Origin of the sequence: Citricoccus sp. NR2 (assembly GCF_027594385.1) — a bacterium.
Taxonomy (GTDB): Bacteria; Actinomycetota; Actinomycetes; order Actinomycetales; family Micrococcaceae; genus CmP2.
Genome location: NZ_CP115154.1, coordinates 1,256,833 through 1,312,870, shown reverse-complemented (window position 1 = coordinate 1,312,870; position 56,038 = coordinate 1,256,833). Strand labels below are relative to the sequence as shown.

Here is a 56,038-nt window from a genome sequence, read left to right as displayed (position 1 = left end):
GGTGGAGTTCGAGGGCAACGTCGTCGGACGCACCGTGTTCTACGACCTGGTGCCGGGGCTGCGGGTGGAGGTCGGCTCCACGTTCCTCGACCCACGCGTCTGGGGCACCACGGTAAATCCGACCATGAAGTACCTGATGTTCGCCCACGCCTTCGACGAGCTCGGGCTGCAGCGGGTGGCGCTGCGCTGCGACTCCCGCAACACTCGTTCCCACCGCGCCATCGCGAAACTGGGTGCACACTTCGAGGGCACGCTGCGGAACTTCCGGGGATCGGCAGACGGGTCTATCGTCGACGTCGACTATTTCAGCATCGTGGCGGAAGAGTGGCCCGCCGTCCGCGAGGGGCTACTGGCGCGGCTCGGCGTCTGAGGGGAGCACTCGGGCAATGAGGGCATCCGGGCTGATGCCCTCACGCCGAGCCACCGCCTCGATATGGTCCACCGCGGCGGGCGACAACCGTGCCACCGCTGCGTCAGCGGGACCGGCCTGAGCGTTCGTGAGCGCGAAGCTCAGCACGGGCAACACCACGATGCCGAGCGCGGCGAGAATCCAGATCACTCCCGCAGTCCGGAGATACCAGTCGAAGTCATCCAGTTCCAGACCCCAGACCGGCATCAGGACCATCACCACCCCGACCCCAATGAGCCCGAGGGTGGCGAACAGCCCGGTGCGCACGGCGCGGATGCGGTGCTCGGCGAGCAACAGCAGGAGCGAGGCGACCGACAGGGCCGCGGTCACCACGCAGGCGGTCGCCGTCACCTCGAAGGTCGGTTCATCCCAGCTCGGATCGCCCCACACCAGTCTGAGACACCAGATCAGGGTAAGGATGGCCACGGTGACCGTCACCCAGCCGAAGGGCTGCCAGCGTTTTCCGGCCAGCACCACACCGCAAAACACGGCGATGCTGAACACGCCGATGAGTGCGGTGCTGGCGAGCACCTGGTAGGCGGGTTCGGAGTTGACGTCGCCGAAGAGAACCATGATGCCCGCGATGGCGGCACACGAGAAGGAGGCGATGATCAGGATCACCACCCACCGCCGGGCTCGCTGAGCGAACGACGGGAGGGCCGTCGGTGCGGCTGTGCTGTTCTCCATGGTGTCCTCTCAGACGTGGGCGGGAAACGACGTGTGGAGCATTACGGCAGGTGGTGCCCGGCGGCACGGAACAGTCCGTACCACTCCCCGCGGGTCAGCGGCAGTGCCGAGCCAGCAGCAGCGTCCGTCACCCGCTGCGGGGTGGTCGTGCCCAGCACCACGTCCATCCGCGCCGGATGCCGTGTGATCCAGGCGGTGGCAATCGCCATCGGGGTGACGTCGTATTTCTGAGCCAGCCGGTCCAGTTCGGCGTTGAGTTCCGGGTAATCCGGCGAGCCCAGGAACACCCCGTTCGCGCCCTGGAACGGTGACCACGCCTGCAGGGTGATCCCGTGCATCCGGGCGTGCTCCACGAGTCCGCCACCGTCGCGGGTGATCGCTCCGTCTTCGCCCAGCATGTTGGAGGTCAACCCCTGGTGAATGATCGGCGCGTGCACCAAGGACAGCTGCACCTGGTTCACCACCAGCGGCTGGGTCACCGCCGTTTTCAACAGGTCAATCTGTCCGGGGGTGTGATTCGAGACGCCGAAGGCGCGCACCTTGCCAGCCGCCTCCAGCTCGTCAAACGCACGCGCCACTTCCTCGGGTTCCACTAATGCATCCGGGCGGTGCAACAGCAGCACGTCCAGGTAGTCGGTGCCCAGCGCGCTCAACGATCGGTCCGCCGAGGCCACGATGTGTTCGTAGGACTGGTCGTAGCCCCACGGGTCATCGATGATCCCGGTTTTCGACTGTAGCGTGATCTGCTCACGTTCGGCACCACCGAGCTGCAACGCCTCGTGAAAACGGCGCTCACAGTGGTGGTAGCCGCCGGGATGGTTGAACCCGTAGAGGTCGGCGTGGTCGAACCGGGTGATCCCTGCCTCGCGGGCGGCGGTGTAGAGGGCGCGGATCTCCGCATCGGATTTGTCGGCGATGCGCATCATCCCCGCGATGATGTTCGGGGCGGAGTTCTCGGAGTTCGGCTCAGTCATAGGACCCAGCCTATCTACGCGACGCCGGCCGCACCCTCAACGGCGTCACGGATCAGCGAAACCGAGCCTTGAACAGCGGGTTCTTCTTCACCACATGGGCCGCACCGCAGGAAACAGTCGCTCGGGCTCCGCTCTTCACCCAGCTGGAAGACTTGGAGTAACTACCGCCCTTGCCGGCCGAGTACCACGCGCACGTCACGGTAATCCGATACTGCGAGCCACTTCCAGAACAGGTCACCGACAAGTCTCGCCACTGATTGCTGGATGTGGACGCGTTCGTGCAACTAGCCGCCTGAGCGGGTGCCGCAGCCATGACTCCACCGGAGAACGCGAGCGCACCCGCGCAGAGGATCGTCGCCAGCTTCTTTCTGAAGTTTTTCATGATGTTCGCCTTGTCCTTCTCGGATCATGTGACCATCGTCACCGATTCACCGCACTTTACACCTCGCGCTCAGCGGCGAACACCCTTACTCCCAAGTCACGACCAAAGTTTGACCGAGAGTTATCCAGGCCCCGGGTAGAGCACGCGGAAACGTTCGCACACCACGGGCATGTCGTCGGCGTAGCCTCGCGGGTTCTCGGAGTGCTCGCGCCAATACCGTTCGTGGATCGCCTTCCAAGAAGCCAGAGTCCGGTCACGCTCGCCTTCGGCCGCGGCGTGCTCCTCGGTCACCTCACCGAAGGGGACCACCTCAATGGACGTGGTCTCCAGCAGCGCCCGGGGCGCACCGCGTCCGTCGAGAATGATGCTCAGCTCGCCCACCGTGGGCACCGGCTCTCCCGTGTGTTCGCAGTCCCACAGCGACGACGAGGTCGCTGTCTTCACCCCGGCCAGTACCAGCGCCAGCAGCCCGTCGGCGTGCTCCGGGGTCGCCCCGAACGCCCAGGCTTCAGGTGGCTCCTCCGGCAGTCCGTCCAGCGCGGCGCGGCAGCGGTGCCAGAAGTCGTCAAGGTCGGGCGCGGCATGGGTCTCGGTGCGGGTTTCGGCCATGGTGCCGAGCTTAGCGCGCCGTCTGCGCAGACTCTTGTCCGGGCAGTTCCTGGCTCGCGGCCCACGACGCCAGCAGCTGAAGCCGTTCGGCCGAAGCGGAACCGGGCTCGGCAGCGTACACCGTCAGGGTGAGCCCCGGCGAGGATTCCAGGTTCATCCCTTCATAAGCCAGTGTCAGCTCACCGACCACGGGGTGGCAGAACACCTTGCGCCCGGTGCCATGATGGCGCACATCGTGCTGGCCCCACAGCTGGCGGAAGTCATCACTGAGCGTGCTCAACTCCCCCACGAGATCCTGCAGCCGTCCATCATGGGGGTCGCGTCCCGCTTCGGTGCGCAGAATCGCCACCGTCACCTGGGCGTAGAAATCCCAGTCCGGGAAGAAGCTGCGAGCGTGTTCGTCGAGAAAGGTGAACCTGGCGATATTCGGCCGGTCCGGTGACATGGCGTACACGTCACGGTAGAAGGCACGGGCCAGCAGATTCGCGGCCACCAGGTCCATTCGGCCATTGCGCACGAAGGCAGGACCGGCGGTCACCGCGTCGAGCATCCATTGCAGGCTTTCGTGGGGCGGCTGTTCAACCAAGCGGTTGCGGCGCCGCGGGCGCGCCGTTGGGCTGGACGCCTGCGCCAGGTCGAAGAGATGCGATCGTTCGGCGTCGTCGAGCAGCAGAGCCCGGGCTAGGGCGTCGAGCACCTCCGGAGAGGCGCCACCGAGCGCGCCGCGCTCCAGCTTGGTGTAGTACTCCACGCTCACGCCGGCCAGCGTCGCGACCTCGCTGCGGCGCAGACCGGGCACGCGCCGGTTCGAGCCGCCGGGCAGCCCCACCAGCTGCGGCGTCACCTTCGCCCGGCGCGAGGTGAGGAACTCGCGCACATCGGCCTTGTTGTCCATCGTTCTACGGTAGGCCAGACCCGCCCGCCGGAGGGAGTCCCTGCCGGTACCTGTTTCGACCGGGCCTTCCAGCAGTACGCCGTCCGTGTTTTCATGGATATCAGACCAACCGCACCCCACCCCAGGAGCACCCCATGCGCGCTGTCATGCTGCACGCCCCCGGCGACATCCGAGTCGAAGACATCGAACGTCCCACCCTCGTCGAGCCCACCGACGCCATCATCCGCGTCACCGCCGCCTGCATCTGCGGCTCCGACCTCTGGCCCTACCGCGGCGCCGAAGACGTCCACGGCCCCGCCGCCATGGGGCACGAATACATCGGCGTGGTCGAAGAAATCGGCGACGACGTGCGCGACATCCAGGTCGGCGACTTCGTGGTCGGCTCCTTCGTCGCCTCCGACAACACCTGCGAGATCTGCCAGGCCGGCTTCCAGTCCCGCTGCATCCACCAGGTGATGATGGGTTCCATCGGCACCCAGTCCGAATACGCCCGCATCCCCTGGGCCGACGGCACCCTGGTGAAGGTCGACGGCGAACCCACCGAAGAACAGACCAAGAGCCTACTCGCCGCCTCTGATGTGCTCGGCACCGGCTGGTTCGCAGCGGTTGCCGCCGAAGCCGGCCCCGGCAAGACCGTCGCCGTCGTGGGCGACGGCGCGGTGGGTCTGCTGGGCATCCTCGCCGCCAAGCAGCTCGGCGCCGAACGCATCATCGCCATGTCGCGGCATGCCGACCGTCAAGCGCTGGCCCGCCAGTTCGGTGCCACCGACATTGTCGAAGAGCGCGGCGAAGAGGGCGTGGCCCGCATCAAGGAGCTCACCGGCGGGTACGGCGCCCACTCCACCATCGAAGCCGTGGGCACCCAGGAGTCCATGCTGCAGGCCATCCACGCCACCCGACCCGGCGGTCACGTCGGCTTCGTCGGGGTCAGCCACGGGGTCACCCTGGAGGGCATCGACCTCTTCGTCTCCACCGTGAGCCTGCTCGGCGGCCCCGCCCCGGTGCGCCGGTTCTTGCCGGAGCTCATCGAGCTGATCATGACCGATCAGATCAACCCCGGTGCCGTCTTCGACCTCACCCTTCCCCTGGAAGAAGCGGCCGAGGGTTACCGCGCCATGGACGAGCGCCGCGCCACCAAAGTGATGCTCACGTTCTGAACCCGTGACCTGTGGCCCGTGCAGCCGTACCATGAGTTCATGAAGTTCGGCATGCGCAAGCCCTCGCTCAATAAGTCCATTGCCGCTCGCACCACCGGGCGAGCGACCCGCGCGGTCAAGCGCGCGCTGATTCCGGGGTACGGGAAGAAGGGCATGGGTTGGCTCCGTGACCCGAAGCGTGCGGCCCGCAACGCGGTCTACCAGCGCACCACCTTCGACGTGCGCGACCTGTTCAAGAAATAGCGTCGCGCAGGTCGACGGCGGGGTGCACCGTCACCGAGAGCTCCACCGTAAAGTCGTCAGCGTCCTGTCCCGACACCGTTTGGCGTACCTCAACGTCACGTAGTTCCGCGCCGCGCTCATCCATCGCATCAAACAGGCCCACGACGGCGGGATGAACGGTCCCCGTGGGGACGGCTCCGTCGTCGCCAGGTTGCCAGGTAACCACCAGTTCGGTGCGTTCCGGTAGCGCTGCCGAAAAGCTCTCCGCACCGCAGACCTCTATCGGCACCTCGACCGCGGTCGGCCAACAACCAAGCACCTCCACATCGTCCTGCTCCCCGGGTCGCAAGGACATCCAGAACGGACCGTTCGGCACGTAGCCGGACTCGCAGAGCCGCCGATAGAGCGCCTCGAATGCCTCGTTGACCTTGTCATCGTCGTCATCGCCCACGTCATCCGTCGAGATGGTGAGAACCTGCCCGACGTAGTGTTGAGCGGGCATGGCGCGCTCGGTGATCGAGATCGGTGCGCGAAGTGCCCTCAGTACGGTGTGGGCGTCGGCGAATGCACGGTCCTCGAGCTCTCGCTGTTCCAGCACCCGATTCTGATGTTCCTCGAGCGTCCGCTCGGCAGTCCCGTGGGCGAGCGCAGTCGAAACTTCCGGCAGCGGCACCTCGGCGTCACGCAGGGTCCGGATCACGACGCCGTCGCGCACTTGCCCCTCGGAGTACAGCCGATACCCGGTGCGTTCGTCCACCTCGGCCGGGGTGAGTACGCCCATCTCGTCGTAATGCCGCAACGCTTTCACGCTCAGCCCGGTCAGTCCTGCGAATTCGCCAATTTTCAACATGAGTCCATACTCCCGCCTCCCCTCACGGGAGGGTCAACACTGTAGCGGGCGAGCCACTCTGGCCAGCCCCACCCGCGCATCCGCCGTCATTGCGCTGCTCACGTCACGACAGATCCTTGACATTAATATCAGGATGCCTGAAACTCAATATGACATAGCTCACAGATTGAGGTGCTCTCGATGGACGATTCAGCACACTTTCGTCTCCTTGCATCCCGGGTGGAGACCGACTCGCTGACAGGGCGAACTGCCGTAGTCACCGGCGCAGGGCGAGGCCTGGGACGCGCCTATGCTTTCGCACTCGCTGCGGCCGGTGCACACGTCATCGTCAATGACGTCGATGAGGCAGCCGCGCACCGGGTGGTCGACGACATCCGCGAGGCTCGCGGACAGGCAACTGCGCACATCGCTGCGATCGGGCCCCTCGCAGCTGCCGAGCAACTGGTGCAGACTGCGGTCGAGCACACGGGTCGACTCGACATCATGGTGGCCAACGCGGGAGTCCTTCGTGACCGTGTTGTCTGGAAGATGGCCGAGGAGGATTTCGATCTCGTCGTCAGTACCCACCTCAAAGGCGCGTGGACCTGCGCCAAAGCCGCTGCGGAGCAGTTTCGGGAGCAGGGGGACGGCGGGCGGGTCATTCTGGTCGGCTCCCCCGCGGGCCAGTACGGCTCGTTCGGCCAATCCAACTATTCCAGCGCCAAGGCCGGTGTGGTCGGCCTGGCACGCACCCTTTCCCTTGAACTGGCGCGGTTCAACATCACCGTCAACGCCATCATCCCCACGGCCCTGACGGAGATGACAGCCACCATCCCCGCCTACAGCGGATGGGTGAAGGACGTCGAAGCCGGTCGCGACCTGCCTCCGTTGGCACGCCGAGAACATGGGTTGGGAAGCACCATAGACGTCGCCCCGCTGGTGACCTGGCTTGCCTCCGACGATGCGGCGGGTGTCTCTGGCCAAGCCTTGGGACTAGGCGGAGACCGAATCATCGTCTATGCGCATCCGCGAGAGGAAGCCATCGCCGATCGCGACGGGGGCTGGAGTCAGCAGGACATCTCCGACGCCTGGCATCGCGACCTCTCGAGAGCGATGCAACCCGCCGGACCGCCAGAGAAACCGTCGCCGGAAAACTGGTAGGGCCGCCATGTTCGCCAACTACGCCTGCATCTGGGATCGCATCGCCGAGGAACATCCGCATCGTGCGGCCGTGCAGACGGGCACCGCCCGGCAGACCTATCAAGAATTCCGCAGCCATGCGGAGTTCGCCGCTCGTGCGCTGAAGCATCACGGCTTCGATTCGGGTGACCGGTTGGCGTTCTATCTGCACAACACTCCCGAGTATCTGGTGCTGTTCTACGCGTGCCTCAAGATCGGCGTGATCCCGGTGTCTATCAACTACCGCTACGGTGCGCGGGAGGTCTCCGAGTTGATCTCCGCTAGCACCCCTCGCGGCCTGATCTACGCACACCAGAATCAGCACGTCGTGGAATCGCTGACCACGAGCCTCTCCCCGTCCGCACTGCCGGACGTTCTGATTCACTTGGATGCAGACTGTCACACCCCGCATAGCCAACCGTCGCCCTTCTCCAGCGCATCCTGGAACGAGTTCCTGTCCACTGCGGCAGCTGACAGTGCCCATCAAGACCCGCTGACTCCTCCACCCGATGATGCCGAGCTCTATGTCTTCACGGGTGGAACCACGGGCATTCCGAAGGCCGTGGTCTGGGGCGTCAGTGATTTGCTCCATGTGCAGCAACAATCGATCTACGGGCCGCTCGGGTGGGACCATCCCGACGACGTCGAGCAAGCCATCGACCTCGTCAGGAATACCGATCAGGCGCCCATCATCACATTGCCACTGGCCCCCTTCATCCACGCCACCGCGCTCTTCACCGCCATGAACACCCTGGTCGCCGGTGGCACCGTGGTCATCAATCCGGCCGCGAGCCTGAACCCTGACGATGCGGCCCGGCTCATCATGGACCAGCGGGTCACGCAACTCGTGGTCGCGGGGGACGCCGTGGCGCTTCCCCTCTTAGACGCCCTCGAGCAGCACGCAGGGACCCAAGACGTGCCTCTGAGATCCGTCATCAGTTCAGGAATGCGCTTCAGCGACGACACCAAGGCACGGATCCACGCCCTGGGAGAGGTCAGCATCGTCGATATTCTCGCCTCCACTGAAGGCGGTCCGTACGCGATGGCCCTCTCCCATGCGGCCTCCGACCTTCCCGCACGCTTTCGGCTCACCCCGGACGCCGTCGTGCTCGACGATCACGATGAGGATGTCAGTGACGTCGTCGGCGCTATGGGGCTGTTGGCATACCAGGGCGCCCTGCCGCGCGGATATCTGAACGAGCCGGTCAAGACACAAGAAACCTATCCGATCATCCGCGGCGTCCGCACCGCGCGACCGGGTGACTACGTCCAGGTCGAGCAGAACCGCTATATTCAGCTGCTCGGCCGCGGTTCCTCGGTGGTCAATTCCGGCGGAGAGAAGGTCTTCCCCGGTGAAGTCGAGGAGATCATCCTGCAACTGGACGACGTCACCGACGCGGTGGTGTTCGGCGTCCACGACCCCACCTGGGGTGAGCGGGTGGCCGCGTCGGTGACGGTTTCCGAGAACAGCACGCTCACCGCGCAAGAAGTGTTTGAGCACGTGGGGGCCCACCTTGCCGGATACAAGAAACCCCGGGTTGTGATGATCTCGGAGCGCAGCCACCGAGGACCCACGGGCAAGATCAACATGCGCGACCTCCGCACGTCTATCACGGACCACGGCACCCGATTCTGAGTTCACTAGCCCACCACCACACCAGGAGAAGCCATGCGAATCTTCAACAAGACAGCGGTACTCGCGGCCGTCACATCACTCATCATCATGACCGGATGCTCCTCCGACAACGACGAGCCAGCGGAAGACAGCCCAGAGATGATGCCACTCTCGGTGGGCATCATTCCGATCGGGACCATGTCGGCGATTCCCTACGGCATTGAACAGGGCATCTTCGAAGAGCACGGTTTAGATGTCACCATCAGCACCGGTGGCGGCGGTGCCGCGATGCTCCCGGCCCTGCAATCGGGCGACCTCGATGTGGTCATTGGCAACGCAGCGAATCTCCTTCAGGCCGTGGAGCAGGGCATCGATATGCGGGTCATCTCGGGCTATTCCAGCTCACGCCCGGAGGGGCTCGATGTGAACGGCGTGGTCGTCGACTCCGACAGCGATATCGAGACCTGGGCCGATCTGGAGGGCAAGAGCGTGGCGGTCAACGCGGTGCGCGGTCAGGGCGACGTGACCATCATGGAATCGGTGGCCGAGGATGGCGGCGACCCGGACGCCGTCAGTTTCGTTGAACTCGCCTTCCCCGATATGCAGGCGCAGATGGAGCTGGGCAACGTCGATGCCATCTGGGTCCCGGAGCCGTTCCTCGACACGGCAGTCAACGATGACGGACATCGCCTCCTCGGTCATCCCAACCAGATCATCCCGGGCCTACCCACCGTGGTCAGCTTCACCGACGGCGCCACCATCGAGGAGAACGCTGAGCTCATCTCGAGGTATCAGGCCGCCATGAGTGACCTGCTGGAACAGTTCATGGCCGACGAGTCCGGGAAAATCGAGGCCACCATGGACTTCATCGAAGCCCCCGAAGAGGTGGCGAAGCTGTCCATCGAGCGCGACGTCTTCGACGCCGAGATTCCCGAGGATGCGATCCGCAGCCTCAACGAGATCATGCTCAAGTACGGCTTCCTGACGGAGGACCCGATCACCGATGAGTTCTTCTACCACCCCGCGGTACAGTAACTCGATGAGCGAGCACCACCGCCTCACCGCCCTCGAGGGCTGGCACATCTACATGATTAAGTTGCTGGACTCAGGGTTGCGCCCACCCTTCGAACAGCTCCTGCGTGAGCACGGCTTCAGCACCGCGCAGTACACGGCGCTGACGGTGCTCGCCCGCCGCCCCGGCATCACCTCGTCCGAGCTGGCCCGACGGACCTTCGTGCGTGCCCAATCCATGGCGGATACCGTCAAGGTGCTGATGGACAAGGGGCTTGTCCGGCGTGAGCCCGATCAGGACCACGCCCGCCGGCTGCTGCTGTTCCCCACTGACGGCGGCTACCGCGCCCTGCAGGAATGTCAGGGTGACGTGAATCAGCTCGAGACCCGCCTACTGGAGAATCTCGACGACGACGAGCGCCGAACCGTCTCGGCCGCGCTGCGCACCATGCGGTTCAACCTACAGCGCATCAACGACGACACCCCATAACACGGTGCCGTTCGCTATGCCTATGGGGAGGGTCAACCGCGGTGTTCACGTGTCGTTCGACGGCAAGGTGCCGTAGCTGTTCGCGTAGGTCTTGCCTGGTTTTGGATGGGTGAACTTCATCCCAAACCAGATGTCGTCGATCCGCAGGCAGGTGCTCTCGACCATGTTCTCGGCGTAGCCGATCGCGATGACCGACTTGAGAGTCAGATCGGTGCCCAGCTTCTTCTCCTTGGGTCACGACACCCAGAGCATCCCTCCGGGTTGGAGATGGTCGCGGAGCTCGGCGAACTGTTCCCGCAATGCATCATTGGTGACGACGAACAGGTGCAGGTAGTCGTACTCTCCGGTGAGATCATCTGTCAGGTCGAGATCCGGAAGCTCCGTCGCCGCGACCGATGCCGGCGGTCCGTCCCGGAGATAGGCACGCAAACGTCTCGTCGCATGAATGTTCATAAACCCGTTCAACTACTCATAAACTGGGCCAAGGCGCTAGAACGGCGCAAGAAACGTGAGGGGGCCTCATGGCACCATTGAGTCTCGCCCGGGTCAGCAGTGCGAAGCAGACGACGCAGGTACAGCACGATGCCTTCAACTCGATATGTGCAGGTGTCTTCCAGAAGAGGACCAGTAGCAAGCTGGCGGTCGAATACCGACTAGGGCCCAAGACGGCAATCGCCTACAAGCCCAATAGTGAAATGACTGCCGTCGAGAAAGGTGACCGGCTCGGCTTTAATCAGCCGGAGGGGCTACTGACGCTCGACGAACCGTTCCACAGGGTCGGGAACGCCAAAATTATCCACGTACTCGCGGCAGGCACGCACACGAAGCGCAGATTCCTCCTAGACGCGGCGCTTGCCGAACAGCGCCGTCGGAACATCGCCCGGAAGCCGAAGAATAGCCTCAACGGCATGAACGCGCCGAAGGACGTGAAGCATGGCCATTGATGTCTTGATCGGCCGCGATGCAGTCTCGATCGACGAAACGGTGTTCGCCACCCTCTTCGACAACTCGGTGGCCGGCACTTACCGAGGCTACGAGCGCGCACTGGAATCTGGCCGCATCAGGTACGCAGAATTGGTCGAGCTCTCGCGAAAGGGCGAGATACCCCACTCCCTCTTTTTCGCGCCGCTGTCGCTGGTTCAGCAACAGGTAAAGACGAAGACCGAAAAACTCCTCGCCGGCATCAACAGGGAAACGTTCTCAATTGGGTCCCGTTCGCAGGTGGATCTCAGCGACGTCGAGCTGATTGTCAAAGATCTGATTCGCAAGCAGCAGCTGCTCCGAAAGCACGATCCGTCGCTCCGACAAAACAAAATCATCGGCCTACTTCGTGATGACACCTCTCCGGTTGACACCGACGCCGCTCGCCTCATGGAGGCGATTGGCATCTCGCAAGAGTCGCTCCGCGCATGCGGGACCAAGACGAAGGCTTTGGACCTCATGATCGACCACCTCGAGGCCAATCAGGTGTTCGTGTCGCGAAGCGTTCCGAACTATATGCCGCAACGACTCACGCAAGTAAAGTTCAGCGGGATGACGATCCGGGACAACAAGATCCCATACATTTTCCTCGCTGGCGGCGATCACGAGGACGACCAGGAGCCTGTGGGGCGCACGATATTCACCCTCGCGCTCATGGCCGTGCTGGTGGCCAGACGGATCTTCGCACCGATGACCTGGGACGGCGGCAGCGCCGAGACGGACCCAGGCCGCGAGTATGACATCGCGGGCGCAATGCTCATGCCCACCGCTCAGATGAAGGAACTCAGCCCAACATCAGTCGACGATATGAAAGCCGTATCGGACGAGTTCAAGGTCACTCCAAGTGCGGTAACGGTACGATCGATGAGGCTGGGCATTATCAATCGAGAAACTGCGAGCGACCATCTCGACCACTTGCGTGCCGAGTTCCGGAGCCTCCCCAAGGGCGGACCGCAGAGACCGATTCGCCCCGAGAGGGCTGTCAGAAAATACAACGGAAGAGAGTTAACAGTTCGTATGTTGCATGTCCTTGACATCGGTAACATTTCGCCTGGTGAATTCTGCCGTTCGATCTGCTTGAACAATCTCACGCCCTCACGTATCGACGATCTCAGGCGGGCCGTCGAGTGAGCGGATTCGGGCAGCGATTCGTGATCGACACCAACGCTCTGAGCCAGCTCGGTAAGGTCCGCCGGGCGAGCACGTTCTTCTTGGAGCATGCGGTGATAGCCGAAGAAGTGATGCACGAAGCCTCTGGGTTCCCGGACCTCGCCCTGCTGCAAGACAATGTTCACCCGACGACGCCGCGCGTGCTCCAATGGCTATCTGAGGTCCTGTCTACAGTTCCCGATGACGACACCCGGCTGATCAACCTCTATGCAAACTTGGGAAACGCAGACCCATTTGTCGTTGCGTGCGCCCTCGAGGGGCGGGAGCACGACAGCCAGTTCCTCCTCGCGCCCGAATGGATCATCGTCACTAGCGACGAGGCCGTGCGCGCCAAGGCGGAGGAGTTCGGCCTGAAGGTGCTCAGCAACCCCCAGTTCGCTGACCTAGTGGATGAATCCATCCAAGATCAGACCGTTCGCCATCGTGAAACGATCAAGCGCAAAGAATAGTCCGATTGCTGGGATGAGGGTTCCAAATCGATCCCCCGTACCTGACGACCGGCGCCGAGCCGGTGGTCAGGTCCGGTCGCGTTGACGTCTAAGACGCCTCGTCGTAGCTTAGCTTTCAGCCCAATCGATAGCGGTGCCGCCTACCAGCCGGAGTATCGGCGCTCGCTTATCACGGCCATGTGAAGCGGCGAGTAGCAGCGTCCCCTTCGCATCGCGAGGCGAACTAACGTCAGGCCTCCGCAGCAGCGATTGTTGCCAAGGTGCGTTGCACATCGGGATCAGGCATGTGATGCGTGTGGTCCAATGCCTTGATGTGCACACTATCCTTGCCTTTATGGTCTGGCCGGTAGATGGAGCGCTTACCGCATTCCTCACATTGTCGGTGAACGAGCCACGGCCGCAAGAGCACCCAAGTACCCAGCGGGTCAACGACATATAGACTTCCAGTTTCCAAGTCGGATTCGCTGTGTTCAATGGTCTCGGTGGAGTAGATCGGGTGGTCGCCTCGCAGTAGATGCACATCGGCGGAGCCTGACTTTTCGCGGGAGTCCCACCTATTTTGCTTGACGAGCACCAGTCGCAATTCAGCTAGGTCACCACAACCGGCCAGCATCGCAGCCAGGTCTTCCACACCGTCCTTGGCAACATCCTGCACCTGCGCCGGATCAAGTCGGCCGTGAGCGTCGTCATTCCTCATAGCACTGAGACGAACTTGCGCCTCAGCAACCTCACCCACCTGCGGTAGCACTCGGCGGACGACCCCCAAAGCGCTATCCGGCTCAACATCGATCTTGAGGGTAGCCGTTTCCTTAAGGATATTGACCCAGTCACCAATTGATACGCCGCCGTGCTGACCAAGTTTCTTATAGTATGCCTTCGACGAACCTAACGAAACACCGAGTTTGTCGCACGCCGCCAGTGCAATCGAACCTGCAGTGGCGACGAGCGTCTCGAATGCGTCCCTGACACTTCGATGGCAGTCGGACCAGGCTTGCTCCTGTAAGTACGTCCGGACCTGCCGCCAGGTGTACCCAATGGGATACGGGTAAAACTCCCGGACTTGGTAATCGAGCCCAGAGGCTGCGTTACCCGCCTCAGATGCCTGACGCAAGGCGCGGCCGCCATCAATTAGACGTTCTCTAACCTCGGCGAGCGGCACATCGTCATCGAAAACCGACTTCATCAAGACGTCAACCTCACCGATCCACCCCTGGAACGAGCCTCGGGCCGACGACAGTGCCGCGAAACTCTCAAGTATGCGGTCGTCTGGCACTGGAATCAGAAGTTTCGACGAGAATCGCAAACGACCAGCGAATGTGTTGTCAGCGTCACTGACCGATGCAGCCCGGTTCGAACGCAGGTAGGCAATGTAGAAGTCACGCTCGATGCGCGACATTGGTTCTCGCGGACGAAGAACAACAACGCCATGGCCTACAGCCACCCCGGCGTGCTCATCATCAACCTCAAGGACATGCCACGTCCCGTCAATCTGAGCAATCTCGGAAACTAAGAGATCTCCACTCTTGAGAAATACAACTGGTCGATCTTCGTTGAAGATCCTTTCCGGATCCGGGTCAAGGGAGCCCTGTGCGACGTCCCTGCCAGTCAGAACAGGACCACGGGAGACTTGTCCGCCAGGTCGCCCCGCGGGTCTGCTACCGGGGAAAGATCGCTGCAGCGAAAATAGCTGGCTAGTCGGCACGGACGCCCCCAAGCTTGCAAGGTCATCTCGGCGCGAACGAAGGTGGGGATCATATGTCGGCACTCGCCAATCCTCGTTGAATTTGTCACGCGCGACGAATCCCCATTCAGTCGTGCCCCCGCGCAGGTCGAGCAGCCTGCGAAAGTCCGCAATGATAGATTCTTCGGTAGGGGTCGTTGGCGCCTCGGATTTCCGAGGAGCAGCAGGAGTCGCGAAAAACCGGCAAACTGTCATAGAAGCCGAGTTTGATGGCTTTCGAGACAGCGACACCATGCAAAACTCGGCAGAGCGACTCATACCAGCGCTGTCCAAAACGCCCGTGATGACAACCTCCGGATTCCATGTGTTTGAGAGTCTCGACAATAATCCAGGGCGTATCGACCGCAATCGCAATTCAGACTGCGGCGCAACGACAATTAGCTGGTCACGCTCGGATGCCCAGGCCAACATGCGGTCGAGGCGAGCCTCCGTCTCAGGTGAACGGTGGCTGACGAACGGTGGCATGACGACGACAGGTTCACTGGGTTCGCATGAATCGAGTTCCGACTCGAATACGACTTGCCGTGCCATGGGGAAAAGCGTGGGGATCTTTTTCTCCACAAATTCCGCAGGTGCCACATAGGCGAAATCAGTGTGTCCAGCCTTGTCTACATACGCATCAACAAGCTTGAGAAACAACCCTCGCCTAATTCCTTCCCCGTTCACTTCACACCCCCCCTAGAAGTCACTGGCCGACGAACCCAGAGCGCTCAGATCCGTTTCGTCCGTCGTTCGCAACCTACGCGACCGGTAGAGGTACTGGCCGATGAGCCGGATGAACTCGTCAGCGCGGTCGCTCTCACCAGTGAGGGCACCGGTGAGCTTCCCGAACGCCCCTTCATTGAGCACGGCAGCGTCGGTGAGCGTCTCTCTAAGCTCGGGCGACGACATGAACTGGTCCAGCGCGTTGTGATCGATCTGATCCGCAATACGAGGATCTTCAGCCGCCATACCGGCGGCCGCGACCACGAACCCTTCAATCTGCGGATCGGAAAACTCTGATCCGAAGAGAGCATTGATGCGGGCCACGACATCTGAAAGCAACTGCAACTGAGAGTCTGCTCGAGAGACATGGGAACCGACAAACGAAATGCTGGGCAGAGAAGGAACGTCTCGATTCCCTGACAAACTGATGTCGATCGCACCTTGGGCTATGTGTCGAACGCGGCGGAGTTCAAGCCCAGATACGTCGGCGTCGCCATCGAGATTCTCACCCGGCAAAATACGCACGAGCTGGCGCAAGAACTCAGCCAGCTTCTCCAGGTCGCTCGTTCCATAGTCCACCACTTGGGACATGAAATCGTATAGCCGGACATAGGAACCGCAGTCCTTTTTGAAGGTCCTGAGCTCGTCGAGAGCCTGGGAGTCATTTCTCTCGGCCGCAGCAGTCCATCGGTTGCGGTACTCGTCTCGTACCGGCGTCACGGCCGCAACCAGCGCTGCATGCGACTGCTTTCGCGTCCACCATGCCTCTGCGTAGCGCTCGACGTCGTTAGGCGTGTAAATCCGAGCCTGAGCGAGCTTAGTGGCCAGCTGATGGACTAGGTTTGGGTCGGTCTCCTGCTTCACGTGCGCCTCGAGGTAATACGTCAAGAATGCCTCGTGGATGTCATCGGGGTCGTTGACGAAGTCAAGCACGAACGTGCGGTCCTTCAACTCGCCCGACGGAGCACGGTACGTGCGGTTCAGCCGCGACAGCGTCTGCACCGCGTGCACGTCCGGTAGCTTCTTATCGACGTACATCGCGCACAGCAGTGGCTGGTCGAATCCGGTCTGGAACTTGTCGGCGACGATCATGAGCCGGTACTCGGGACGCCGGAACTCCCGTGCGAGGTCGGACCCGATGCCGGGATTCATTGATGCCTCGGTCGCGTCCTCGATGCCATAGTCATCGTCGCTCAAGCTCCCGCTGAATGCGACGATCGACTGATACGCATACCCGCGTTGCTTGAGGTACTTGTCCGTTTCGATCTTGTACCGCAGCGCAGCCTGGCGGGAGTCGGTAACGACCATCGCCTTCGCGTGTCCCTCCAACAAGTGGGCGACATTGGCTCGGAAATGCTCGACGATAATCTCGACCTTCTGGCCGATGTTCGTCGGATGTAGATTCGCGAACCGCATGATCTTCCGCGTCGCCATCTTTGGATCGACCAGGAGGTCGTCAGTGTCGGGGCCGATGCCCGTCGTGATGCCGGCTTTACCCCGCTGCTCGATCTCGAACGCCGTTTTGTACGTCTGGTATCCGCGCAGCACATCGAGGATGAAACCCTCCTCGATCGCCTGCCGCATCGGGTACACATCAAACGAGACCGGCAGGCCGTCATCGCCTGGACGACCGAAGAGCTGCTTCGTCTTCGCCTTCGGCGTCGCCGTGAACGCCAGCAGCGACACATTCCGCGCCCCGGCCCGTGCTGCAGTTTCGGAAGCGATCTGATGCTCACGGGCGGTGTCAACCTCGACAAGCTGGTTGATCACGTCTTGGCCGTCGAACTCGTCATCATCGGCGACCTCACCGCCCTCGGTGAGCACCTTCTTCAGCTCCGCCGCCGTCTTGCCCGACTGGGAGGTGTGAGCCTCATCGACGATCACCGCGAAGTTCTTCGTCCCGAGCGTCGTCTCCAGCAGGTCCTTGACGAACGGGAACGTCTGCAGCGTGACGACGATGATCAGCGACGAGCCCGTCAGCGCATCCAGCAGCGCCCGGGACTTCGAGCCGCCGGAGCGGCGCACAGCCGCCGAGTCGATGACCGCGACGCTGCCGCCGGTGCCGTCGACTTGCTCGACCGCCTGCTGCAGCTGGGCATCGAGGACTCGGCGGTCGGAGACGATGATGACCTTGTCGAACACCTTCTCGTTCGACCGGTCGTGCAGGCGCGCGAGACGATGCGCGGTCCACGCGATCGTGTTCGTTTTCCCCGACCCGGCAGAGTGCTCGATGAGATACCTACGGCCCGGGCCCTCATCGCCGATCGTGTCGACGAGCTTCCTCACCGCACGCCACTGGTGGTAGCGCGGGAACATCAGCGCCGTCGACCGCGTGATCTTCCCCGTTGCCGGATCTTCTTCCACGTCAGTCTTGAGGAACATCTGCGAACCGAGGACCGACAGGAAGTTCTCCCGCTGCAGCGCCTCTTCCCAGAGGTACGACGTGGCCGGACCCGACGGGTTGGCCGGGTTGCCTGCGGCACCGGTGTCGTCGTGGCCGCGGTTGAACGGCAGGAAGTACGTCTTCTCCCCCGCGAGCTTCGTCGTCATGTGCACTTGGTCATCGTCGACGGCGAAGTGCACCAGAGCACGGGTACCGAACCCGAGTAGCGGCTGTCCGGCCGGATCGCGATCCTTCCGGTACTGCGTGACGGCAGTGCGCCATTGCTGCTTGAAGAACGACTTCAGCTCGCAGGTCGCCACGGGCAGGCCGTTGACGAACAAGACGAGGTCGATTGACCGTTTATCTCCTCGCTTCGGCGAGAAGTACACTTGTCGGGCGACGCGCAGCCGCACCTTCGCATACTGCTCGGTCACTGTCTTGTTCAGCGTCGTGGCCGGTTTGAACTGGCACATCCGAAAATGTGCCGTCGCCCCGCGCGTGTGCGAGAACTTCCGACGCAGCACGTTGAGCGTCCCGCCACCCGAACTCATCGGGGTGTCCAACCGGGTCACGAGCGTCGACAGCAATGCCTCGCGGTCGGCATCCTCGGCACCTGTGCCGACTCGCACGACCTTCGCGTACTCCTGCGGCTGGGTTTCGCTCAGCCACCAGAGCACGTCCTCGGGCCAGATCGCCCGCTCGGCGTCATAGCCGTCATCATTCGGGCTGTAGAGCCAACCATGTTCACCGAGATGCTCGGCGATCTCGACCTCGAGCGCTTCCTCGCGGGTGCCGTCAGATGCTGCCATCGACCTCATCCAGCCTTTCGTGCCGTACGTACATCGAACTGGCCAGTGACGGCCGCGGTGATCAGCGCCGAACGGCGCTCCTTCGCCAGGGCGATATGCTCCTCTGCCTTGGCGATGAGGGAGTCGATGCGGGAGGTCTGTTGTTCTAACAGAGTAGCGATCCGGGTTTGCTCTTCAGGCGAAGGCACCGGGACGGGAAGAGAGCGAATCGCCGAGACATTGATTCGGCGGAAGGTCGCCCCGATCATTGCGTTCTCGATCGAATGCCCCACTTCTGCGCCCGTCAGCGCGTAACGTAAGAACTTGGGGTCAATGTTTGACTTGCGGCGAAGTAATACGGTCTCTTGCCCAACCGCGAAATCGCGCGTTCCGGGCGCGACTTCTGCCACAAGGCCGACTGAGACGTTTCGAATGAACAGGAGGTCCCCGACACGAGGAGCCCGTCCCGAAGAACGGAGATGATTGTAAAATTCCTCGGTGGTGTAGTTGCAGTTAGTGAGGTCGACGGTTGCACCCTGACATTCACGGATACTCGCGACTGGATAACGCTTGTCATCTACAAAGTCAGCGGTGACATGGGCGCAATCAATGACGTCAACCACGCGCCGTAGAGGACTACGCTCAGGGGCGGCGTGCATTACTTCGTGCGTCACCAGTGAAGACCATCGCTCATGCAACAGGCGGATGAATTCTTCCTGCTTCGCTACGAGCGCGTCGATCTGGGCCGTCTCCTGGTCCAGGTAGTCCGCGATGGCGCGCTGTTCGTCGAGCGGAGTGAACGGAACCTGCACCCTGCCCAAGTTCTTGCGCGACACACGTTGCCGCGTTGCGCCAGCCTGCAGCAACTCTATTTGATTCCTCACGGGGCGCGAGTTGACCGCGTACATCAGAAATCGGTTGTCGATCGACTGTGGAGAGGGGCGAAGTATCGCAACATCAACAACAGTAGCTGCCCGACCGACCGTTTCGGGGACCAGGCATGCTCGCCCCAGCGGGTCTGGCATTCTCGCCACCAGAACATCTCCTGGAAGCAATCTGGTGATCCCGATTCGGCGAGCTTGTTCTTCGTTCATCCATCGATCGCTTCGGTCACGCCAAGCAGTCTCACCAACATCAGCCAACTGGGTAAGGCGGATGGTCCCGTTAGGGTCCTGATCTTTGGATTCGACCCAATCGCCGTCGATGAACAAACCGTCGCGCAGGAGGTCTCGAAGGGCGCGTGTGACGTGCACGTTGGTCACCCCTCCACCTCCCGCAGCAACCCCATGATCTCGCCGACGACGCGCTCGAGATCGGCATCGATCTCCTCGAGAGGTCTGGGCGGCTCGTACGTGTAGAAGTGGCGCGTGAAGGGGATCTCGTAGCCAGTCTTCGCCTTCTCCCAGTCGATCCACGCATCGGCGACGTGCGGTTTCACTTCGGCGTCGAAGTAGGCCTGGACCGTGTCCTGGAACGCGCCGTGCGTCTTGGGGTGATCTCCCCAGCCGAAGGGGACGTTCTCGGTGTCCCGCAGCGCGGGGTCGGGCTCGAGGTCGCCCTTGTTCTTGCCAGACTGCACGCGGCAGTAGTCGGCGGTCTCGTCGTGGACGCCGACGGTCTGCCACAGCTTCTTGCGCTGTGCCGGCGTGAGCCGCACACCAAGATCGCCAAGGTGGCGGCCAAGCTCCTTATCGAACTTCTCGCGGTTCAGGTACACCTCTTCGCCGAACGCCTCAAGCGCCTCGGTGAGGCCGTCGACCTTTGCCAGGGTCTTCTGCTCGCCGACCGCGCTGATCGCTTCAGCCGTGCACTGGAACCGCAGCTGCAGCGGACGTTCGACCGTGACCGTCCAGTACGCGAAGTCGCGCTTGTGGAAAGTCTTCACCGGGACCTCGACGTCGTCCTCGCTCAGAGTGCCGGTGAAGGCCCGCACGAGGGCGTCGCGGTGCGCGTCAGGGATCTCGTTCCTCTTCGATCCGATCGACTTGCGCAGCTTCGTGCCGAGCTTCGTCGCATCGATCAGCTGAACAGTATCCTTGCGGTCGGCGGGCTTCGCGTTCGACAGGATCCACAGGTAGGTCGCGATGCCGGTGTTGTAGAACATGTCGTTTGGCAGTGCCACGATCGCCTCGACGAGGTCGTTCTCGAGCATGTGGCCGCGGATCTCCGACGGGCCCGAGCCTGCACCGCCGTTGAAGAGCGGCGAACCGTTCAGGACGATCCCGGCCTTGCCACCGCGCCCCGTCTCGTCGACGTCGCGCATCTTCGAGGCGACGTGCAGGAGGAACAGCATCGCCGCGTCGCCGACGGAAGGAAGCCCAGGCGCGAAACGCCCTTGCCCACCGCGCGCATGCTCAGCCTTCACTTCCGACTCGACGGCCTTCCAATCCGTGCCGAACGGTGGGTTCGAGAGGACGTAGTCAAACTTGCGATCCTCGAACCGGTCCACGACAAGTGTGTCACCCTGGCGCACGTTGGACGGGTCCTGTCCAGTGATCAACAGGTCAGCCTTACAAATCGCGTATGTGCGCTTGTTAATCTCTTGCCCGAATAGCGCTGTCGACGCGTCGGAGTTGAAGCTTCGCAGGTGCTCGTCGGCGACGCTGAGCATGCCACCGGTACCGACGGTCGGGTCGTAGATTGACCGGACTGTTCCTCGTCCACGAAGTGCATCTGCGTCTTCTGCATAAAGTAGATCGACCAAAAGGCGGACCACGTCTCGCGGCGTGTAGAACTGGCCTGCTCCCTCGTTGGCGGACTCGGCGAAGCGGTAGATGAGGTTCTCGAACAGATCGCCCATGTCGGCGTTCGACACCGCATCCGGCGACAGATCGAGACCCTCGAAGTGCCTGGTCACCTGAGATAACCGGTCTCGGTTATCGAGCGTGCGGATGATGTTCTCGAAGTCGAAGGACTTGAACACGTCGAGGTTCGCCGAGAACCCACCGACGTAGTCGATCAGGTTCTCAGCGAGGTTGTCGGGGTCCTGGAGCGCTTTTGTCAGCGTGTAGTCGCTCGTTGTCCAGAAAGACAGGCCAGGATTGTCGGCCGTCCGCGTCTTCAGCTTCAAGTGCGTGCGCCGCTGCTGCTCCCCTTCGTACTGCGCCACGATCTCAGCCATGACTTCGCGATGCGGGTTCATCACGCATTCGAGGCGGCGAAGCACCGTGAAGGGTAGGATCACTGAGCCGTACTCAGACTCGGAGTACGGGCCGCGCAGAGTGTCAGCAACACTCCAAACGAAGCCGGAAAGTGCAGACACGACTGAGATTCCTCCTGGTTTCAGGGACGAACTGATGAATTGCCTCAATCCTAACGGCGAGGTGCATCGCATCAGTGGAACACCAGGTCATGGCAGTGCGAAGTTTCGCCCCTCAGACCGACCGATTCGCCGTCGACGATGATTGCAGAGCCCATGCACGGCGGGAAGGAAATTTGTGGAGCTAAGGGTGCGTGATCTCAACACATCGTTCACCGATGCCCTGAGAAGTCCTTCGCCCAATAGGACACACACCCACCTCTTATGGATCCTTGAAGAACGTTCATCTAATGTCCGGAGACATCATAGTCACCGACCAGACGACTGCGGTATGTAAACAGAAACAATGAGAATACCAATAGCTGCCACGCCCAGATTCAGGCAACTCCTGCTCCCTCTCGAGCGGCGCCGTGCAAGCACACGGGCGGATTCTCGCCTCCAGAACGCTAACTCGACCCCAGACCCGTGGACTGTGAGCCAGGTCGTCCACGCCAGAAAATGCGGAGCTGCATCAGCGCCTGCATCCGAGCCCATTCACGCGTCAGCTTCTAGACTGCACGATCTCGAAAAACGTCCTCCCTGCAAGACGACAGCCTAAAACACGATTGTCCTGGGACATCGTTTGCATAATGTCCCAGGACATTCCAGCCGAGAGCAACCTTGGTGTTACCCCCTCTCACAACCGAGAAGCCACGGAGCAGACGGGCCGCATCCGCGTTGCTCCGTCACGTTTGCACCAGCAACTACGGTGACTCGTAGATACTCCCGGTAATCTTGGAATCGGAATTTATCCGATTTCAGGCGTCTCCTATGACCATAGTCAGAGCAATAGCAACCAACGCAACAGTAGGATACTCGTTACATCTCCCTGAGGCAGTATGGCTATACACTGCAACTTAGGGTACTTTGGTACCACGAACAAGGAGAGCACCCCATGGCTATCACGCTTGCCCCGATCAAAGTGGACAGCGAAACCGACGCCCTGATTTCGCACGCCGCCCACTTCCTGCGCGCATCCAAGAAGGACATAGTCGACATCGCCGTACGCGAGTACGTCGATGCACATCGCGCCGAAATCCAGACCGCAGCACTCGAAGCGCTACGCACACTCGATGGCTCCAACAAGTCTGCCGTCAAGCTCCTTACTGGCGCCACCGACGCGGAGATCGAAGAGCTCGGCGGACTTAGCAGCTGACACAACACCGCCATTTATCATACCCTCAACCTATGAGTGGAGTACGGCCAACCAGGAGATGTCTGGAGAACTTAGGCTTATTGTTCCCCAGCCTCGATGTCGCGTTGGATAAAATCAAACACGATCTGATCGCGAAATCACAGCGCCTGCCGGAAGAACAAGATGCTGGCGGCGCTGAGCGCGTCATTTCGATTGATGACAGGATCTGGCTCAAAGTCAAGATCAAAGAGCATCGCGGTGCTGGAGGTCACATCTCCGATGGGCCAACAGGCAAACCCTCCGGCTGGTGGCTGGTAGCTGGAGGAGTGCGACGGGCTGACTCAACAAGCCAAGACTTCTATAGCACGCTCACGGAAGAATGCGAACGCAAAGCAAGAAGTACATCGGCCAAAGTCAATAGTTCTCACCTCCTTCCACAGGAAATAGACTACCGCCGTCTCGAATTAGAACAGGCAACCATCGGGGTGGAGTCGCTGAAGCGCGCAGTGCGTGAGGCAATCTGTCAATCGGCACATTCTGGTCGCCCTGTAGTCGCCGAGACGAAAGGCCAGCGCCTTATTGCGTATGTGAAGTCGAGGGACGGAGAGACATACCTAGCGGTGGTGACCGAGGGCTTCCTTGACCCTAATCAGATTGCTATCATTCTATCCGCAGTCCCCGGCATGGACCATAACGACTGGGGGATTGAACCCGATGAGGTCTTGGGGATTCGACCAGACGCCGGACAGCTCGTCTACTCGGCGATGTTGCCGCCCGAATCCCTGGCCGAGATCCTCGAGGAGTCACCTGGCGGATACCTATAACCCCGTGCCTGGGACCTGAGTCGACACATCAGCGACACCGCTCCGATGCCGGAACTTCAAACAGCCAAAGAAAGACTCAGTGAACCAGTAGCCACCACCAGGTTGCAGTTGCATCCAGAACTGCCAGAGTGCCCCTGGGACGCCCACGGCCACGTGCCACCCAGTCCGGATCCCTAACGGACCGCCCTGGATCCATCGGCGAATCCCCGTCCACCCGATGCAGTCGACCCAACGACACCGCGGGCTTCACGAACCGAAGCAGCCGCATCATGCTCCAGCGAAAATACCGACAACACTGTCAAAAACGAGAATTCCGCACAGCACCTGCGTTCCCCCGATACGTCCGCGTGAAAGCACCCGCAGACGTCATATCTGCATCGCCAGAAAATGCGCGGGGCCAGCTAGAAAGCCGCCAGAAAATACGAAAGTCCTGGGACATCCTTCGCACCCCAGCACCACCGAGACCGGCACCTAGAAGCCACGGAGATCCTTCACCCAATGTCCTGAGACATCGTTCGCCAGACAGGCAACAGCACAGCCCCCAGCTTTCAATACCGGACAGCACGCCACCGCGAGCACAATCGCACCCGACACGTACACACACGCACCCGACCGCCCTGGAACGCGGCAGACCAACGACACCGTGGGAATCACGAACCGAAGCAACCGCCTCATGCGTGAGCGAAAATATGGCGAACACTGTCAACGACGAGAAATCCGCGCAGCTTCTGCGTGCCCAGATACGTCCGTGTGAATACACCCCGCAGACGTCATATCTGCATCACCGGAAAATGCGCGGGACTAACTAGAAGGTCGCCGGAAAACACGTATGTCCTGGGACATTACATTTGTGGAGCTAAGGGGAATCGAACCCCTGACCTTTTCATTGCGAACGAAACGCTCTACCAACTGAGCTATAGCCCCGTAGACGACTCCAAGCGTCGTCGTGCGACCACTATACGCCCGTTATCGGGTCGTGTTCCGGTGCAGGTATCGAGTGTTGCGTCGACTAGGTAGAATAAGTGGGTAGTCTTTCAATCCAGCCGCCGGGAGGGTGAGTCGACCTATGAGTCCATCCGCTGGGTACTGGCATGTCCCAGCAGAGTCGGCTCCCCAGGAGCGCGTTTGGATTGCATTCCCTCCGGCACAGTCGGTCAATACGAGTACTTCTTGGCAGCTCTCTTCCGCGCGCCGGGCATGGGCCCGCATCATTCACACCATCAACGATGAGCTCCCCGTCTCCCTGGTGGTGGATCCCGCCGACCGGCAGATCCTGCACACCTACGTCGACACCGCTATTCCGTACCTCACGTTGCCGATCAACAACGCCCAGCTGGGTCGGACCGGACCCACCTTCGGGCTCGGATTGGCGTCGAAGAACGGCCACCGCCGCCCGGTGGGCATGATCGACTGGACCTTCAACGGGTTCGGCCGGCGCACCGGCGTGGAGTACAAGCTCGACGACGTCGCCAACGGCACCCTGGCCGAACTGATGGGTGCGGGGAACGCCCCCCTGCCGCGCTCCATGTCCATGATGGTGAACGAGGGCGGCGCCTGGATCAGCGACGGTGACGGCACCGCGATCGCCTCGGCCTCCATTCTCACCGACCCGCGCCGCAACCCCGGCTGGTCCGCCGCCACCGTGGAGCGCGAGCTGAAGCGCCTCACCGACATCAAGAACATCATCTGGCTGCCCCGCGGGCTCACCCGCGGCAGCGCCAAGGGCATCGGCGGCCACGTGGACCAGCTGGTCACCTTCATCGAGCCCGGCGCGGTGTTACTGCACTGGCAGTCCGACCCGAGCCACCCGGACCACCAGATTTCCGTGGAGGCCGAGCGGCTGCTCAACCAGGCCCGCGACGCCAAGGGGCGCCGCATCGAGGTGGTCCGCGTGCCCGCCCCGCAGACGCACTCCGATGCCATCGGCCCGGTGGCGTGGTCCTACGTGGACCTGCGCCCGCTGAACTCAATGCTGCTCGCCCCGCGGTTTATTGACCCGCACGACGACGAGGCCTTCGAGATCCTCAGCGCCGTGTTCCCGGATCGCCAGCTGAACCCGGTGATCAGCCAGGAGCTCTACGACCGCGGCGCCTCCATCCGGGCGATCACTCTGCCGCATCCGCGCGCCGGCGCCTCCCGCCGCGCCCGCTAAGCGTGCCTCAGCGCGGCGGTATGCCAGCCGCTGGCAGCGAGGCCGCCGAAGAAGGTGTCCTTCGCCGCGATCGGATCCAGATGGAAGGGCTGGGGGTCGAAGTCGCCCGCGAAGTCGATGATCTGATCGGCGTCGAGCGCATGGGCTCCGCTTTCGAAGCGATCCCCTACGGAGAGATCGTCGAGGTAGAGCAAGGTGGTCGTGGTCATCGCAGAATCCTTCGCCAGCGGGCGGCATCACGCCTTCGTTGGCACCCACCGCAGCTTCATTAGATGATGCTCACCATCTATTTGGCTCGATTCGAGATCCCCTGCTACTGAGGAGCACAACATGGCCGCCGAGTTGTTGGCCGCATTCGGCTAGAGTGATCGGTTTTCTCGTCGCGACGGTGTCACGTGAAGTCGAGTTCACTGTCCTCTGTGCCGGAAACTCGGAAGATGCGGTCCTCCAAGGACGTCCAGTTCCCTATCGCATCGAGTTCGGCGGCAAGCACATGCAGTTCCGCTTGATCCTGCCCGTCGTAGGTCCTGATGCCTTGCACCAAGGTCCCGGGCATCAGGTTGAAGATGCCAATGCAGAAAGCCCTCGCTGTTCCGGTGGCACGAACAGGAACCAGCACCGATGCGGGACTGATGCGGCCCCCGTGTTGGCGTGCCACCGCACGAAGCGCGACGTCAACCCCGCCGGAGACGATCTGACCGATCACCCACCCGGCCAGCCGCAGAGCAGCGAGCAACCTTCCGGGAACGCCCCTCCACCGACCCGTCTGCGGCGGGGACAGCATCAGGCTCGCCCCCACGACCAGCGGCACCGCGATCAGCGCGTACCCCAGGTAGGACGAGTCGCCCTCGATGAGCACCCACCATAAGACGAGCAGCACGAGCCCGCGAACCAGGGCGGCGCGCACCCACGAAAACATTCGATTCCTCTTCGATGTTGACGAGGTCATCAGGATGTTCCTTCCGTGAACAGCATGAGCACCGTGAGCACGATCAGCACCGCAATCAGTGCCGCACCGCTGTTGCTCCACTTCGCTGCCGCAGTCTCGGCCCGGGCAACCTGCGCCACAGTCCGAGTCCCGCCAATGCCCAGGTTAATAGCCACGTCCGAAACGCTGTCGCGGAGGGTTCCGATGCGTTCGGTGACGAACCGAGCGCCCATGGCGAGTCGGTGTGTGCCGGCTTCAATCGGTATCACCAGGTCGCCGGGTTTCATGATGGTTTCCACGTGCGCACTGAGTCGCGGCAACCATCGCGGCACCACGTACCAGGCGAGTACGCCGATACCGAGGCCGATCAGCATCGGCCAGGTGGCATCCCACAGAGTGACCGGTTCCAGGCCCGGCACCGAGTCCAGAGGCACCCAGCGATCGGTGAGAATCCAGGGCACACTGGCACTGAGCGCCACGAGCAGTAACCACGCGGGAAGGGCCGGATCATCCTTCGGGTGGCGCGGCTCGCGCTCCGTGGCGAGCAAGATCCACGCCAGTCGCACCAGCAGCACGGTAGACCCGGTGGCGACGAAGGGCAGTAGGTCTGCCACCTGAACACCCCAGATCTCAGTACTCTCGATGGCTTCCTTCGCCGCGTACTTACCCACGGCACCCGAACTCAGCGGCGCGCCGACCACTACGAGGCCTGCCACCGCCATACCCGCAATCACCAGGTGGCGACGCAGCCCGGTCGCGTGATGCTTCCACACGGGCACCCCGATGAACAGGGCGCCCTTGGCCAGTCCGTGGTGCACGGCGTAGATGACGGCGGCTGTAATGCAGGCCCCGGCCAGCTCGGGTGCGACCAATGCGGTGCCCACCAGCACGCTCAGGAAACCCATCTGGGAGATGGTTGAGTAGGCCAGGACCACCTTGGGGTCGCACTGCACCACGCCCAGAACGACGGCGGCGAAGGCGCCGAACAGCGCGAGGACGATGACGGCTGCGCCCACAGCGGGCATCGCAGCCTCCCCTAGGGGCAGCAGTCGCAGCATGCCGACCAGCCCGGCTTTGACCATAGCGCCGGAGAGCACGGCACTGGCCGGCGGGGGTGCCGCCGGATGAGCCAGCGGCAGCCACATGTGCAGCCCGACGAGTCCGGCCTTGATGCCGAAGCCCAGGATGAGCAGCACCACGATCACGGCCCGGTGCGGAGACTCTGCCACGGCCGCCGGGGCGTCAACAACGAGATAGCCACCCGCCTGGGCGGTGAAGACGACCCCGGCGAGGACCGCCATCTCGCTGATCACCGCGAGCACCAGATAGATCCGGGTCGCGCGAAACGCCGCCGCGGTCCGCTCGTGTACCACCAGGCCCACTGCCGCCAGGCTCATCAGCGAGAAACTGGCGTAGAGCATCACCACATCCTGGGCCAGATACACCCCGGCGTTGCCCACGAAGCAGACGAGCAAGTAAGCCACCAGCTCCGGGGCGCGATGGTCGTAGCGCCAGGTGACCGCCCAGATCGCGGCGGCGTAGAGCAGCACCGCCACCATAGTGAGCGCCCGCGAGACCACATCGAACCCCACGGTGATGCCCATCATCAGCCAGTTGGCGTGCAGCGGTTCCGCGGGCGCGAGGAGGGTCAGCAGCGCGGCCGGCAATAGGCTGAGTGGCGCCAGGCTCAGGTGCCGCTGGGCAATCACCCGGATGCGCGGAGTGCGCGCCCGGTGCGAGCCAGCGAGCACCGCGGCGACGAGCAGCGGGGCGAGCACGGAGACGATCCACAAAGTCAGCATCATTGATACACCCTGTCTGCCAGATACTCGGCGACCTCCAGGGGCGAGTACGGGACGCCGGCGAACAGACCCACCAAGAGCACGAATCCAGCGGTGGCCAGTGCGGGGGTGAGCAGCCAAGGTGGGGCTTCCAGTACCGGATGTCGGCGTTCCTGAACGGGACCGTCTGGGACCGGGGTCGGCTCACGGAACCATATTCGCACCACCGGCGGCAAGAAGTAGGCGGCGTTGAGCAGCGCGCTGGTGATCAGCACCGCGACCACCCAGGAGGATTCCGCCTCGACCGCGCCCACCCCGAGATGCCATTTGGTGATGAATCCGGCCGTCGGGGGCACCCCGATCATGCTCAGCGCGCCCACGGTGAACGCCGCCGCGGTGAGCGGCATCCGCCGCCCCAGGCCGTCGAGCTGGCTGACCTTCTTGATCCCCCAGACCTCCGCGATCAGGCCGGCGCAGAAGAACAAGGTGATCTTCGACAGGCCCTGGTGGATCAAGTGCACTAGTCCGCCTGTGGTGGCGGTCACGCTCAGCAAGGTCAGCCCCAGGGCGATGTAACTCACCTGGCTCACGGTCGAATAGGCCAGTCGCTTCTTCAGATCATCCTGAAGCAGCGCGCGTACGGAACCGTACAGGACAGTCACTGCGGCGACGATCAGCAACGGGGTCAGCACGCCCAGCTCCGAGGCGACTTCCACCCCGTAGAGATCATCGATCACCCGGATGAGTCCGAATGCGCCGGCTTTGACCACGGCCACGGCGTGTAACAGGGCGCTGACCGGGGCCGGGGCCACCATGGCGCGCGGGAGCCAGCCGTGCAGGGGAAACAGGGCGGCCTTCACACCGAGCCCGGCGACCAGCAGACCGAAGATGGCGGCTGCGGTGCCAGGTCGCTCGGCAGCCAGTTCGGCGACGGCCTGGGCCCCGCCCACGCTGAACTCGACCGGACCGATGAGCACGGTCAGCCACACCACCCCGACGAGCATCACCAGTCCCCCGCTGAGTGCGTAGAACAGGTACCCTCGGGCTGCTTTCAGCGCCGCGCGAGTGCCGTAGTGGGCCACGAGCGGATAGGTCACGAGGGTGAGCATCTCGTAGAAGAGCAGAAACGTGAGCAGATTCCCGGCAAAGCCGATCCCCACCGTGGCGGTCACGCAGAGGGCGAAGAACCCGAAGAACCGGCGCCGGTTGGGCTGGCCGTGCAGGTAGGAGACCGCGTAGATGGTGGTGACCAGCCAGAGCAGGGCCGAGAGCAGCGTGAACAATAGCGAGAGCGAGTCGACGCGCAACACCAGATCGATCCCGGGCACGAACTCGAAACGGAGCTCCGGGGCGATGTCGGCGTCCAAGATGAACGGCACCAGGGCCGCCATCAGCACCAGCTTCACGGCGGCGGCGCTCACGTTGAGGGTAATCCGGGCCCGGGAGGCGTGCTCCGGCATCATGAAAATGATCAGGGCGGGCACCGCGGAGACGATCAATAGCACCAGCGGGACGAGCGTCAACAGCGTGGTCATCCGGCACCCACCCCCGCCACGGCGAGCTGAGCCATCGGCGCGCCGAGGAAGCCGGTGGCGATCGCGGCTGCCCCGAGCGAGAACGGCACCCAGCGCTGCAGGGCCGGCCGGGAACTGGGTTCCACGCGCAGCGATTCGTCATAGATGTCGGCGGAGCGCAGCAGTGCGGCGATCGGGCGCAGCAGGTACCCAGCCGCCAGCAGAGTGCCGAGCAGCAGCACCGCCACGATCCACCAGACGTCCTGGTCCATGGCGGTGGTCAGGTATCCCCACTTCGCGGTGAAGCCCAAGGAAACGGGCAGCCCGATGAGGCTCACCGCAGCCATGATCATCCCCGCGACCAGCACACCCTGGGTACGTGCAGCTCCGACGAACCCGTCCACGTGGTCGGTGCCGGTGCCGAGCATCAGGGCGCCGGCCACCAAAAACAGCGCGGCTTTGGCTAAGCCGTGGGCCAGGGCCATGGTGATCACGGCGGCGAGCATGGCCCTGACCTGCTCGTCGGGCTCCGCGGACTGCAGCAGCGGGAAGGCGAGGAAGAGGTAGCCCATCTGCGAGATGGTCGAGTAGGCGGCAATGCGCTTGAGATGCTTCTCGGTCAGCGCCATCAGGCTGCCCCACACCACCGAGATTGCCCCCAGAATCCCGAGCGCCAGCCCGATGACGGGATCGGCGGGGACAACCTCCAGCCACAGTCGCAACAGCAGGTAGAAAGCACCCTTGACCACCAGCGCCGACATCAACGGGCTGACCGCGGCCGGAGCACCGGCGTGGGCCGGAGGGAGCCAGGCGTGCATCGGCACCACCGCGGCTTTGAGCCCCATTCCGACCACCGCCAACACCAGGGCCAGCCGGGCGGTCGGCGCATCGAGACGCTGCCCGGCCAGGGTCATGTCCAGAGTGCCGGTCTGGGCGTAGATCACCGCGATCGCCACCAGCAGCAGCATGGAACCGATCACCGCGACCACCAGATAGCGCAGCGCAGCACGCAGCGCGCCCCCGCTGCCGAGGGCCACCAGCCCGACGGCGGCGAGGCTAAGCACCTCTAGGGCGACGTAGGCGTTGAACAGATCCTGGGCGAGGAACACCGCGTTCAGCCCGGACCAGCACAGCAGCGACAGCGGCCAGAATCCGTTGCGGTCCCCGGTGGTCCGCTCGTCGGTGCTGGCCACCAGCAGCGTAGCCAGGCCGACGACGCCGGCGAGCGCGATGAACGCCACTGCCATGCCGTCGGCGCGCAGGACGATGCCCAACGGCGGCGCCCAGCCAGCCATCTGATGCTCCAGCGGACCCGACGAGGCCACGGTGACCGCGAGCGCGAGCGAGATCAGGGCGCTCAGCGCGGCAGTGATGACGCCAGGCAGCACCTGGCGGTGACGTGACAGGCATAGGCACACCACAGCGCCGAGCACCGGCAGCAGCACCACCGCCGGCAACAGTGCGGAAGCACCTGGGATATCAGTCATCGGCTCTCCTGCTCTCCGGTATCCGCAGCGCCCTCAGTGTCCTCAGTCTCCTCGGCATCGTCGAGGTCGGTCAGTTCCTCCTCGTGCACTGCTCGCAGCAGCACGAGACCCACTCCAGTGAACGCCACGGTGATCACGATCCCGGTCAGGGCCAGCGCCTGGGGTACCGGGTCCGGGGCCTCGCTGCGCACGGCGAGCCCGACCAGGATCATCAGAGTGCCTCCGCCGGTGATGTTCAGTGCGATCAGCCGAGACAGCGGCTCCTCCACGGTGAGCAGACGGATCAAGGCGATCCCCGTCAGCAGAGCTCCCAGCCACAACGTCAGCTCACTCATGATCGGCTTCCTCGGGCCGAGGCCAGGAATACCACGGCGAGGCTAGCGCCGATGCTCACAGCCAGCAGCGTCTCGAGCACCACGGTGACCACACCGGCCCCCTCACCGCGCAGCATCAGCCACGACTCGCCGAGCACCAGCCCGCCCACGCCCACGGCCACGAAGCCGAGCACTCCGACCACCAGCAGCGCCGTCAGTCCGGTTCCGGGGGCGATGGCGCGGAAACGCGAAGCGTGCAGCAGGATCAGCACGGCTGCACCAGCGGCGCCGGCTTGGAACGCGCCGCCGGGCTGGGAGGAGCCGGCGAACAGCACCCAGGCCGCCAGCAACAGCGCCACCGGGGCGACCAGGCGCACGAAGAGCCGCAGCAGTGGTGCGTCGTCGTCAGGTTCAAGGACTCCAGCATCACCACTGTCCGAGGTGACGGGCTGAGGGTTCGAGGCGGTCCCGGACGAGCGGACGAAGGCCAGTGCCACCACCACGGCGACCAACAGCACCACCATCTCCATCAGGGTGTCGAAGGAGCGGAGATTCAGCAGCACCCCGGTGATGCCGTGCTCCACCCCGGTGGCCGGCAGCGCTCGCTCCACCTCGGCACCGAGCCCCGGCTCCGCGGCAGGCGATGTTGTCTCAGACACCGGCACAATGCGCGCCAGCGCAACCCCGAGCCCGGTTCCCAGGCCTGTCCCGAGTGTCAGGCCGAGCAGACCCCGCCCGCTTACCCAGCGTCGCCCAGGGGTCTCGGGCAGCAGGGTGGCCACCCAGCCGAAGAGTGCCCCCGTCACTCCTGTGCCGATTACCGCCTCCGCCAGGGCCACATCGGGGACCCCGATCATCGCCCAGTAGCCGCTCAGCAGCACGCCGAAGACCAGAAACAGCACCACGGCGGTCATCCGTCGCGGAGCGTAGAGGGCGAGCACGGCCGCGACGAGCACGACGGCGGCCAGCACCACGTGCACGGCGTTCACGTCACTGGGCGGAATCACGCGTCGTCGTCCCGTGAGAGCAGAGTGGCTGCCGTGGCGGCGGTTGCCAACGCGAGCAGCCAGACAAGCAAGACCTTCAGCACCGCCGCCACCGTATCCATTTGGACCATCACGGCCAGGGCCGCGAACCCCAACCCCAGGGAGTCGGCCTTGGTGAGCGCGTGCAGGCGGGATCTCAGGTCGGGGAAGCGGAGCAGACCCACGGTTCCTGCAGTGAAAAACACGGCCGCGCCCAGAGCAGCCAGCACGGTCACCGCATCGGCAAGCACACTCATGAAGCGGACCGTCTCTGCGTTTCGGCGGCCAGGCGCACCACAACGATCACGGCGGCTAGGGCTACCAGGCCCAGAGCGATGTCGCGCAGCGCCGGCTGGTCTGTCAGCACCGATCCGATCAGCATGATCCCTGCCCCGGTCGTGCCGGCGAAGAGCACACCTGTGAGGCGATCGCGCCCGGTGGGTCCGCGGACCACACGCACCAGACTGATCAGCACGTTGACCGTGAGCAGAATGAGGAGCCCGGTGAGGGTCATCTCGACAATCATGGCTCTCCTGTGAAGACGCATGTGGCCACGGCACCTGGTGGTTTTCGCAGTTCCATCGATTTTCCAGCCTACGTGAGATCGCCGATGCCTGACCACGCGTCGAGGGCGCTATGCTGGATGGACATTCGACAGGGGAGCACCCACGCTGGTGCTGAGAGTGCGCGACGCAAGCGCAGACCCTCGAACCTGCTTCCGGTTAGCACCGGCGAAGGAAGTCGAGAATTCTCTCCCCGCACGGATTCTGCCGCACGCGGTGGGCTCCGTGCGGCCCCTCCACTTCACCGACGGAGGATCCATGCTCAACCCAACCCGTTCGCGCCGCACGCGCACCACCCTCACCCTCTCCGGCCTTGCCGTCGTCAGTACTCTGGCGCTGGCCGGATGCTCGCTGACCGGAGGATCTGGTGACTCCAACGGCTCCGATGAGGCTGGGGGATCCGGCGGCACCGTGACCATCATGACCCACGACTCGTTCGCGATCTCCGAAGAGCAGATCGCCGAGTTCGAAGAGCAGACCGGCTACGAGCTAGTCACTACCGCGCCCGGGGACTCCGGCGCCCTGGTGAACCAGCTGATCCTGCAGAAGGACTCCCCCACCGTGGACGGGGTGTACGGCATCGAGGACTACTCCACCGCCCCGTTAGTGGACGAGGGGGTCATGGCTGAATACTCCTCCGAGGCGCTGCCCGATTCCGCACAGGAGCTGCTGGCCGACGGCGACGCGGCTGGCTACTTCACCCCGATCGATCAGGGCCAGGTGTGCATCAACGTGGACGACGCCTGGTTCGAGGACGATGCCCGCAACACCAACGAGCTGGCCGCCCCCACCTCGCTGGAGCAGTTGCGTGATCCGGAGTACGCCGAGTTGCTCACCGTGATCGACCCGAACACCTCCTCCCCCGGGCTCGCATTCCTTGCGGCCACCGCCACCGCCTACCCCGACGGCGAATGGGAGAACTACTGGAGTGACCTGCTCGACGGCGGTGCGACCGTGGCCTCCGGCTGGTCGGACGCCTACTACGTGGAGTTCTCCGGATCCAGCGGCGAGGGCCCCTCCCCGCTGGTGCTGAGCTACTCGTCGTCGCCCGCTTATGAGCCCACCACCAGCATCATCGAGGACTCCTGCTCCCCGCAGGTCGAATACGCCGGGGTCGTCGAGGGCGCGCAGAATCCGGAAGGCGCCCAGGCGTTCATCGACTTCCTGCTCGCCGAGGACTTCCAGGCCTCGCTGCCGGAGGCGATGTACATGTACCCGGTGGACGACAGTATTGAACTTCCCACCGAGTGGACCGAGAACGCCCAGCTCGCCGAGGACCCGATCCGGCCGGACACCGCCGAGGTGGCCGAGCAGCGCGCTGACTGGCTGTCCACCTGGACCGAGCTCTACGAGTCCTGACCCTGCACCGCATCGGCCGGCCCCTCGCATGGACGCTGGCGGGAACACTCCCGCTGGCGTTCCTTGCCGTGTTCTTCGTATGGCCCGTCGGAGCCATGCTGACCCGCGGGTTCCTCGGCGAGCACGGGGTCGACCTCACCGGGTTCGCCGAAGTGCTGGGCAGTGCGCGCAGCTGGCGGATCATCGGGCACACCCTGTTCATGGCGGTTGCTGGCACGGCGGGGGCGGTGCTGCTGGGCATCCCCGGCGCCTACATCCTCTACCGGTGCCGGTTCCCCGGTCAGTCGGTGCTGCGCGGAATCTCCACCATCCCGTTCGTACTGCCCACCGTGGTGGTGGGGGTGGCCTTCCGTGCCCTGTTCGGCCCCGGCGGGCCGCTGCAGTTCCTGGGTCTGGACCAGACGACAGCGGCGGTCGTTCTCGCGATGGTGTTCTTCAACTTCTCGGTGGTGGTGCGCCAGGTGGGCGCGCTGTGGCAGGTGCTGGATCCGCGCACCGTGGATGCCGCGCGCACCCTGGGCGCCTCCCCGCTGCGCGCGTTCACCACCGTCACCCTGCCCGCGCTCGGACCCGCCATCGCCTCCTCCGCGGGGTTGGTGTTCCTGTTCTGTTCCACCGCCTACGGCATCGTCCGCTCGCTGGGCGCGCCGGGTGTGGGCACCGTGGAAACCGAGATCCACCGGCAGACCCACGTGTTCCTGGATCTGCGCACCGCCGCGGTGTTCTCGGTGCTGCAGTTCGTGTTCGTGCTCGCCTCGGTGGGGCTCACCCAAGTAGTACTGAAGCGCACCACCACCGGGCTGCGGCTGCAACAGTCCCACACCCACCGGCCCACCCGCGCCGACGTCGTGCCCCTGGGCCTCACCCTGGCCACCGTGGTGCTGCTGGTCGCCGGGCCCCTGGTGTCCCTGGTGGTGCGCTCGTTCCGTACTGCTGGCGAGTGGAGCGTGACTAATTACCTGCTGCTGGCCACCAGCTCCGGGACCGGGTACGCCGGCGGTGCCACGGTGCTCGAGGCACTGGAGCATTCCGTGCGGATCGCCGTCGACGCCACGTTGATCACCCTGGTGATGGCGGTGCCGCTGGCGTTTCTGCTCACCCGCCCGGTGCGCACCGTGTGGGGGCGGCGGCTGCAGCGCGGCATGGATGCGCTGATCATGCTGCCGATCGGGGTGTCCGCGGTGACCATCGGCTTCGGCTTCGTGGTCTCCGTGCAGCTGGCCGCCCCGCAGCTGGCCTACTCCGGCGCCCTGGTGCCGCTGGCCCAGTCGGTGGTGGCGCTGCCGATGGTGGTGCGCACCCTGGTGCCCGTGTTAGGTGCGATCAGTCCCCGGCTGCGCGAGGCCGCGGCCACCCTGGGCGCCTCCCCGCTGCGGGTGCTCGCTACCGTAGACGGGCCGTTCCTGCTGCGCGGTCTCGGCCTGGCCACCGGTTTCGCCTTCGCCATCTCGCTGGGCGAGTTCGGCGCCACCAGCTTCCTGGCCTCCCCCGAGCGCCAAACCCTGCCGGTGCTGATCGTCCAATTGCTCGGCCGCCCCGGCGCGGACAACTACGGGATGGCGATGGCCGGCTCCGTGCTGCTGGCGGTGATCACCGCCGCCGTGCTGCTGATCTGCGAGCGCTTGCGCCCACGCGCCCTGCGCGACCGCGCCCCCGAACAGACGCTGGGCTCCAGCCTCGCCACGCCCTCAACCCAGAAAGTCGGTGCCCTGTGAGTGCCCCCGCCGTGGAATGTCAGCAGGTGTCCATCACCTACCCCGATGGCTTCACCGCGGTACAGGACATTGACCTGGCCGTGGCCCCCGGGGAGATCGTCGCCCTGCTCGGGCCCTCCGGCTCCGGCAAGTCCACCCTGTTGCGCGGGCTGGCCGGCCTGGAGCGTATCACCTCCGGGCGGGTGTTGATGGACGACGTCGTCGTGGACGGCCCGGGCGTAATCCCGCGTCCCGTGCATCAGCGAGGCTGCGGCATGGTGTTCCAGGATGGCCAGTTGTTCCCGCACCGCACCGTGGGCCGAAATATCTCGTACGGGCTGGAAGCGTCCGGGATGCCGAAGCCGCAGCGCCGGGAGCGCGTGGCCGAGATGCTGGAGCTGGTCAGCTTGGAGGGGTTCGAGAATCGCCCGGTCACCACCCTGTCGGGCGGGCAGGGCCAGCGGGTTGCCCTGGCACGGTCCTTGGCGCCGCGGCCGAAGCTGCTGCTGCTCGACGAGCCGCTCTCCGCCTTGGATCGCGACCTGCGCGAACGCCTGGCCGTGGACATCCGTCAGATCCTGACGTCGACCTCCATCGCCGCGGTCTTCGTCACCCACGACCACGACGAGGCTGCCACCGTCGCCGACCGCATCGTCACCATCGACGCCGGTCGGATCATCACGGCCTAGAGATGACACTTTTTGACGCTCCGGTTGTCACTCCCGTAGGGCACTCCACCACCATGGAGGGATGATTCTCACCGGCCTTGTCCTGGGCACCGTGCTCGGCTTCGTCTTCCAACGGGGTCGCTTCTGCGTTACGGGCGCCTTCCGCGATCTCTTCACCCTCAAGTCCACCCGATGGTTCACCGCGTTCATGATCGTGGTGGCCGTGCAATCCATCGGAGTCTTCGTGCTCGATGCGTTCGGGGTCATCTCCCTGGAGGCCAGCACCTTCCCGTGGCTGGGCACCATCATCGGCGGATTCATCTTCGGATTCGCCATCGTGCTCGCAGGCGGATGCGCCACCGGTACCTATTACCGTGCCGGTGAGGGCCTGGTGGGATCCTGGCTGGCGCTGATCTTCTACATGATCGGCGCCACCGTGTTCCGCGTCGGACCGCTGTCCGGCACCACCGACGGCATCCGATCGATCGAGACGCAGAACGGCTCGTTCCAGGAGGCGCTGGGCGTGAGCCCCTGGATCTTCGTCGCCATCCTTGTCGCGGTGGTCGCGGTGGCCGCCGCACGCCAGCTACAGCGGGAGGGTCAGCGTCCTCGGGTCACCCTGCCCGCGTCGAAGACGGGGCTGGCCCACCTGCTCACCGAGAAGCGCTGGCACCCCTTCGCCACCGCGCTCGTCATCGGCGCCCTGGCCACCCTCGCCTGGCCGCTGTCCTGGGCCACCGGTCGCGAGTCCGGCCTGGGCATCACCGGACCCACCGTGAACAGCATGCAGTACCTGGCCACCGGCGACGCTGAGCTCGTCGACTGGGGCGTGATGCTGGTGCTCGGCCTGCTCGTCGGCTCCTTCATCGCTGCCAAAGCGTCCAATGAATTCAAGATCCGCGTCCCTGACGCCCAGACCACGGTGCGCTCGATCATCGGCGGCATCCTCATGGGGTGGGGCGCAGCCTGGGCCGGTGGCTGCACCATCGGCAACGCCATGGTCAACACCGCGACCTTCAGCTTCCAGGGCTGGACCGCTCTGCTCTTCATGGTGCTGGGCACCGGCGCCGCAGCGAAGATCTTCATCATGCGCCACCAGGGTTCCGGTAGCCGTCCCGCGCCGGCTCCCACCCCCGTGGGCGCGAATCGCTGACCCACCAACACCACCGAACCTCAACCGAAAGAGAGACTCTCATGGCACAGCACATCCTCGAGACCGACGGCCAGGTCTGCCCCTTCCCCCTGGTGGAAGCCAAGCAGGCCATGGAGCACCTGCCGGCGGGTGACGAGCTCGTCATCAACTTCGACTGCACCCAGGCCACCGACTCGCTGCCCGAGTGGGCCGCCGAGAACGGCTACCCCGTGACGGAATTCGTCAAGCGCGGCGCCGCCGAGTGGTCGATCACCGTGCAGAAGCCTTGACCAGAACTGACGACGCCTTCGCGTCGCCGGGCTTTTCACCCCGCGGGTGCAAGTGCGGCGCGGAGCCTGTCTTTCTCCTCCGTGCTCAAGGAAGCGCGCGACGTCAGGGTCGGCGCCGATCCGACGAGCAATCGAGTGTAGGGGTGCTGCGGGTTTCCGATGACCTGCCTGGTGGGCCCGTCTTCGACAATCTCTCCCCGGTAGAGCACCACGGTCCGATCGGTCACGCCGCCCACGGAGCCGAGATCATGCGAGATGAAGATCAGTGAAATGCCGCGGCTGCGCAGCTTCTCCAGCAGTTGCAGGACCTGCACGCGGTTGGCCGCGTCCAGGGCGCTGACCGGCTCATCCAAGATGAGCAGATCCGGTTCTGTGGCCAACCCCCGAGCCACGGAAACGCGCTGCCGCTGACCTCCGGAGAGCTCAGACGGGAACCGGTCCAGCAACGCGGTGTCGAGATTGACGTCGATCGCCAACTCCTCGACGCGGCGGCGGATCTCCTCACGGGAACGCACACCGCGGATCTTCAGCGGCTCCGCCAGCGACCAGCCAACAGTCTGGTCCGGGTCGAGGCTGCGCAGCGGGTCTTGGAACACATACTGCACGGTTCCTGCTCGCCGCAGCGCGTTCCACTGCCGCGGAGAGTAGTCAGACAGGGAACGATCGCCCAGGTTGATACGGCCTCCTGTGCTCGGTGCCAGGCCGAGGATCGTGCGTGCCAGGATCGTCTTCCCGGATCCGCTCTCGCCGATCACGCCCACCGATTCGCCTGCGCTCACCGCGGACCGACTGGGCTACCACACCACCCTCATCCCCGAGCTGTACCTCAACGACCGCAAGGGCATTCACGCGCCCAGTCTGGAAGCCTGGGCGCTGACCTCGGCGGTGCTGGCGGTGACCCAGAATCTGCGGGTGATGACGGCGATTCGTCCCGGGTTCCACCACCTCGCGGTGGCTGCCAAGCAGATCTCCACCCTGGACTCCATAGCGCCCGGCCGGCTCGCGCTGAGCACCACCCCGTTCAGCTACGACGGCGACTTCTTCACGCTCACCGACACGATCGTGGAGCCGAAGCTCTCCGGGGAGCTCGGCATTTTCGCCGGTGGCGAGTCGGAACAGGGGCGCGAGGCGATCGCCGGTTTCGCCAACGCCTACGCCATGCACGGCGGCACAGTGGAGGAAATCCGGGAGAAGATCACCGACATGCAACGTCGTCGCGCGGCCAAGAATCTCCCGCCGCTGGGCGAGTTTGCCATGTCCGCCTACGTCATCGTGCGAGACACCGAAGCCGAAGCCCAGGCCGAGCTGGAGCGGATCACCACGGTGGACCCCGATTCCCCCGGCTACGCCTCGTTCCAGGAGTTCACCGCGAACTCGGCGCTCGACGTCGAGGTCTCCGCTTGCGAGTACGCGGTGGGCACCCGGGGGCTGCGCCCGCACTTGGTGGGCACCGCCGAGCAGGTGGCAGAGAAGATCCGCGCCTACGAAGAGGCCGGGCTCACCCTGCTGCTCATCCAATCGTCCCCGATCGAGGCCGAGCTGGAGCGCATCGCCGCCGAAGTGTTCCCACTCGTGCGCCGCACCCCGGTCACGGCATAACCGGGGCGAGCCGTCCCGCAGTGGCGTCGGCCACCCGCTACGCCAGCTCGTCCACGGAGGATTCGTGCAGCTGCGCCAGCGACAACCGGAGCCGCTGCCGTCCGGGGTCCTCGCTGACGTGAGAGGCGGCGGCAACGTCGACGACGATGCCGTGGGAGCTCAGTGCCAGGGCGGCGGCGCGCTCATCGGCCAGCAGAGCGGCCAGGGTGTCCTGAAGCAGACGGCTATTGGAGGCCACTCCGCCGCTGCGCTGATGAATCGCGGCATCCACCAGGTGTCGGGCGCCGCCGATCACCGAGGTGCGCAGATCAATCCCGAACGCCCGGCAGTATTCCTGCACCCGGATCGTCTGGTCCGGCAGCCGCCGCCCCAGGGTGCGCACCGGCACCGGGGAGAGCGGACCCAGCACATCATCTTCGACGACGTTGACGTCCGTACCGTCCAGCAAGTCCGCCAGTTCCTCGGCGCGGCCCGCGCTGAGCACCAGCGGTCATCCACCCGGTCGCCTCGAACGGCCAGTCGAGGGCAACAGGGCCGGGTCGGGGCTACAGAACAGAAAGTCGACGTCGGACCACGCCGCCGGCGCTTCTTCTCGGCGTCCTCGGTGCGCGTTCCCCAGTACCCGGGTGCCGCCGCGCTGGCGGGTTTCGATGAGCTCGCGGAGACTCTCCGCCATACCAAGAACCTCCGTCGCCGACATCAGCTCGACGAGTCCGCCCGCGCTGATGTCCGCCATCGCCTCAGCCTCCTGTCATCACGTCCCCCACCAGTGTAGGCAAGCGCAATAGAAGAGCACGACGCTCAGGAATTCATCGTCATGTTCAGGGCATCACGGCTGCGGGTAGTAGTAGAAGGTCCCGCCGTAGCGTTTGGGGCTGCTGTAGAGCACCTCACTGCAGGGAATATCCACCCAGGGGCTCCCGCCTTGGGCAGCACGGTAGGCGCGCTGTGAGTTGAGCTTGGCCTGGCACCCGAGCTTCGTGCTGGCCTCAACGTAGACCAGCACCGGCTTGACCGACGCCTGCGCGGCCGGGGCTGCCATGGTCAGGGCACCACCGGCCAGGGCCAGTGCCGACAGTGATGCGAGGACATTCTTCGTTCTCTGTCTCATGCCCGGCAACTTACCCGAACAGATTTCCCCAGCCCAGGGTTCGCGGAAAGCGATGAGACAAATTCTACGAACTGTAGAAGAATGGAGGCGGACCCCCGCACATCTTCTACAGGAGGAGCATCATGCCTCGCCTCACTATCGGCCTCGGAGCCGTCCTCATCGTCATCGGCGCCATTTCCTACATCGCCACCTCATTCGCCAGCTGGACCGCCCTGATCCCGGCGATCCTGGGTGCGCTGATCCTCATCTCGGGCCTGATCGCTCTGAAGAACCAGATGGTCGGCGTGCACATCGGCCTGCTGCTGGCGGTGATCGGTGCGGCCGGCACCCTGATGAACGTGATGCAGCTGCCCGACCTGTTCGCCGGTACCGCGGAGCGCCCGGCCGCCGTCATCGCCTCCTCCATCACCTTCGTGCTGCTGGTGATCTACGTGGTGATGGGGGTGCGCTCCTTCATCTCCGCGCGCCGCTGGAAGCGCGAGCAGGCCAGCGTCGAAGCCTGACAGCCAGCCTGAGTTAACCTCCGCCGCCAGACGACGCGATCCCTCTTGGGTGGGGCGGTGCTGACGCGCCGCCCCACCTTTGTGGTCCTGAATCCGCTCGATGAGCCCCGCCTTCATCACCGCGGTACTGGGGCTTGTACTGGGCCTGGTGGTGGCCGGGATCTTCTACACGGTCGTCGTGCGTCGGGTCAGCACCCCTGCGGCTGCGCGTTCCACGCGTCCGTGAGCATCTCTTCCAGTACCGCCAGGTCGATGTCTTCGGGTTTGTTCACGTAGAGGCAGGATGCGCCCACGGTGTGCTTGCCGAGGCGCTGCAGCTGCTGCTCGTATCCGGGGTGGCTGGTGAGCCCGTAGAGCGAAAGCTTGGCCTTGCGCGGGCTGAAGCCCACGTGGAACCAGTCCCCTTCGCGCCCGGCGGCGGAGACGTAGTGGGTCTCCCCGTAGCCGATCATCGAGGGGCCCCACATCACCGGTTCCGCTCCGGTGACGCGGGTGAACAGCTCCAGCAGCAGCCGGCCGTGTTCCACCCGGCGCGGGGTGTCCAGGGTCTCGATGTACTCGGCCGGACTGACGTTAGTCGGCTTGGTCTTGATATCCGAGGCGACGACGCCGGTGTGTCCGGTGGTGACCGTGACCTCGTTGCCGCGCGGGGCTGGAATGGTGCCGCTGAAGCTCAGCCCCTTCTCGAGGAGTGCTGCTTGCAGGCGTTCCAGCCCGCGGGCACCTACCCCGTGCAGGGCTTTCAGGGTGGCGTAGTCGGCGCCGTCGAGTGACTCCAGGTCCGGGTAGCCGGCTTCAGCGAGCGCGCCGCGCAGGGGTGCGGAGGTACCGGGCACGGCATCGAGCGGGGTGCGCTGGCCTGTGCGGTGATCCGGTGCGGTCATGTCAAAATCCCTGCGGTCGGGGGACGTCGAGTCCCACGGCCGGGAAGGCCTGCTCCCAGAGGTCGCTGAGCCGGATGGGCTGGCGATCGGCGTCGAGCCCCTGGTTCAGACTGAGCCCGGCGATGTCTTCTTTCCAACCGTCCCAGCGGTGCGGGGCGTAGAACTTGTCGACGTCGCCGGTGAGTACCCACGCCATGAACTGGGCGTGGCTGACGTTCAGATCGCGCACGGTGGGCTGGGCTGCGTCCATGGTGGTGGGGTCGATATAGCAGAGCCGCCCAGCACCGGCCCCCAGCGCGGTGCCGTCGATGGCGAAGATTCCGCCGAGCACATCCACGCCGAGCACCAGGTAGTGCGGATCCTCGCGGGTGAAAGGCGAGGCGGTGGCGACGTCGGGCAGGTCGCCCAGACCGGCGCCGAGCAGTCGTACCCAGCCGTGGTCGACCACCAGTCCGCCGGTGTGGGCCACCATCGCGCCGAGCTCGGAGTCCTCGGTGAGTTCAAGTTGGGCCATCACCTGCTGCGAGCGCTGCGGGTCGCAGTGCAGGTTTTCAACCTCCCAGGGCGCCTTGGCGATGCCGGATTCGATGCCCGCCCAGACGTCGACGTCAGCGGGGAACGGATTGAAGGAACCCGAGCGGTTGCGAGGCTGAGGGCGGCGCTTGAAGAACACGAGCTGAGAGTAACACGGCCGGGTGTAGCACGATCAGTTTCGGCGCGGTTATTCTTCCAACGACCGGGGCTGGGAGAACAGGGCGCGGAAGTCGGCGGCGGTGAACCCGGAACTGACCGCGCCACCGGGGGCGCCCTCGGTGACGGCGTCGAACAGCACCGCCTTGCGGTACTGCAATTCCAGCACCTTCTCCTCGATGGTGCCGGCGGCGACCATGCGGTACACCATCACGTTCTTGGTCTGGCCGATGCGGTGGGCCCGGTCCACTGCCTGGTTTTCGACGGCGGGGTTCCACCACGGGTCCATCAGGAACACATAATCCGCCTCGGTGAGGGTGAGCCCGAAACCACCGGCTTTCAGCGAGATGAGGAACACCGTGGCTCCGCCCTCGCGGAATTCGGCCACCGCGGCGGCCCGGTTCCGGGTGGCGCCGTCGAGGTAGGCGTAGCTGATCTCGGCGTCGTCGAGACGCTTCGCGACCCGGTACAGGAACGAGGTGAACTGGGAGAACACGATGACCTGGTGGTGTTCCTCGGCGTCGTGAATCTCCGTGAGCCGCTCCATCAGGTCCTCAAGTTTCGAGGAGGGTTCTGTGTAGTCTTGATCGACAATCTGCGGGTCCAGGGCGAGCATGCGCAGCAGGGTGAGGGATCGGAACACGATCATCCGGTGCGTGTCCAGGTCCTCTTCGTTCAGCAGGCGCATCACCTTGGCGCGTTCGCGTTGCAGCACGGTGTCGTAGAGACGGCGGTGCGCCGACTGCAGTGGCACCAGCACGGTTTGCTCTTGCTTTTCGGGTAGGTCGGGTGCGACGTCTTCTTTGGTGCGGCGCAGCATGAACGGGGCGAGCCGGTCGCGCAGATGGGCCAGCCGGGATTCGGCGCGCTGGGCGGTGCGCGCCCCCTCCGGGTCGTCCTCGGGGTTCAGCGAGGGGTCGGTGGCCAGGCGCTGACCGGCTTCGATGGGGTTGATGAAGTGCTCGCGGAAGAGCCGGAACTGCGGGAAGAGTCCGGGCGCGGTGAGGGCGGCCAGCGACCACAGGTCCCCCAGCGTGTTCTCCATGGGGGTGCCGGTGATGGCCAGGCGGAATCGGGACCGCTCGGCCAGTGCTTTGACGGACCGGAAGGTGCGGGTGGTGCGGTTTTTCACGAATTGGGCTTCGTCCAGCACGAGTCCGCCCCAGGTTCGGTCCGCGAGGATTTTCTCGTCGAGTCGGGCGATGGCGTAGGAGGTGAGCACCAGGTCGGCCTCGGCCAGTTCGGCGTCGATGTCTTCGGCGGATTTCTTACGCTTGGCGGCGGTGGCACTGAGGGTGACGACGCGCAGCTCCGGGGTGAATTTGGCTGCTTCCTGTGCCCAGACGGAGACCACCGAGGAGGGTGCGACGACGAGGAACGGCGCGCTGGTGCTCTGTTCGCCGTCGTGAGTGGTTTCGCGCGCGTGGGCGATCAGGGCCAGTGTCTGCAGGGTCTTGCCCAGGCCCATGTCGTCGGCGAGGATCCCGCCGAGTCCTAGATCGTGCAGGGTGGCCAGCCAGCGGAAGCCGTGCAACTGGTACGGGCGCAGGGTGGCGTTCAGGCCGGTAGGCACCTCGGCCGGGTCGGGGTGGTCGTTCGGGTCCAGCGAGGCGAGCCGGGTGATGGTGTCCATCCACTCCTCGACCATGGCGTCCGGCGTCCACTCATCGGCCAGCTCCTCGAGATCCTGCAGCATCACCGTGTTGGAGCGGTGCACGCCCTGGTTCTCGGGGTCCCATTCCTCGAGTTGGCCGGCCTCGTCGATGAGCTCGCGCAGCCGGTCGAAGCCAGGGTGGTCCAGGCTCAGGTAGGTCTTATCGGGCAGCAACACCTCATTCTCGCCCTTCACCAGGGCCTTGAAGATGTGGGCGAAGGGCACGGAGCGCCCGTCGAGTCGGATCTGGAAGCCGAGGTCGAACCAGTCATTCGAGGTGCCGGAGGCCACCGCGGTGATGCCGATATCCGGGGCGCCGGTGAGCTCCCGGTAGTCGGGGCGGGTGCCGATGATGGTCACGTGCACGTGGTCCAGGTCGCGCAGCTGATCCAGGGCGTGCTCGGAGAACCGGGCTGCGGCGGGACCGGCCAGGGTCTGCTCGGGCTGGGTGAAGGCGTCGGGCCAGATCTCGCGCACCGACGCGAGCACGGTGCGCTGGTGCTCCTCGACGTCGTCGAGACCCCGGTAGTGCCAGGACCAGCTCAGCTCGAGGGTGTCCTGCGCCCAGTCGTCGTCGGGATCGGCCAGGGTGTAGCTGGCAGACAGGCGCAGCTCTGGTGGCGGGATCTCGGGGAACTCCACGGTGTCATCGCTGGAGACGACGTCGAGGGAGGCAGCCAGGCCGGGATAGAAATCGTCGAAGAACTCGGGTGTCTCCTCCGCGGGGACCTGCAGCGGCTCGCCCCCGGTCAACAGCCCGCGCAGCCCGGTGGGCACCGGGGTGTCCAGCGGGCTGAGCTGCACCAGGATGGATTCCTTGCCCGTGCTGCCGTCGGGGTGGGGCCGGGCGACGACGACGGCGCGGCTGCCCACCGGCCGAGCGTCGTCCAGCAGATCCGATCCGGCTGTGCGGGCGCGCAGCTGCAGGGCCAGCGCGGCGGGGTCAGCGTCGCTGTCGGTGTCGGGGTCGGTGCGGCGCACGTCCAGCACCAGCTCGGCTGGGTCCGTGAGCGTGATCTCCCCGATGAGGCCGAGCCCCACCAGCGGCGCCCCCGCCTCCTGCAGCGCGCCGAGCAGACGCCAGGCCTCGGGGTGGTCGAGCGTGGCCAGATTGAGCCATTCGGAGCGTGCCGGGGAGGCGACGGTGGCGTGGTAGAGGTGCTGCAGGCGGTGCAGCAGCTCGTATTGGACGGGGTCCGGGTTCAGGGTGTGCGGCGGACGCTGCCGCGAGAACGTCTGCCAGGTGAGCCCGGTCTTGACCCAGTTGCCGCGGGCCGAGCGCTTCAGCGGACGCGCCTGCACCGTCCAGCGTGCCGTGCTTCCGAGGTATTCGTGGCCGAGCGAGGTCCACTGGATGCCCCCGTGGAGGCGGTTCCGCTCGCTGGTGGCCACGTGCACGTCGAGTCCCAGGGCCAGCTGGTCGAACACCGGCTTCCGGGCCGCACGCTCCTGGCCTGCCCCCGCGGAGCCGACCGTGCCCGGCGGCACCAGCGCTCCGAGGGTGCGCTGCCAGCTGGGCGGCTCCGGTGCAGGTGAACCCCCTGTCTGTCCGCTCTGTCCGCGCTGTCCGCCGGATCCGCCGCCCAGGGCGGAGGCGCGCTGGATCAGCCCGCTCTGCTCTTCCAGGGCACGCAGCACGGCGAAGGGATCCTCGGCTCGATCGCGGGCCAGCTCATCGGCACGGAACACCAGGGCCGCGCCATGCTTGCAGTCATCGCCCACCGGGCAGGTGCACCCGCTGCGGTCCGGCTCCCAGGCGTCGGGCCCCGAGCGCAGAAGCAGCACCGTGGCCCGGTAGATGCTCTCTCCCGAGCCGAAGACGCTCCCGGTGAGCTTCTGGGTGGCTTCGTCCCAGTGCACGGTGCGGATGCGGTCTTCCTGCCAGTACGCGCGCCCGCGCGCTGTCATGGTCGGCCCGAAGCAGGCTTCCACCGCCTCGGGTCGCACCCGGGGATACGTCGGCGTCAGGCCTGGAACCTCCACGAGGCGTCAGCGGGCGGCGTAGTGGCGCACCCGGTCTTTGACCCCGGTGAACCGGAACGGTGCCTGCGTGACGGCGTCGACGTCGTAGTCCTCTGAGGCTCCCCGGTAGCCCTCGTGCAGGGCGCGGTAGGTCGGATAGTCGATCTCCTCGCGCCCGGACAGCTCCTTCACGGCCGCGGCGGCGTCGAGATGAGCACGGTAGCCTTCCTGCACCACGCCGGTGAAGAACTCGGCCACCGCGCCGGAACCGTAGGAGAAGAAGCCGAGGCGCTTGCCGGTCAGGTCGGTGTCGGCGTGCAGCTGGGCGGCCAGGCCGAAGTACATTGACGCCGTGTAGGCATTGCCGAGCTGCCGGTTGTACGTCATCGACTCTTCGATCAGCTCGTCGCCGAGCTCCACCCCGGTGTGGGCGGCCAGGGCGGCGTGGGCTTTGCGGGCCATTTTGGTGAAGGGCTGGTGGTGGATGAACCGGTCGACGTCGGTGACCTTCAGCTCACGCCGGGCGGTGAAGTCATCCCAGGAACCCAGGGTGGCCTCGATGTAGGCGTCCATGGAGAGCTTGCCCTCCACGAACGGGGTGGAGGAGTCGTTGGGACGCCAGAAGTCGTTCACATCCGCGGTGTAGAGCCCGGACTGCGGCTCGATGGCGACAAGGGCCGGATCGGCCGAGATGAGCATCGCCACCGCGCCGGCACCCTGGGTGGGCTCGCCGGAGGAGTCGAGCGCGTAGCGGGCAATATCGGAGGCCACCACGAGCACCTGCTCATCCGGGTAGCGGGCGATGTGACCCAGTGCCGCCTGGATACCGGCGGTCCCGGCATAACACGCCTGCTTGTACTCGACGGTGCGCACGTGCGGGCCCAATCCGATGAGCCCGTGCAGGAACACCCCGGCGGACTTCGACTGGTCGACGCCGGTTTCGGTGGCGAAGATGACCATGCGCACGTGGTGCTCCGGGTGGCGGGCCAGCAGCCGCGATGCTGCTGTCGCCGCCATGGTCACCACGTCCTCGTCGGGGGCGGGCACGGAGAACCGGTCCTGGCCCAGGCCGCGGTGGAACTTGGCCGGGTCGATCCCGTGTGCCTCCGCCAGCGCGTCCAGCGGGAGCACGTAGTGGGCGGTGGCCGCCTCCAGGTCGTGGATTCCGATGTTGTTGCTCACTGTTGCGATTCTCCTTCGCCGTCGGCGACCCTGCTCAGGGCGATCAGGCCCGACGCTGCCTGCGTTCGAATACGGTGTGCGCCTTCATGAGCTCACCCGGGTTGGTTTGGGCCGCCAAGAGCGACAATTCTCCACACACCACGGTAGCGGCAATCTGGGCTGCGAGGCGACGTGTGTTCGCGCCCGGCTCACGCTCTTCGCGCAGGCCGAGCCGCACCATGGCCTCTTCCACATGCTCGAGGTGCTTGCCGTTGCCCACGGTGCCCACGATCAGGTGGGGCAGGGTGCAGGCGAAGTACAGTCCGTCCTCGCGGTCCTCGGCGTAGGTGAAGCCCTGGGAGCCCTCCACGATATTGGCGGCGTCCTGGCCGGTGGCCAGATAGAAGGCGAGCAGCATGTTCGCGAAGTGCGCATTGGCCGAGCGCAGGGCCCCGGCGATGGTGGAGCCCACGTAGTTCTTCTGCACCACCAGTTCTGCAATGGCGCCGGCCGTGGTGTGCAGGTGCTGCTCGACGACGTCGTGCGGGATGAGAATGTCCGCGGTCACCGAGCGGCCGCGGCCGAGTACGCCGTTGACGCCGGTGGCTTTCTTATCGGTGCAGAAATTGCCGGAGATGGAGCCGTAGCTCAGCCCGATCCCCCAGGAGAGGATACGGGTCATCAGGCTGTCGGCGGCGGCAGTAGCCATGTTGTGCCCGGAAGCGTCCCCGGTGCGGAAGGCAAAGCGGACAAACAGCAGCGAGCCCACGATCTCGGGGTGAATCTCGATCAGCTGGGCGAACCGGGAGCCCTCAGAAACGACCCCTGCGAGTTCGTCGAAGCGCTGCTCGATGATCTGGGCGGCGTGGTGGGCAGCGGCACCGTCGACCGCGGTGAACAGCACGGAGCGGGTCATCCGTTCGTCGACCACAGTGGCGGTAATGCCGTTCTCAACGAGCCGGGAGATCTTCGCGCCCCGGCCCACCGAGGGCCACAGCGGGGTCTCGTAGGTGGCCAGCGGCACCTCGATCAGTTCGGTGGACTCGGTGCCGGAACCGGAGATGGCGTTGCCGCCGATTTTGATCGGTCCCACCCAGCGGGTCGGAATGGCGGTGACGGTGGTGGTCTCCCGGTGGGTGCTCACATCTGCTCCTTCGAAGGGGTCTGGGCGCGGACGATATCGGCGGTGTCGCCGGTGACGACGACGTCGACGCCGGTGAACTCCGTGGGACTGGGGGCACCGAACAGTGCGTGCAGGGCCACCAGCTGCTCGCGCCAGGATTCCATGACGGCGGCCAGGGTGGCGCCGTCGTCGTCAGGATGCTCGAGGGCCACCGAGAGAAAGCCACCGGCTACGCCCACGGCGCGGGCGCCCAGGGCGAGGCAGCGCATCACATCCAGCGGGTGGCGCACCCCACCGGAGGCGAGCACGGTGAGATCGTGGCGCACCGCGGAAGGCAGGGAGGCGGCATCGAGCAGGGCCGCCGGGGTGGACAGGCCAAAACCAGCAGCAGCGGACAGGTAGCTGAGATCCTCCACCGGGTCGCGGCGGTCGTTTTCGATCCGGGCGAAGTCGGTTCCGCCGGTGCCAGCCACATCCACCAAGCGCACTCCGGCGTCACGCAACTGGGTCAGGGTGCGGGCCGAGAGGCCGAAACCGACCTCCTTGACCACCAGCGGCACGCCGTCGTCGTCGAGTGCTGCGGCGATCTGTTCGATGAGGCCGAGCCAGCCGGAGAAATCGCGGGAGCCCTCCGGCATCACGGTCTCCTGCACCGCGTTGACGTGCAGCTGCAGCCCGTCTGCAGCTAAGAGTTCGACGGCGCGGCGGGCGTCATCCACGCTGCGCCCGGCACCGATGTTGGCCAGCACGATCCCGTGCGGGTTCTCTTGTCGGATCACGGTGAACGTCTCGACGGTCGACGGATCATCCAGGGCGATGCCCACCGAGCCGGAGGCCATGGGCACTCCCGCGCGGGCGGCGGCCTGGGCCAGGGTGCGGTTCAGGGCGCGCGCCTTCTCGGTGCCGCCGGTCATGCCGTTCACGTAGAAGGGTGCGGGGAAGCGCCAGGGTCCGACGTCGACGCCGAGGTCGACCTGCTTCGGTGAGATCCCGGCGAGGGCGTGGTGGCGCACGGTGACGTCATCGAAAGCGGTGCGTGCGGCGCGGATGCCGGGTTGTTGCTCAGCGGCCAGGCGCAGGTGGTCATCCTTGCGGGAGGCGGCCGTCGGCTCGGTCATCGGGTGCGCCTCTCTGTGGTCACAGTCAGGTCCAGTGGGCGGATGCCCTCCAGGCTCCAGGCGGCGAAAAGTGCAGCTGGATCGGAGTCAGCGGGTACCAGCACGATACCGCAGTCCCCGCCCCCGGCGCCCGAGGGTTTCGCGGCGGCGCCGTGGTCTTCGGCGATCTCGCACAGCCGGCGCAGCGTCCCCGTCTCGATGGTGATCCCGGTGGTCTCGTGCAACCCGCGCAACAGGACCCGAGCCGTGCGGATCAGGGCGGAGATCTTCTCGGCGGCGTCGTCGTTCACCGCGTCGATCAGTCCGGCGACCATCTCGGAGGAGGCGGCCAGAAACCGTCCGTATCCGGGGGCATCCTGTGGTGAGTGGTGTTTCACGGAACCCACCAGCGCCTCGGTCGAGGCAGGCGATCCGGTCCAGCCCACCCGCAGCCGCACCGTGGTGGGGGTGTTCAGCCGCTGCACGCGGTGCGGATCCCAGCCGGGGTGGACCAGGGCCTCGGAGACGGTGCCCGCGGCCAAGGCGGCACGCAGCGCGGCGCGGTCCGGGGAGGCGTAGCCCAGCCAGCCGCCGAACGTGGATGCCGCAATGTCCCCGCCGGAGGACCTCGGCGAGATGGCGACGGTGGCCAGCAAGGAGAGCCGGAAGCGCTCGTCGTCGCTCAGCCCCAGCCCGTAGAACTCGGCGATGGCGGACACGGTGGCCACCACCACCGCGCCGGAGGAGCCGAGCCCGAATTTCAGCCCGTCGGCGTCGTCGAGTTCGGAGTCGATGTGCAGGTCGAAGTACCGCGGGTCAATGCCGCGTTCGGCACGCAGCCGCTCGCAGGTGGTGATGGCGGAGGTGACGAAATCGTAGGGGTGATGCTCGACGACGACCTCTCCGGTCGCTTCGTCCCGGCGCCAGACCACGGGCAGCCGGCCGTACTCGGAGGAGTGCACGCGGCCGGAATCCTCGGAGCTGGCGGACTCGTTCAGGGTGACGGTGATGTACCGGTCGACGGCGACAACCACAGCCGACTGGCCGGGCTCGACGACGGCGTACTCACCGGCAATGTAGAGCTTGCCGGGGGCGCGGGTGACGATCACGCGGTGGCCCCCGCGGCGTCAGCGGCGTCGTCAGCGTTCACCACGTGTGCACCGGGCCCCGGACGCAGCACCTTCGCTTCACCGTTCTCGGCGTACTGACCCAGCGCGCCGGCAATCTGCTCCGCGTCCTCGGGACGGGAAATCACCACCACATTGGGTCCGGCGTCGGCGGTGGCGTAGGCCTCCACCCCATTGGCACGCAGTTCGGCGACCGCGTCGAATACCTGGTAGGAGGCGGGCGCCAGGTAGCGGATGGGCGGCTCGCACGCGTTGATGACGGCGTGCATGCGCATCGCATGGGCTTCGGTGATCTCGCCGATCCGGGTGAAATCGGCGTCAGCACACGCCCGCACCATCTCGTTCAGCGACTCTTCGGTGGTCGTGATCCAGGCGCGGTAGAACGGGGAGGTGGCGGCAGTGGCGCGCATGCCGGCCCGCGAGGACACTTTCTTCGTGCCCGAGGCCACGGTGACCGCAATCATGGCCAGGTCGGGTGCGGCGATCTCCTCGGCGTAGGAGGTCTCGTCTGAATCACCCGCATGCCAGACGGCGAACCGGTTGATCACGGAGCGGCTGGCGGAGCCCGAACCGCGCCGGGCCAACCGAGAGAGGTCCCGGGTGTCGAGGTCCAGCCCGTAAGCGGCGGAGGCGGCCTGGGCCAGCGCCGCGAACCCCGACGCCGAGGACGCCATCCCGGCTGCGGTCGGTCCTTCATTCACGGTGGTCACCTGGGCGTGCGCCGCCGCGGTGTCGAGTCCGCGCTCCTGAGCGAGCCCGCGCACGATATCCAGGAACGCCCCGACCCGCTGGGTGGCCGAGTCGGCGTGGTCCAGCTCTGTCCCGTTGAGGCTCAGCGCATCGGCGGCGTCGTCGAGACGCACCGTGGTGGTGGTCGCGTAATCGTCGAGCGTCATCGACATCGACCCGGCCACCGGGATGATCAGGGCCTCGTCCGCCTTGCCCCAGTACTTCACCAGGGCAATGTTCGGATAAGCGCGCGCGGTCGCCTGGGTCACGGGGCCTCCTGGGGAGTATCGGCGGATGGGGCGGGGCTGACTCGCGCGGTGGGCGCGGTGTGCGTGGTCGGGGTGGTGGGCACCAGCGAAGTGGTCCACACTCGGGTGGCGCCCACGGAGGTCATGGCAGCGGCCAGGTCACCCGCTACTTCGAGCGACGGGGCCAAGGCCAGCACGCAGCCGCCGAGTCCGGATCCGGTGAGCTTCGCACCGTAGGCACCGGCCTCCAGCGCGACGGCGACAAGGGCGTCCAACGCCGGCGAGGACACCCCGATGCGGGCCAGGTGCCGGTGGGCGGCGTTCATGTTGCGTCCCAGGCGCGGGGCATCGCCGACGGCGAGCGCGTCCGCGGAATCCTCCACCACCTCGGTGAGATCCCGGGTCATCCGTTCCACGGCCTCCGGCAGTACGGTGCGCAGCATCCGCACGCCGTTCACCGCCGACGACGTCGACCCGGAGGTCCCGGTATCCGCAATCACGAAGGTCATCCGCTCCGCCACCTTCACGGTGGTCGGTTTGCCGGCCTGGAAGCGCAGCGGGGTCAGCGACTGGACCGCGTGCCCGTCGAGTCCCGAGGAGGTACCGTGCGCAATTTGTTCGGCTTCCTGCACCAGCGCGTGCGTCTCCGCCGGGCTCAGCCGCACCCCACCCGCGTTAGCCACGGCCCGCACAATCGCGGCCGACACGGCAGCTGAGGAACCCAGCCCGCGCTCATAGGGAATCGTGGAGCGCACGATCACTTCGAGCCGATCCGGGCGCAGATCCACCCGTTCCGCCGCGGCTTGGCCCGCCCGAATAATCGGGGCCATCATCGCCGGCGCCTGATTGATGGGCCCGGTGTAGAGGTCGGAGGTGATGGTGGCGGTCTTCGCCTCGCGCACACTCGCCGCGGCCTGCAGGTCCAGCAGCGGCAAGACGATGGCCGGCGCCCCATAGACCACAGCATGCTCTCCGATGAGGATCGCCTTGCCGTGAGCGGAGCCGAGACCCGCGTGGGATGCAGTGACCGGCGCGGTTAACGACGACGGCCCCGAGGCGTCTGCGGCAGACGGCTCGGGGGCTGACGTGTCAGGCGCGCGGTGGCGCCTCCAGGGTGTCTCAGAAGTCATGAAGGTGTGGCGGGTGCGAGGTTGACGGTCACATGCTGGAGTCTAATTTACCCCGCACGGCCCTCTTCCCCCGATTCGAGCCACCACGATCTGCGTCACGCTCCGACCGGTGGTCTGCCCGGATTCCTCCATGCCCTCGTCACTGGGCTTCCTCGAACAGCGGGCCACGCGGGTGTTCCGGCTCATCGAGGTTCTCCACGCTCGAGGCCGGCTCGGTTCCATGCTCCGTGACGGACGCCGGCGTCGGCTCCGCCTCCTCAGCGGAATCAGCCGCGCCGAAGCACCCGGTGAGCAACAACTTTCTGTGGTGTTGAACAGTGATGCCGTCACCGTATCCAGGTTCGCCCCGACCCCGTTTAAGTTATCCACAGGCTAGGGTCCCGGAGGATTCCCTTGCCGGAAAGTGCGCGTCAGGCGTTCCAGAGGCCGTAGGAGTCTGCGAGGTCCGCGATCTTCTGGGCGCGGGCCAGACGCGGCAGGTAGGAGCCGTCGCCGACCGCTGCGCCCTGTGCGTGGGCGTAGAGCAACTCGCGCGCCCACTCGAGCTCGTCCTCCGAGGGGCTCATGGCCCGGTTGATGGCGTCCACCTGGTTGCGGTTCAGGCACAGTCGCCCGGTCATGCCCATCGATGCGGTGTGTGCGGACCCGGCCAGCACGGCGTCGTCGTCGTCGGTGGCTAACGGCGGACCGTCAATCGCACCGGGCAGCTTGCCCACGCGCGAGGCCATCACCAGTTTGGAGCGGGCGTAGGCCATCGCCATCGGGTCGTCCGAAACACCCACGTCCTTGCGGAAATCGTTCGTGCCGAAGGCCAGGCGGAAGGTGCCCGGCGCCTTGGCCACGTTGTTAGCGTTCTCCACGCCGACGGCGGTTTCCAACAGCGCGAGCACCGGGGTGCCGGCGCGCAGCCGCATGGCCGTGTAGGTCACCTGCTCCGGTTCCTCGGTCATCGCGAGCATGACGCCGCGCAGCCCGTTCAGTCCGGAGAGGGCTTCCAGGTCCTTCGCCCAGTCGTCAGTGCCGGTGCCGGAGATGCGCACCCACGCCGTCATCCCCCCGGAGAGCGCGTCGACGACGTGGCCGCGCGCCTCATCCTTTTTTTCGTCCGGAACCGAGGCTTCCAGGTCGATAATCACCGAGTCCGCCTCGCTGGCCATGCCGGGGGCGTAATCCTCCGGACGGGCGGCGTTGATGAGCAGCCAGGTGCGGCTGAGCTTGGCGGGAAGAGAGGCAGCGCGACGATTGCGGATCGACATGTCTCCAGCCTAGTCCACGCCGTCGAGCCGGGCTGGCGGAATGACATCGATAGGGCGAACACCACACCTGCGCGCGCCCGAGTCGGCTACTTTGCATGTTGCATGTAACCTGCTATCGTGACTCAGGTAACAACGTGAGAGAGGTCTCAGCTGGAGAGGAGGCTCAGTGCAGCAGCCAATCGATCGCCGCGTCGGCGTCCACATGTCCGAGCTCTGGACGGGACGCCGCCTCCTGACGGATCAGCATGATGGCCGTATGCGAGATGTGTCGCCCCACGGCCGCACCCACTGCAGCAGCGTCACCGGCCTCGAACCCAGCCATGATGTCGGCATGGTCTTCGAAGCACTCCATGGGGGTACGCGAGGTTGGCACGGTACCCATTCCGGTTTGCAGCACGAAGTCTCGCTGTTCCTGCAACAGAGTCTTCGCTCGGTCGTTCCCGGCAACGGCCATCAGTGCGTGATGGAAGTCCCGGTCGGCCCGCAGCACCGCATCGGCTTCGCCCGATTCCGCGGCGACACGAAAATCGTCGTAGGCAGCACGCACCGCAGCCAGCGATTCGGAGGTGCGCAACTCGGTCGCTCGCCGCGAGAGCGGCACCTCAAGCATCAGCCGCACCTGAAAGACCTCGATCAGCGACGCCACCGACGTCGAGCGCACTCGCATACCGCGGTTCTTCTCGATCTCGACCAGACCGCGTCGCGCCAGCTCCTGCAGCGCCTCGCGAATCGGTGTGCGCGACACGTTCAGTTCGCGTCCGAGTTCCCCGGCCGTATACAGCTGCCCCGGCACCAGATCACCGGCCAGAATGGCGTTCTTGATCGATTCGGTGGCTTGCTCCGTCAGGCTCATGGATCGCGACACATGTTGCATACAACCCAGTATGCCCGAGTCACCCTCCTTGACCTATTCCGCCCTACCCC

The 56,038-nt window shown here is 65.1% G+C and carries 55 protein-coding genes, 1 tRNA gene and 1 riboswitch (1 of these 57 cut by a window edge); of the genes, 20 read left to right on the top strand and 36 right to left on the bottom strand.

Translation table 11 applies throughout. From position 1 onward, the window contains the following. Positions 1–370, top strand: the 3' portion of a protein-coding gene (locus O1A05_RS06125) for a GNAT family N-acetyltransferase (RefSeq protein WP_270107166.1). 194 nt of this gene lie to the left of the window's left edge; only the last 370 of its 564 coding nucleotides appear in the window; the start codon falls outside the window, past its left edge; the stop codon is at positions 368–370. On the opposite strand, the gene O1A05_RS06120 is transcribed toward O1A05_RS06125, so the two are convergent. The 4 genes from O1A05_RS06120 to O1A05_RS06105 all read right to left on the bottom strand — a co-directional run bounded on the left by O1A05_RS06120 (position 347) and on the right by O1A05_RS06105 (position 3,956). Further along, entirely contained in the window at positions 347–1,096 is a 750-nt protein-coding gene (locus O1A05_RS06120; RefSeq protein ID WP_270107165.1) for a hypothetical protein, read from the bottom strand. The genes O1A05_RS06125 and O1A05_RS06120 overlap by 24 nt on opposite strands. A 41-nt stretch (positions 1,097–1,137) precedes the next feature. Beyond that, a complete protein-coding gene (locus tag O1A05_RS06115; protein WP_270107164.1) occupies positions 1,138–2,070 on the bottom strand; it encodes an aldo/keto reductase in 933 nt (310 codons plus the stop codon). Between the two features lie 502 nt (positions 2,071–2,572). After that, positions 2,573–3,061 (bottom strand): ASCH domain-containing protein, encoded by a 489-nt coding sequence (locus O1A05_RS06110; protein WP_270107163.1) that lies wholly within the window; start codon positions 3,059–3,061, stop codon positions 2,573–2,575. A gap of 10 nt (positions 3,062–3,071) precedes the next feature. After that, on the bottom strand, positions 3,072–3,956 hold the full coding sequence (locus tag O1A05_RS06105) for an MmyB family transcriptional regulator (protein ID WP_270107162.1): 885 nt from the start codon (positions 3,954–3,956) through the stop codon (positions 3,072–3,074). Positions 3,957–4,090: 134 nt separating this feature from the next. Between O1A05_RS06105 and O1A05_RS06100 the strand changes: the two genes are divergently transcribed. Both O1A05_RS06100 and O1A05_RS06095 read left to right on the top strand, forming a co-directional pair. Then, the gene (locus O1A05_RS06100) at positions 4,091–5,113 is read left to right on the top strand and encodes a zinc-dependent alcohol dehydrogenase family protein (protein WP_270107161.1); all 1,023 of its coding nucleotides are present in this window, start codon (positions 4,091–4,093) and stop codon (positions 5,111–5,113) included. Positions 5,114–5,152: 39 nt separating this feature from the next. Further along, complete coding sequence (locus tag O1A05_RS06095) at positions 5,153–5,356, top strand: hypothetical protein (protein ID WP_270107160.1); 204 nt, start codon at positions 5,153–5,155, stop codon at positions 5,354–5,356. Here O1A05_RS06095 and O1A05_RS06090 read toward each other — a convergent pair. Then, the gene (locus O1A05_RS06090) at positions 5,346–6,185 is read right to left on the bottom strand and encodes a MerR family transcriptional regulator (protein WP_270107159.1); all 840 of its coding nucleotides are present in this window, start codon (positions 6,183–6,185) and stop codon (positions 5,346–5,348) included. The two genes, O1A05_RS06095 and O1A05_RS06090, sit on opposite strands and share 11 nt — an antisense overlap. A gap of 180 nt (positions 6,186–6,365) precedes the next feature. On the opposite strand from O1A05_RS06090, the gene O1A05_RS06085 reads away from it, so the two are divergent. The 4 genes from O1A05_RS06085 to O1A05_RS06070 are packed head-to-tail and all read left to right on the top strand — an operon-like array spanning position 6,366 to position 10,459. Beyond that, a complete protein-coding gene (locus O1A05_RS06085; protein WP_270107158.1) occupies positions 6,366–7,325 on the top strand; it encodes an SDR family NAD(P)-dependent oxidoreductase in 960 nt (319 codons plus the stop codon). 7 nt (positions 7,326–7,332) lie between these two features. Then, entirely contained in the window at positions 7,333–8,979 is a 1,647-nt protein-coding gene (locus tag O1A05_RS06080) for an AMP-binding protein (protein ID WP_270107157.1), read from the top strand. A 33-nt stretch (positions 8,980–9,012) separates the two neighbouring features. Beyond that, on the top strand, positions 9,013–9,993 hold the full coding sequence (locus O1A05_RS06075) for an ABC transporter substrate-binding protein (RefSeq protein ID WP_270107156.1): 981 nt from the start codon (positions 9,013–9,015) through the stop codon (positions 9,991–9,993). 4 nt (positions 9,994–9,997) lie between these two features. Then, positions 9,998–10,459, top strand: a complete 462-nt coding sequence (locus O1A05_RS06070) for a MarR family winged helix-turn-helix transcriptional regulator (RefSeq protein ID WP_270107155.1) — start codon at positions 9,998–10,000, stop codon at positions 10,457–10,459. A gap of 234 nt (positions 10,460–10,693) precedes the next feature. Here the strand turns inward: O1A05_RS06070 and O1A05_RS06065 are convergent, their stop codons facing one another. Beyond that, positions 10,694–10,888 (bottom strand): hypothetical protein, encoded by a 195-nt coding sequence (locus tag O1A05_RS06065; protein WP_270107154.1) that lies wholly within the window; start codon positions 10,886–10,888, stop codon positions 10,694–10,696. A 92-nt stretch (positions 10,889–10,980) separates the two neighbouring features. Here O1A05_RS06065 and O1A05_RS06060 point away from each other — a divergent pair, with 92 nt between their 5' ends. Genes O1A05_RS06060 through O1A05_RS06050 form a run of 3 tightly spaced genes read left to right on the top strand, consistent with a single transcriptional unit; the run spans position 10,981 to position 13,059 of the window. Next, a complete protein-coding gene (locus O1A05_RS06060; RefSeq protein WP_270107153.1) occupies positions 10,981–11,403 on the top strand; it encodes a recombinase family protein in 423 nt (140 codons plus the stop codon). Then, entirely contained in the window at positions 11,393–12,571 is a 1,179-nt protein-coding gene (locus O1A05_RS06055; RefSeq protein ID WP_270107152.1) for a hypothetical protein, read from the top strand. The genes O1A05_RS06060 and O1A05_RS06055 overlap by 11 nt, the downstream gene beginning before the upstream one ends. Before the next feature lie 20 nt (positions 12,572–12,591). Continuing rightward, the gene (locus O1A05_RS06050) at positions 12,592–13,059 is read left to right on the top strand and encodes a hypothetical protein (RefSeq protein ID WP_270107151.1); all 468 of its coding nucleotides are present in this window, start codon (positions 12,592–12,594) and stop codon (positions 13,057–13,059) included. 229 nt (positions 13,060–13,288) lie between these two features. Here the strand turns inward: O1A05_RS06050 and O1A05_RS06045 are convergent, their stop codons facing one another. The 4 genes from O1A05_RS06045 to O1A05_RS06030 are packed head-to-tail and all read right to left on the bottom strand — an operon-like array spanning position 13,289 to position 21,938. Next, positions 13,289–15,439: a hypothetical protein gene (locus O1A05_RS06045; RefSeq protein WP_270107150.1), complete on the bottom strand. Its 2,151-nt coding sequence runs from the start codon at positions 15,437–15,439 to the stop codon at positions 13,289–13,291. Positions 15,440–15,478: 39 nt separating this feature from the next. Next, the gene (locus O1A05_RS06040) at positions 15,479–18,697 is read right to left on the bottom strand and encodes a type I restriction endonuclease subunit R (protein ID WP_270107149.1); all 3,219 of its coding nucleotides are present in this window, start codon (positions 18,695–18,697) and stop codon (positions 15,479–15,481) included. A gap of 5 nt (positions 18,698–18,702) precedes the next feature. After that, positions 18,703–19,938 carry a restriction endonuclease subunit S gene (locus tag O1A05_RS06035; RefSeq protein ID WP_270107148.1) on the bottom strand — a complete coding sequence of 412 codons (1,236 nt, stop codon included), beginning with the start codon at positions 19,936–19,938 and terminating at the stop codon, positions 18,703–18,705. Then, entirely contained in the window at positions 19,935–21,938 is a 2,004-nt protein-coding gene (locus tag O1A05_RS06030; protein WP_270107147.1) for a type I restriction-modification system subunit M, read from the bottom strand. Before O1A05_RS06030 ends, O1A05_RS06035 begins: the two co-directional genes overlap by 4 nt. A gap of 931 nt (positions 21,939–22,869) precedes the next feature. Here O1A05_RS06030 and O1A05_RS06025 point away from each other — a divergent pair. Together O1A05_RS06025 and O1A05_RS06020 are read left to right on the top strand one after the other, a co-directional pair. Then, the gene (locus O1A05_RS06025; protein ID WP_270107146.1) at positions 22,870–23,130 is read left to right on the top strand and encodes a hypothetical protein; all 261 of its coding nucleotides are present in this window, start codon (positions 22,870–22,872) and stop codon (positions 23,128–23,130) included. Between the two features lie 32 nt (positions 23,131–23,162). Further along, positions 23,163–23,933 carry a hypothetical protein gene (locus O1A05_RS06020; protein ID WP_270107145.1) on the top strand — a complete coding sequence of 257 codons (771 nt, stop codon included), beginning with the start codon at positions 23,163–23,165 and terminating at the stop codon, positions 23,931–23,933. Between the two features lie 851 nt (positions 23,934–24,784). On the opposite strand, the gene O1A05_RS06015 is transcribed toward O1A05_RS06020, so the two are convergent. Further along, a tRNA-Ala gene (locus tag O1A05_RS06015) sits at positions 24,785–24,857 on the bottom strand. 142 nt (positions 24,858–24,999) lie between these two features. Here O1A05_RS06015 and O1A05_RS06010 point away from each other — a divergent pair. After that, positions 25,000–26,085 carry an agmatine deiminase family protein gene (locus tag O1A05_RS06010; RefSeq protein ID WP_270107144.1) on the top strand — a complete coding sequence of 362 codons (1,086 nt, stop codon included), beginning with the start codon at positions 25,000–25,002 and terminating at the stop codon, positions 26,083–26,085. On the opposite strand, the gene O1A05_RS06005 is transcribed toward O1A05_RS06010, so the two are convergent. The 9 genes from O1A05_RS06005 to O1A05_RS05965 form a co-directional block, all read right to left on the bottom strand. Further along, positions 26,082–26,294 carry a MaoC/PaaZ C-terminal domain-containing protein gene (locus O1A05_RS06005; RefSeq protein ID WP_270107143.1) on the bottom strand — a complete coding sequence of 71 codons (213 nt, stop codon included), beginning with the start codon at positions 26,292–26,294 and terminating at the stop codon, positions 26,082–26,084. The two genes, O1A05_RS06010 and O1A05_RS06005, sit on opposite strands and share 4 nt — an antisense overlap. Before the next feature lie 182 nt (positions 26,295–26,476). Next, positions 26,477–27,034, bottom strand: a complete 558-nt coding sequence (locus tag O1A05_RS06000; protein WP_270107142.1) for a Na+/H+ antiporter subunit E — start codon at positions 27,032–27,034, stop codon at positions 26,477–26,479. Next, positions 27,034–28,818, bottom strand: a complete 1,785-nt coding sequence (locus tag O1A05_RS05995; RefSeq protein WP_270107141.1) for a proton-conducting transporter transmembrane domain-containing protein — start codon at positions 28,816–28,818, stop codon at positions 27,034–27,036. The genes O1A05_RS06000 and O1A05_RS05995 overlap by 1 nt, the downstream gene beginning before the upstream one ends. Further along, positions 28,815–30,329 (bottom strand): proton-conducting transporter transmembrane domain-containing protein, encoded by a 1,515-nt coding sequence (locus O1A05_RS05990; protein WP_270107140.1) that lies wholly within the window; start codon positions 30,327–30,329, stop codon positions 28,815–28,817. Before O1A05_RS05990 ends, O1A05_RS05995 begins: the two co-directional genes overlap by 4 nt. Next, entirely contained in the window at positions 30,326–31,795 is a 1,470-nt protein-coding gene (locus tag O1A05_RS05985) for a complex I subunit 5 family protein (protein ID WP_270107139.1), read from the bottom strand. The genes O1A05_RS05990 and O1A05_RS05985 overlap by 4 nt, the downstream gene beginning before the upstream one ends. Beyond that, complete coding sequence (locus O1A05_RS05980; protein WP_270107138.1) at positions 31,792–32,130, bottom strand: NADH-quinone oxidoreductase subunit K; 339 nt, start codon at positions 32,128–32,130, stop codon at positions 31,792–31,794. Before O1A05_RS05980 ends, O1A05_RS05985 begins: the two co-directional genes overlap by 4 nt. Beyond that, the gene (locus tag O1A05_RS05975; RefSeq protein WP_270107137.1) at positions 32,127–33,116 is read right to left on the bottom strand and encodes a hydrogenase subunit MbhD domain-containing protein; all 990 of its coding nucleotides are present in this window, start codon (positions 33,114–33,116) and stop codon (positions 32,127–32,129) included. Before O1A05_RS05975 ends, O1A05_RS05980 begins: the two co-directional genes overlap by 4 nt. Continuing rightward, positions 33,113–33,391 (bottom strand): cation:proton antiporter, encoded by a 279-nt coding sequence (locus tag O1A05_RS05970; protein ID WP_270107136.1) that lies wholly within the window; start codon positions 33,389–33,391, stop codon positions 33,113–33,115. Before O1A05_RS05970 ends, O1A05_RS05975 begins: the two co-directional genes overlap by 4 nt. Next, positions 33,388–33,660 (bottom strand): hypothetical protein, encoded by a 273-nt coding sequence (locus tag O1A05_RS05965; RefSeq protein WP_270107135.1) that lies wholly within the window; start codon positions 33,658–33,660, stop codon positions 33,388–33,390. The genes O1A05_RS05970 and O1A05_RS05965 overlap by 4 nt, the downstream gene beginning before the upstream one ends. A 120-nt stretch (positions 33,661–33,780) precedes the next feature. Further along, positions 33,781–33,891, top strand: a riboswitch (TPP riboswitch). A 64-nt stretch (positions 33,892–33,955) separates the two neighbouring features. On the opposite strand from O1A05_RS05965, the gene O1A05_RS05960 reads away from it, so the two are divergent. The 5 genes from O1A05_RS05960 (at position 33,956) to O1A05_RS05940 (ending at position 38,840) form a co-directional block, all read left to right on the top strand. Then, a complete protein-coding gene (locus O1A05_RS05960) occupies positions 33,956–35,056 on the top strand; it encodes a thiamine ABC transporter substrate-binding protein (protein ID WP_270107134.1) in 1,101 nt (366 codons plus the stop codon). Positions 35,057–35,151: 95 nt separating this feature from the next. Beyond that, positions 35,152–36,771: an ABC transporter permease gene (locus O1A05_RS05955; protein WP_270107133.1), complete on the top strand. Its 1,620-nt coding sequence runs from the start codon at positions 35,152–35,154 to the stop codon at positions 36,769–36,771. Continuing rightward, on the top strand, positions 36,768–37,439 hold the full coding sequence (locus O1A05_RS05950; RefSeq protein WP_270107132.1) for an ABC transporter ATP-binding protein: 672 nt from the start codon (positions 36,768–36,770) through the stop codon (positions 37,437–37,439). Before O1A05_RS05955 ends, O1A05_RS05950 begins: the two co-directional genes overlap by 4 nt. A 61-nt stretch (positions 37,440–37,500) precedes the next feature. Further along, on the top strand, positions 37,501–38,571 hold the full coding sequence (locus O1A05_RS05945) for a YeeE/YedE family protein (RefSeq protein ID WP_270107131.1): 1,071 nt from the start codon (positions 37,501–37,503) through the stop codon (positions 38,569–38,571). A gap of 41 nt (positions 38,572–38,612) precedes the next feature. Then, positions 38,613–38,840 (top strand): sulfurtransferase TusA family protein, encoded by a 228-nt coding sequence (locus O1A05_RS05940; RefSeq protein ID WP_270107130.1) that lies wholly within the window; start codon positions 38,613–38,615, stop codon positions 38,838–38,840. A gap of 35 nt (positions 38,841–38,875) precedes the next feature. Here O1A05_RS05940 and O1A05_RS05935 read toward each other — a convergent pair whose 3' ends face one another. Further along, positions 38,876–39,595, bottom strand: coding sequence for an ABC transporter ATP-binding protein (locus O1A05_RS05935; RefSeq protein WP_270107129.1), 720 nt, complete (start codon positions 39,593–39,595; stop codon positions 38,876–38,878). Between O1A05_RS05935 and O1A05_RS05930 the strand changes: the two genes are divergently transcribed. After that, positions 39,552–40,439 (top strand): LLM class flavin-dependent oxidoreductase, encoded by an 888-nt coding sequence (locus O1A05_RS05930; RefSeq protein ID WP_270107128.1) that lies wholly within the window; start codon positions 39,552–39,554, stop codon positions 40,437–40,439. The two genes, O1A05_RS05935 and O1A05_RS05930, sit on opposite strands and share 44 nt — an antisense overlap. Before the next feature lie 37 nt (positions 40,440–40,476). On the opposite strand, the gene O1A05_RS05925 is transcribed toward O1A05_RS05930, so the two are convergent. From O1A05_RS05925 to O1A05_RS05915, 3 genes are all read right to left on the bottom strand, one after another. Beyond that, on the bottom strand, positions 40,477–40,923 hold the full coding sequence (locus O1A05_RS05925) for a hypothetical protein (protein WP_270107127.1): 447 nt from the start codon (positions 40,921–40,923) through the stop codon (positions 40,477–40,479). 6 nt (positions 40,924–40,929) lie between these two features. Next, the gene (locus tag O1A05_RS05920) at positions 40,930–41,175 is read right to left on the bottom strand and encodes a hypothetical protein (protein ID WP_270107126.1); all 246 of its coding nucleotides are present in this window, start codon (positions 41,173–41,175) and stop codon (positions 40,930–40,932) included. Between the two features lie 93 nt (positions 41,176–41,268). Then, positions 41,269–41,550, bottom strand: coding sequence for a hypothetical protein (locus O1A05_RS05915; protein ID WP_270107125.1), 282 nt, complete (start codon positions 41,548–41,550; stop codon positions 41,269–41,271). 122 nt (positions 41,551–41,672) lie between these two features. Between O1A05_RS05915 and O1A05_RS05910 the strand changes: the two genes are divergently transcribed. Continuing rightward, positions 41,673–42,053: a hypothetical protein gene (locus O1A05_RS05910; RefSeq protein ID WP_270107124.1), complete on the top strand. Its 381-nt coding sequence runs from the start codon at positions 41,673–41,675 to the stop codon at positions 42,051–42,053. Between the two features lie 188 nt (positions 42,054–42,241). Here the strand turns inward: O1A05_RS05910 and O1A05_RS05905 are convergent, their stop codons facing one another. The 12 genes from O1A05_RS05905 to O1A05_RS05850 all read right to left on the bottom strand — a co-directional run bounded on the left by O1A05_RS05905 (position 42,242) and on the right by O1A05_RS05850 (position 55,967). Next, positions 42,242–42,937 carry a DUF1801 domain-containing protein gene (locus tag O1A05_RS05905; protein WP_270107123.1) on the bottom strand — a complete coding sequence of 232 codons (696 nt, stop codon included), beginning with the start codon at positions 42,935–42,937 and terminating at the stop codon, positions 42,242–42,244. A 1-nt stretch (position 42,938) separates the two neighbouring features. Beyond that, positions 42,939–43,610, bottom strand: a complete 672-nt coding sequence (locus O1A05_RS05900) for a DUF2625 family protein (RefSeq protein ID WP_270107122.1) — start codon at positions 43,608–43,610, stop codon at positions 42,939–42,941. A 48-nt stretch (positions 43,611–43,658) separates the two neighbouring features. After that, positions 43,659–47,264 (bottom strand): DEAD/DEAH box helicase, encoded by a 3,606-nt coding sequence (locus O1A05_RS05895; protein WP_270107121.1) that lies wholly within the window; start codon positions 47,262–47,264, stop codon positions 43,659–43,661. Positions 47,265–47,270: 6 nt separating this feature from the next. Next, positions 47,271–48,425 (bottom strand): hydroxymethylglutaryl-CoA synthase, encoded by a 1,155-nt coding sequence (locus O1A05_RS05890; protein WP_270107120.1) that lies wholly within the window; start codon positions 48,423–48,425, stop codon positions 47,271–47,273. Positions 48,426–48,468: 43 nt separating this feature from the next. Then, positions 48,469–49,548, bottom strand: a complete 1,080-nt coding sequence (locus O1A05_RS05885; protein ID WP_270107119.1) for a hydroxymethylglutaryl-CoA reductase — start codon at positions 49,546–49,548, stop codon at positions 48,469–48,471. Further along, positions 49,545–50,645, bottom strand: coding sequence for a type 2 isopentenyl-diphosphate Delta-isomerase (fni, locus tag O1A05_RS05880; RefSeq protein WP_270107118.1), 1,101 nt, complete (start codon positions 50,643–50,645; stop codon positions 49,545–49,547). The genes O1A05_RS05885 and fni overlap by 4 nt, the downstream gene beginning before the upstream one ends. Further along, positions 50,642–51,733, bottom strand: a complete 1,092-nt coding sequence (locus O1A05_RS05875) for a phosphomevalonate kinase (RefSeq protein ID WP_270107117.1) — start codon at positions 51,731–51,733, stop codon at positions 50,642–50,644. The genes fni and O1A05_RS05875 overlap by 4 nt, the downstream gene beginning before the upstream one ends. Beyond that, positions 51,730–52,749, bottom strand: coding sequence for a diphosphomevalonate decarboxylase (gene mvaD, locus O1A05_RS05870; protein WP_270107116.1), 1,020 nt, complete (start codon positions 52,747–52,749; stop codon positions 51,730–51,732). Before mvaD ends, O1A05_RS05875 begins: the two co-directional genes overlap by 4 nt. Then, positions 52,746–53,858: a mevalonate kinase gene (mvk, locus tag O1A05_RS05865; RefSeq protein ID WP_270107115.1), complete on the bottom strand. Its 1,113-nt coding sequence runs from the start codon at positions 53,856–53,858 to the stop codon at positions 52,746–52,748. The genes mvaD and mvk overlap by 4 nt, the downstream gene beginning before the upstream one ends. Positions 53,859–53,997: 139 nt before the next feature. Next, positions 53,998–54,156, bottom strand: coding sequence for a hypothetical protein (locus tag O1A05_RS05860; protein ID WP_270107114.1), 159 nt, complete (start codon positions 54,154–54,156; stop codon positions 53,998–54,000). Positions 54,157–54,268: 112 nt separating this feature from the next. Further along, positions 54,269–55,114: an HpcH/HpaI aldolase/citrate lyase family protein gene (locus O1A05_RS05855; RefSeq protein ID WP_270107113.1), complete on the bottom strand. Its 846-nt coding sequence runs from the start codon at positions 55,112–55,114 to the stop codon at positions 54,269–54,271. Between the two features lie 163 nt (positions 55,115–55,277). After that, a complete protein-coding gene (locus O1A05_RS05850; RefSeq protein ID WP_270107112.1) occupies positions 55,278–55,967 on the bottom strand; it encodes a GntR family transcriptional regulator in 690 nt (229 codons plus the stop codon). Positions 55,968–56,038 lie beyond the last annotated feature (71 nt).

What these genes read in the sequence shown, in the direction of transcription:
- O1A05_RS06080 (WP_270107157.1), top strand. Translation starts at nt 7,333, where the DNA reads ATGTTCGCCAACTACGCCTGCATCTGGGATCGCATCGCCGAGGAACAT.
- O1A05_RS06040 (WP_270107149.1), bottom strand. Translation starts at nt 18,697, where the DNA reads ATGGCAGCATCTGACGGCACCCGCGAGGAAGCGCTCGAGGTCGAGATC.
- O1A05_RS06095 (WP_270107160.1), top strand. Translation starts at nt 5,153, where the DNA reads ATGAAGTTCGGCATGCGCAAGCCCTCGCTCAATAAGTCCATTGCCGCT.
- O1A05_RS06115 (WP_270107164.1), bottom strand. Translation starts at nt 2,070, where the DNA reads ATGACTGAGCCGAACTCCGAGAACTCCGCCCCGAACATCATCGCGGGG.
- O1A05_RS05955 (WP_270107133.1), top strand. Translation starts at nt 35,152, where the DNA reads ATGCTGACCCGCGGGTTCCTCGGCGAGCACGGGGTCGACCTCACCGGG.
- O1A05_RS06105 (WP_270107162.1), bottom strand. Translation starts at nt 3,956, where the DNA reads ATGGACAACAAGGCCGATGTGCGCGAGTTCCTCACCTCGCGCCGGGCG.
- O1A05_RS06120 (WP_270107165.1), bottom strand. Translation starts at nt 1,096, where the DNA reads ATGGAGAACAGCACAGCCGCACCGACGGCCCTCCCGTCGTTCGCTCAG.
- O1A05_RS06005 (WP_270107143.1), bottom strand. Translation starts at nt 26,294, where the DNA reads ATGACCACGACCACCTTGCTCTACCTCGACGATCTCTCCGTAGGGGAT.
- O1A05_RS06090 (WP_270107159.1), bottom strand. Translation starts at nt 6,185, where the DNA reads ATGTTGAAAATTGGCGAATTCGCAGGACTGACCGGGCTGAGCGTGAAA.
- O1A05_RS06020 (WP_270107145.1), top strand. Translation starts at nt 23,163, where the DNA reads ATGAGTGGAGTACGGCCAACCAGGAGATGTCTGGAGAACTTAGGCTTA.
- O1A05_RS06100 (WP_270107161.1), top strand. Translation starts at nt 4,091, where the DNA reads ATGCGCGCTGTCATGCTGCACGCCCCCGGCGACATCCGAGTCGAAGAC.
- O1A05_RS05965 (WP_270107135.1), bottom strand. Translation starts at nt 33,660, where the DNA reads ATGATTGTCGAGATGACCCTCACCGGGCTCCTCATTCTGCTCACGGTC.
- O1A05_RS05960 (WP_270107134.1), top strand. Translation starts at nt 33,956, where the DNA reads ATGCTCAACCCAACCCGTTCGCGCCGCACGCGCACCACCCTCACCCTC.
- O1A05_RS06070 (WP_270107155.1), top strand. Translation starts at nt 9,998, where the DNA reads ATGAGCGAGCACCACCGCCTCACCGCCCTCGAGGGCTGGCACATCTAC.
- O1A05_RS05945 (WP_270107131.1), top strand. Translation starts at nt 37,501, where the DNA reads ATGATTCTCACCGGCCTTGTCCTGGGCACCGTGCTCGGCTTCGTCTTC.
- O1A05_RS05980 (WP_270107138.1), bottom strand. Translation starts at nt 32,130, where the DNA reads ATGAGTGAGCTGACGTTGTGGCTGGGAGCTCTGCTGACGGGGATCGCC.
- fni (WP_270107118.1), bottom strand. Translation starts at nt 50,645, where the DNA reads ATGACCGAGCCGACGGCCGCCTCCCGCAAGGATGACCACCTGCGCCTG.
- O1A05_RS05995 (WP_270107141.1), bottom strand. Translation starts at nt 28,818, where the DNA reads ATGATGCTGACTTTGTGGATCGTCTCCGTGCTCGCCCCGCTGCTCGTC.
- O1A05_RS06025 (WP_270107146.1), top strand. Translation starts at nt 22,870, where the DNA reads ATGGCTATCACGCTTGCCCCGATCAAAGTGGACAGCGAAACCGACGCC.
- O1A05_RS05990 (WP_270107140.1), bottom strand. Translation starts at nt 30,329, where the DNA reads ATGACCACGCTGTTGACGCTCGTCCCGCTGGTGCTATTGATCGTCTCC.
- O1A05_RS06085 (WP_270107158.1), top strand. Translation starts at nt 6,366, where the DNA reads ATGGACGATTCAGCACACTTTCGTCTCCTTGCATCCCGGGTGGAGACC.
- O1A05_RS05940 (WP_270107130.1), top strand. Translation starts at nt 38,613, where the DNA reads ATGGCACAGCACATCCTCGAGACCGACGGCCAGGTCTGCCCCTTCCCC.
- O1A05_RS05910 (WP_270107124.1), top strand. Translation starts at nt 41,673, where the DNA reads ATGCCTCGCCTCACTATCGGCCTCGGAGCCGTCCTCATCGTCATCGGC.
- O1A05_RS05905 (WP_270107123.1), bottom strand. Translation starts at nt 42,937, where the DNA reads ATGACCGCACCGGATCACCGCACAGGCCAGCGCACCCCGCTCGATGCC.
- O1A05_RS06010 (WP_270107144.1), top strand. Translation starts at nt 25,000, where the DNA reads ATGAGTCCATCCGCTGGGTACTGGCATGTCCCAGCAGAGTCGGCTCCC.
- O1A05_RS06110 (WP_270107163.1), bottom strand. Translation starts at nt 3,061, where the DNA reads ATGGCCGAAACCCGCACCGAGACCCATGCCGCGCCCGACCTTGACGAC.
- O1A05_RS05920 (WP_270107126.1), bottom strand. Translation starts at nt 41,175, where the DNA reads ATGGCGGACATCAGCGCGGGCGGACTCGTCGAGCTGATGTCGGCGACG.
- O1A05_RS06060 (WP_270107153.1), top strand. Translation starts at nt 10,981, where the DNA reads ATGGCACCATTGAGTCTCGCCCGGGTCAGCAGTGCGAAGCAGACGACG.
- mvk (WP_270107115.1), bottom strand. Translation starts at nt 53,858, where the DNA reads ATGACTTCTGAGACACCCTGGAGGCGCCACCGCGCGCCTGACACGTCA.
- O1A05_RS05915 (WP_270107125.1), bottom strand. Translation starts at nt 41,550, where the DNA reads ATGAGACAGAGAACGAAGAATGTCCTCGCATCACTGTCGGCACTGGCC.
- O1A05_RS05985 (WP_270107139.1), bottom strand. Translation starts at nt 31,795, where the DNA reads ATGACTGATATCCCAGGTGCTTCCGCACTGTTGCCGGCGGTGGTGCTG.
- O1A05_RS06055 (WP_270107152.1), top strand. Translation starts at nt 11,393, where the DNA reads ATGGCCATTGATGTCTTGATCGGCCGCGATGCAGTCTCGATCGACGAA.
- O1A05_RS05850 (WP_270107112.1), bottom strand. Translation starts at nt 55,967, where the DNA reads ATGAGCCTGACGGAGCAAGCCACCGAATCGATCAAGAACGCCATTCTG.
- O1A05_RS06075 (WP_270107156.1), top strand. Translation starts at nt 9,013, where the DNA reads ATGCGAATCTTCAACAAGACAGCGGTACTCGCGGCCGTCACATCACTC.
- O1A05_RS05970 (WP_270107136.1), bottom strand. Translation starts at nt 33,391, where the DNA reads ATGAGTGTGCTTGCCGATGCGGTGACCGTGCTGGCTGCTCTGGGCGCG.
- O1A05_RS06000 (WP_270107142.1), bottom strand. Translation starts at nt 27,034, where the DNA reads ATGACCTCGTCAACATCGAAGAGGAATCGAATGTTTTCGTGGGTGCGC.
- O1A05_RS05855 (WP_270107113.1), bottom strand. Translation starts at nt 55,114, where the DNA reads ATGTCGATCCGCAATCGTCGCGCTGCCTCTCTTCCCGCCAAGCTCAGC.